The 56,048-nt window shown below is 62.1% G+C and carries 55 protein-coding genes (1 of these 55 only partly in view); 21 read left to right on the top strand and 34 right to left on the bottom strand.

The features are described from left to right. Both ACSW29_RS17785 and ACSW29_RS17790 read left to right on the top strand, forming a co-directional pair. Complete coding sequence (locus ACSW29_RS17785; RefSeq protein WP_448277882.1) at nt 1-1,422, top strand: short-chain fatty acyl-CoA regulator family protein; 1,422 nt, start codon at nt 1-3, stop codon at nt 1,420-1,422. A gap of 67 nt (nt 1,423-1,489) precedes the next feature. After that, complete coding sequence (locus ACSW29_RS17790) at nt 1,490-2,485, top strand: endonuclease/exonuclease/phosphatase family protein (protein ID WP_448277883.1); 996 nt, start codon at nt 1,490-1,492, stop codon at nt 2,483-2,485. Nucleotides 2,486-2,555: 70 nt separating this feature from the next. Here the strand turns inward: ACSW29_RS17790 and ACSW29_RS17795 are convergent, their stop codons facing one another. The 6 genes from ACSW29_RS17795 to ACSW29_RS17820 form a co-directional block, all read right to left on the bottom strand. Next, nucleotides 2,556-3,794 (bottom strand): DUF222 domain-containing protein, encoded by a 1,239-nt coding sequence (locus ACSW29_RS17795; protein ID WP_448277884.1) that lies wholly within the window; start codon nt 3,792-3,794, stop codon nt 2,556-2,558. A 114-nt stretch (nt 3,795-3,908) separates the two neighbouring features. Next, nucleotides 3,909-5,813 carry an alkyl/aryl-sulfatase gene (locus ACSW29_RS17800; RefSeq protein ID WP_448277885.1) on the bottom strand — a complete coding sequence of 635 codons (1,905 nt, stop codon included), beginning with the start codon at nt 5,811-5,813 and terminating at the stop codon, nt 3,909-3,911. 67 nt (nt 5,814-5,880) lie between these two features. After that, a complete protein-coding gene (locus ACSW29_RS17805; RefSeq protein ID WP_230815350.1) occupies nt 5,881-6,192 on the bottom strand; it encodes an SHOCT domain-containing protein in 312 nt (103 codons plus the stop codon). A 24-nt stretch (nt 6,193-6,216) separates the two neighbouring features. Continuing rightward, complete coding sequence (locus ACSW29_RS17810; protein WP_230815349.1) at nt 6,217-6,645, bottom strand: DUF6325 family protein; 429 nt, start codon at nt 6,643-6,645, stop codon at nt 6,217-6,219. Nucleotides 6,646-6,715: 70 nt separating this feature from the next. Next, nucleotides 6,716-7,987 (bottom strand): MFS transporter, encoded by a 1,272-nt coding sequence (locus ACSW29_RS17815; RefSeq protein WP_317825723.1) that lies wholly within the window; start codon nt 7,985-7,987, stop codon nt 6,716-6,718. 45 nt (nt 7,988-8,032) lie between these two features. Then, nucleotides 8,033-9,028 carry an aldo/keto reductase gene (locus ACSW29_RS17820; protein WP_230815345.1) on the bottom strand — a complete coding sequence of 332 codons (996 nt, stop codon included), beginning with the start codon at nt 9,026-9,028 and terminating at the stop codon, nt 8,033-8,035. Nucleotides 9,029-9,129: 101 nt separating this feature from the next. On the opposite strand from ACSW29_RS17820, the gene ACSW29_RS17825 reads away from it, so the two are divergent. Beyond that, nucleotides 9,130-9,687: a TIGR03086 family metal-binding protein gene (locus ACSW29_RS17825; RefSeq protein ID WP_230815343.1), complete on the top strand. Its 558-nt coding sequence runs from the start codon at nt 9,130-9,132 to the stop codon at nt 9,685-9,687. Here ACSW29_RS17825 and ACSW29_RS17830 read toward each other — a convergent pair. Further along, nucleotides 9,684-10,958 (bottom strand): alkaline phosphatase family protein, encoded by a 1,275-nt coding sequence (locus tag ACSW29_RS17830; RefSeq protein ID WP_448277886.1) that lies wholly within the window; start codon nt 10,956-10,958, stop codon nt 9,684-9,686. The genes ACSW29_RS17825 and ACSW29_RS17830 overlap by 4 nt on opposite strands. Further along, complete coding sequence (locus tag ACSW29_RS17835; protein ID WP_448277887.1) at nt 10,955-12,643, bottom strand: alkaline phosphatase D family protein; 1,689 nt, start codon at nt 12,641-12,643, stop codon at nt 10,955-10,957. Before ACSW29_RS17835 ends, ACSW29_RS17830 begins: the two co-directional genes overlap by 4 nt. Nucleotides 12,644-12,833: 190 nt before the next feature. Between ACSW29_RS17835 and ilvD the strand changes: the two genes are divergently transcribed. Further along, nucleotides 12,834-14,528 carry a dihydroxy-acid dehydratase gene (gene ilvD / locus ACSW29_RS17840; protein ID WP_448277888.1) on the top strand — a complete coding sequence of 565 codons (1,695 nt, stop codon included), beginning with the start codon at nt 12,834-12,836 and terminating at the stop codon, nt 14,526-14,528. A gap of 13 nt (nt 14,529-14,541) precedes the next feature. On the opposite strand, the gene ACSW29_RS17845 is transcribed toward ilvD, so the two are convergent. After that, nucleotides 14,542-15,198 (bottom strand): S1 family peptidase, encoded by a 657-nt coding sequence (locus ACSW29_RS17845; protein WP_448277889.1) that lies wholly within the window; start codon nt 15,196-15,198, stop codon nt 14,542-14,544. A gap of 74 nt (nt 15,199-15,272) precedes the next feature. Continuing rightward, nucleotides 15,273-16,001 (bottom strand): DUF6319 family protein, encoded by a 729-nt coding sequence (locus ACSW29_RS17850; RefSeq protein ID WP_448277890.1) that lies wholly within the window; start codon nt 15,999-16,001, stop codon nt 15,273-15,275. 314 nt (nt 16,002-16,315) lie between these two features. Between ACSW29_RS17850 and ACSW29_RS17855 the strand changes: the two genes are divergently transcribed. Beyond that, nucleotides 16,316-17,308 (top strand): adenylate/guanylate cyclase domain-containing protein, encoded by a 993-nt coding sequence (locus ACSW29_RS17855; protein WP_448278167.1) that lies wholly within the window; start codon nt 16,316-16,318, stop codon nt 17,306-17,308. 3 nt (nt 17,309-17,311) lie between these two features. On the opposite strand, the gene ACSW29_RS17860 is transcribed toward ACSW29_RS17855, so the two are convergent. Next, nucleotides 17,312-17,962, bottom strand: coding sequence for a TetR/AcrR family transcriptional regulator (locus ACSW29_RS17860; RefSeq protein ID WP_230815333.1), 651 nt, complete (start codon nt 17,960-17,962; stop codon nt 17,312-17,314). Nucleotides 17,963-18,018: 56 nt separating this feature from the next. Between ACSW29_RS17860 and ACSW29_RS17865 the strand changes: the two genes are divergently transcribed. Then, entirely contained in the window at nt 18,019-19,563 is a 1,545-nt protein-coding gene (locus ACSW29_RS17865) for an MFS transporter (RefSeq protein ID WP_448277891.1), read from the top strand. On the opposite strand, the gene ACSW29_RS17870 is transcribed toward ACSW29_RS17865, so the two are convergent. Continuing rightward, nucleotides 19,551-20,063: an Lrp/AsnC family transcriptional regulator gene (locus tag ACSW29_RS17870; RefSeq protein ID WP_448277892.1), complete on the bottom strand. Its 513-nt coding sequence runs from the start codon at nt 20,061-20,063 to the stop codon at nt 19,551-19,553. The genes ACSW29_RS17865 and ACSW29_RS17870 overlap by 13 nt on opposite strands. Before the next feature lie 195 nt (nt 20,064-20,258). Here ACSW29_RS17870 and hppD point away from each other — a divergent pair, with 195 nt between their 5' ends. After that, entirely contained in the window at nt 20,259-21,464 is a 1,206-nt protein-coding gene (hppD, locus tag ACSW29_RS17875) for a 4-hydroxyphenylpyruvate dioxygenase (RefSeq protein WP_317825733.1), read from the top strand. A 6-nt stretch (nt 21,465-21,470) separates the two neighbouring features. Here the strand turns inward: hppD and ACSW29_RS17880 are convergent, their stop codons facing one another. From ACSW29_RS17880 to ACSW29_RS17900, 5 genes are all read right to left on the bottom strand, one after another. Beyond that, nucleotides 21,471-22,121 carry an NUDIX hydrolase gene (locus tag ACSW29_RS17880; protein WP_317825734.1) on the bottom strand — a complete coding sequence of 217 codons (651 nt, stop codon included), beginning with the start codon at nt 22,119-22,121 and terminating at the stop codon, nt 21,471-21,473. Further along, entirely contained in the window at nt 22,118-23,407 is a 1,290-nt protein-coding gene (locus tag ACSW29_RS17885; RefSeq protein ID WP_411742513.1) for an adenylosuccinate synthetase, read from the bottom strand. Before ACSW29_RS17885 ends, ACSW29_RS17880 begins: the two co-directional genes overlap by 4 nt. A 9-nt stretch (nt 23,408-23,416) precedes the next feature. Further along, nucleotides 23,417-24,403, bottom strand: coding sequence for a hypothetical protein (locus ACSW29_RS17890; RefSeq protein WP_448277893.1), 987 nt, complete (start codon nt 24,401-24,403; stop codon nt 23,417-23,419). 5 nt (nt 24,404-24,408) lie between these two features. Next, nucleotides 24,409-25,440, bottom strand: a complete 1,032-nt coding sequence (locus ACSW29_RS17895) for a hypothetical protein (RefSeq protein WP_448277894.1) — start codon at nt 25,438-25,440, stop codon at nt 24,409-24,411. Between the two features lie 84 nt (nt 25,441-25,524). After that, on the bottom strand, nt 25,525-26,424 hold the full coding sequence (locus ACSW29_RS17900; RefSeq protein ID WP_317825736.1) for a LysR family transcriptional regulator: 900 nt from the start codon (nt 26,422-26,424) through the stop codon (nt 25,525-25,527). A 188-nt stretch (nt 26,425-26,612) separates the two neighbouring features. Between ACSW29_RS17900 and ACSW29_RS17905 the strand changes: the two genes are divergently transcribed. After that, nucleotides 26,613-27,251 (top strand): hypothetical protein, encoded by a 639-nt coding sequence (locus ACSW29_RS17905; protein ID WP_230815323.1) that lies wholly within the window; start codon nt 26,613-26,615, stop codon nt 27,249-27,251. Then, the gene (locus ACSW29_RS17910; protein WP_007732641.1) at nt 27,248-28,024 is read left to right on the top strand and encodes an SDR family NAD(P)-dependent oxidoreductase; all 777 of its coding nucleotides are present in this window, start codon (nt 27,248-27,250) and stop codon (nt 28,022-28,024) included. The genes ACSW29_RS17905 and ACSW29_RS17910 overlap by 4 nt, the downstream gene beginning before the upstream one ends. 15 nt (nt 28,025-28,039) lie before the next feature. Here ACSW29_RS17910 and ACSW29_RS17915 read toward each other — a convergent pair whose 3' ends face one another. After that, a complete protein-coding gene (locus tag ACSW29_RS17915) occupies nt 28,040-28,801 on the bottom strand; it encodes an SDR family NAD(P)-dependent oxidoreductase (protein WP_020909130.1) in 762 nt (253 codons plus the stop codon). 198 nt (nt 28,802-28,999) lie between these two features. Here ACSW29_RS17915 and ACSW29_RS17920 point away from each other — a divergent pair, with 198 nt between their 5' ends. Next, nucleotides 29,000-29,776, top strand: a complete 777-nt coding sequence (locus tag ACSW29_RS17920; RefSeq protein ID WP_003940546.1) for an SDR family oxidoreductase — start codon at nt 29,000-29,002, stop codon at nt 29,774-29,776. A gap of 110 nt (nt 29,777-29,886) precedes the next feature. On the opposite strand, the gene ACSW29_RS17925 is transcribed toward ACSW29_RS17920, so the two are convergent. From ACSW29_RS17925 to ACSW29_RS17950, 6 genes are read right to left on the bottom strand one after another with little or no spacing between them, the layout of a single operon-like run. Beyond that, entirely contained in the window at nt 29,887-30,708 is an 822-nt protein-coding gene (locus ACSW29_RS17925) for a MaoC/PaaZ C-terminal domain-containing protein (RefSeq protein WP_448277895.1), read from the bottom strand. Between the two features lie 14 nt (nt 30,709-30,722). Next, a complete protein-coding gene (locus tag ACSW29_RS17930) occupies nt 30,723-31,901 on the bottom strand; it encodes a lipid-transfer protein (protein WP_230815313.1) in 1,179 nt (392 codons plus the stop codon). Next, nucleotides 31,901-32,329, bottom strand: coding sequence for a MaoC family dehydratase (locus tag ACSW29_RS17935; RefSeq protein WP_448277896.1), 429 nt, complete (start codon nt 32,327-32,329; stop codon nt 31,901-31,903). Before ACSW29_RS17935 ends, ACSW29_RS17930 begins: the two co-directional genes overlap by 1 nt. After that, nucleotides 32,326-33,441, bottom strand: a complete 1,116-nt coding sequence (locus ACSW29_RS17940) for an acyl-CoA dehydrogenase family protein (protein WP_448277897.1) — start codon at nt 33,439-33,441, stop codon at nt 32,326-32,328. Before ACSW29_RS17940 ends, ACSW29_RS17935 begins: the two co-directional genes overlap by 4 nt. After that, complete coding sequence (locus ACSW29_RS17945) at nt 33,441-34,388, bottom strand: bifunctional MaoC family dehydratase N-terminal/OB-fold nucleic acid binding domain-containing protein (RefSeq protein WP_448277898.1); 948 nt, start codon at nt 34,386-34,388, stop codon at nt 33,441-33,443. Before ACSW29_RS17945 ends, ACSW29_RS17940 begins: the two co-directional genes overlap by 1 nt. Continuing rightward, complete coding sequence (locus tag ACSW29_RS17950; protein WP_448278168.1) at nt 34,385-35,551, bottom strand: acyl-CoA dehydrogenase family protein; 1,167 nt, start codon at nt 35,549-35,551, stop codon at nt 34,385-34,387. The genes ACSW29_RS17945 and ACSW29_RS17950 overlap by 4 nt, the downstream gene beginning before the upstream one ends. Before the next feature lie 130 nt (nt 35,552-35,681). Here ACSW29_RS17950 and ACSW29_RS17955 point away from each other — a divergent pair, with 130 nt between their 5' ends. From ACSW29_RS17955 to ACSW29_RS17970, 4 genes are all read left to right on the top strand, one after another. Continuing rightward, on the top strand, nt 35,682-36,140 hold the full coding sequence (locus ACSW29_RS17955; protein WP_448277899.1) for a nuclear transport factor 2 family protein: 459 nt from the start codon (nt 35,682-35,684) through the stop codon (nt 36,138-36,140). A gap of 114 nt (nt 36,141-36,254) precedes the next feature. Beyond that, a complete protein-coding gene (locus tag ACSW29_RS17960) occupies nt 36,255-37,112 on the top strand; it encodes a MetQ/NlpA family ABC transporter substrate-binding protein (protein WP_003940478.1) in 858 nt (285 codons plus the stop codon). Nucleotides 37,113-37,124: 12 nt separating this feature from the next. Continuing rightward, nucleotides 37,125-38,126, top strand: coding sequence for a methionine ABC transporter ATP-binding protein (locus ACSW29_RS17965; protein WP_448277900.1), 1,002 nt, complete (start codon nt 37,125-37,127; stop codon nt 38,124-38,126). After that, nucleotides 38,123-38,791 (top strand): methionine ABC transporter permease, encoded by a 669-nt coding sequence (locus ACSW29_RS17970; protein ID WP_448277901.1) that lies wholly within the window; start codon nt 38,123-38,125, stop codon nt 38,789-38,791. Before ACSW29_RS17965 ends, ACSW29_RS17970 begins: the two co-directional genes overlap by 4 nt. A 4-nt stretch (nt 38,792-38,795) precedes the next feature. Here the strand turns inward: ACSW29_RS17970 and ACSW29_RS17975 are convergent, their stop codons facing one another. Further along, the gene (locus ACSW29_RS17975) at nt 38,796-40,016 is read right to left on the bottom strand and encodes a fatty acid desaturase family protein (protein ID WP_448277902.1); all 1,221 of its coding nucleotides are present in this window, start codon (nt 40,014-40,016) and stop codon (nt 38,796-38,798) included. Between the two features lie 135 nt (nt 40,017-40,151). Here ACSW29_RS17975 and ACSW29_RS17980 point away from each other — a divergent pair, with 135 nt between their 5' ends. Both ACSW29_RS17980 and ACSW29_RS17985 read left to right on the top strand, forming a co-directional pair. After that, nucleotides 40,152-41,357, top strand: a complete 1,206-nt coding sequence (locus ACSW29_RS17980; protein WP_448277903.1) for an enhanced intracellular survival protein Eis — start codon at nt 40,152-40,154, stop codon at nt 41,355-41,357. Between the two features lie 65 nt (nt 41,358-41,422). Continuing rightward, complete coding sequence (locus ACSW29_RS17985) at nt 41,423-41,986, top strand: GtrA family protein (protein ID WP_317825746.1); 564 nt, start codon at nt 41,423-41,425, stop codon at nt 41,984-41,986. A gap of 79 nt (nt 41,987-42,065) precedes the next feature. On the opposite strand, the gene ACSW29_RS17990 is transcribed toward ACSW29_RS17985, so the two are convergent. The 3 genes from ACSW29_RS17990 to ACSW29_RS18000 are packed head-to-tail and all read right to left on the bottom strand — an operon-like array spanning nt 42,066 to nt 45,426. After that, nucleotides 42,066-42,947: an LLM class F420-dependent oxidoreductase gene (locus ACSW29_RS17990; RefSeq protein ID WP_317825747.1), complete on the bottom strand. Its 882-nt coding sequence runs from the start codon at nt 42,945-42,947 to the stop codon at nt 42,066-42,068. After that, nucleotides 42,944-43,798 carry an SDR family NAD(P)-dependent oxidoreductase gene (locus ACSW29_RS17995; RefSeq protein ID WP_448277904.1) on the bottom strand — a complete coding sequence of 285 codons (855 nt, stop codon included), beginning with the start codon at nt 43,796-43,798 and terminating at the stop codon, nt 42,944-42,946. The genes ACSW29_RS17990 and ACSW29_RS17995 overlap by 4 nt, the downstream gene beginning before the upstream one ends. Beyond that, nucleotides 43,795-45,426, bottom strand: a complete 1,632-nt coding sequence (locus ACSW29_RS18000; protein ID WP_411742522.1) for an AMP-binding protein — start codon at nt 45,424-45,426, stop codon at nt 43,795-43,797. Before ACSW29_RS18000 ends, ACSW29_RS17995 begins: the two co-directional genes overlap by 4 nt. A gap of 254 nt (nt 45,427-45,680) precedes the next feature. On the opposite strand from ACSW29_RS18000, the gene ACSW29_RS18005 reads away from it, so the two are divergent. From ACSW29_RS18005 to ACSW29_RS18020, 4 genes are all read left to right on the top strand, one after another. After that, nucleotides 45,681-47,342, top strand: a complete 1,662-nt coding sequence (locus ACSW29_RS18005) for a class I adenylate-forming enzyme family protein (RefSeq protein ID WP_007732670.1) — start codon at nt 45,681-45,683, stop codon at nt 47,340-47,342. Then, complete coding sequence (locus tag ACSW29_RS18010) at nt 47,339-47,809, top strand: nuclear transport factor 2 family protein (RefSeq protein WP_448277905.1); 471 nt, start codon at nt 47,339-47,341, stop codon at nt 47,807-47,809. The genes ACSW29_RS18005 and ACSW29_RS18010 overlap by 4 nt, the downstream gene beginning before the upstream one ends. A gap of 81 nt (nt 47,810-47,890) precedes the next feature. After that, the gene (locus tag ACSW29_RS18015) at nt 47,891-48,406 is read left to right on the top strand and encodes a nuclear transport factor 2 family protein (protein ID WP_448277906.1); all 516 of its coding nucleotides are present in this window, start codon (nt 47,891-47,893) and stop codon (nt 48,404-48,406) included. Nucleotides 48,407-48,482: 76 nt separating this feature from the next. Next, entirely contained in the window at nt 48,483-49,979 is a 1,497-nt protein-coding gene (locus tag ACSW29_RS18020) for a DUF222 domain-containing protein (protein ID WP_448277907.1), read from the top strand. 42 nt (nt 49,980-50,021) lie between these two features. On the opposite strand, the gene ACSW29_RS18025 is transcribed toward ACSW29_RS18020, so the two are convergent. Then, the gene (locus ACSW29_RS18025) at nt 50,022-50,177 is read right to left on the bottom strand and encodes a hypothetical protein (protein WP_230815289.1); all 156 of its coding nucleotides are present in this window, start codon (nt 50,175-50,177) and stop codon (nt 50,022-50,024) included. A 283-nt stretch (nt 50,178-50,460) separates the two neighbouring features. Between ACSW29_RS18025 and ACSW29_RS18030 the strand changes: the two genes are divergently transcribed. Further along, on the top strand, nt 50,461-51,204 hold the full coding sequence (locus tag ACSW29_RS18030) for an SHOCT domain-containing protein (RefSeq protein ID WP_448277908.1): 744 nt from the start codon (nt 50,461-50,463) through the stop codon (nt 51,202-51,204). 104 nt (nt 51,205-51,308) lie between these two features. On the opposite strand, the gene ACSW29_RS18035 is transcribed toward ACSW29_RS18030, so the two are convergent. The 5 genes in view from ACSW29_RS18035 to ACSW29_RS18055 are tightly spaced (at most 24 nt apart) and all read right to left on the bottom strand, a layout consistent with a single transcriptional unit that may run on beyond the window. After that, nucleotides 51,309-52,097 (bottom strand): SDR family NAD(P)-dependent oxidoreductase, encoded by a 789-nt coding sequence (locus ACSW29_RS18035; protein WP_317825753.1) that lies wholly within the window; start codon nt 52,095-52,097, stop codon nt 51,309-51,311. A gap of 24 nt (nt 52,098-52,121) precedes the next feature. After that, nucleotides 52,122-52,772 (bottom strand): PaaI family thioesterase, encoded by a 651-nt coding sequence (locus ACSW29_RS18040; RefSeq protein WP_448277909.1) that lies wholly within the window; start codon nt 52,770-52,772, stop codon nt 52,122-52,124. Further along, nucleotides 52,772-53,641, bottom strand: coding sequence for a MaoC/PaaZ C-terminal domain-containing protein (locus tag ACSW29_RS18045; RefSeq protein WP_347874723.1), 870 nt, complete (start codon nt 53,639-53,641; stop codon nt 52,772-52,774). Before ACSW29_RS18045 ends, ACSW29_RS18040 begins: the two co-directional genes overlap by 1 nt. Further along, on the bottom strand, nt 53,641-54,843 hold the full coding sequence (locus tag ACSW29_RS18050; protein ID WP_448277910.1) for a lipid-transfer protein: 1,203 nt from the start codon (nt 54,841-54,843) through the stop codon (nt 53,641-53,643). The genes ACSW29_RS18045 and ACSW29_RS18050 overlap by 1 nt, the downstream gene beginning before the upstream one ends. A gap of 7 nt (nt 54,844-54,850) precedes the next feature. Further along, a protein-coding gene (locus tag ACSW29_RS18055) for an acyl-CoA dehydrogenase (protein ID WP_317825757.1) crosses the window boundary here: on the bottom strand, nt 54,851-56,048 show its 3' portion. 983 nt of this gene lie beyond the right edge of the window; 1,198 of the gene's 2,181 nt are visible here — the last part of the coding sequence; its start codon lies off the right edge, out of view — the gene reads right to left on this strand; it ends in the stop codon at nt 54,851-54,853.

The following is a 56,048-nucleotide window of genomic DNA, read 5'->3' on the forward strand; positions in this document are numbered from 1 at the left end:
ATGAAGAAGATGTACGCGGGAGCACGGCTGCGACGACTGCGAGAAGAACGAAACCTGTCACAGTCCGCACTGGCAAAGGCACTCGAACTCTCCCCCAGTTATGTCAATCAACTCGAGAACGATCAACGACCGCTGACGGTCCCCGTCCTCCTCAAGCTCAACGCCGAGTTCGATCTCGACGTGCAATTCTTCGCCTCCGATTCCGACGCACGCCTGGTTGCAGACGTTCATCACGCCCTGGCCGAAACCTCGGAATCCGGGGACGTATCGCTGGCGGAGGTGGACGAATTGGTGGCCCGAATGCCGGCAGTCGGACGCACCCTCGTGATGTTGCACCGGCGCCTTCACGCCGCAACAGAGCAGTTGGACCAATTCTCGACGCAGTTGTCCGGCGAGACAGCATCTGATGTGTCTTTGGTGCCCATGCCCTACGAGGAAGTTCGGGACTTCTTCTACGACCGAAAGAATCACATCGCCGTACTCGACGACGCTGCTGAGCGGATGTTCGTGGACAACGGATTGTCCGTGGGCGCAGTAGATCTGCAACTGGCACGACTGCTTCGCGATCAGCACGGCGTCACCGTGACGATCCGCACGGACGAACCAGACAAGCTCGGCCCCAAGCGCTTCTACGATCCGGACAAGTCGATCCTCACCCTGGCGCGGCGTCTGTCTGCAGGACAACGCGCGTTCCAGATCGCGATGCAGTTAGCCTTCTTCACACAGGCCGAGGTGATCGATACCCTTGTCGCCGAGGATGAATCGTTGAGTTCCGAGTCCGCAGCACTGGCGCGAATCGGACTCGCGCACTACTTTGCCGGCGCACTGCTACTCCCGTACACCCAATTCCTGGAATCCGCCGAGGCCCTGCGATACGACATCGATCTGCTCAGCCTCAAATTCGAGGTCGGCTTCGAAACCGTCTGTCACCGGTTGTCCACCCTCCAACGACACGGCCAGCGCGGCATTCCCTTCTTCTTCGTCCGAACTGATCGCGCCGGCAATATCTCGAAGCGTCAGTCTGCTACCGCTTTTCACTTCTCGCGAGTTGGCGGCAGTTGCCCGCTGTGGGTCATCCATGAGGCCTTCGCGAGCCCCGGACGCATCCTCACCCAGGTTGCGAAGATGCCCGACGGCCGGACATACCTCTGGGTGGCGCGCACTACCCACAGCGGCGGACTCGGATACCTCGCACCGGAGCGGAACTTCGCCGTCGGGCTCGGTTGCGACATCGGCTACGCCGATCGCATGGTCTACTCACACGGAATCCAGACGGACGACCCCGCGACCATCGTGCCGATCGGGGCTGGTTGCAAGGTCTGCGACAGACCGGCGTGCTCTCAACGCGCGTTCCCCCAACTCGGCCGCTCGATCTCCGTCAGTGAGAACAGCAGCAGCCATCTGCCGTATCCGCAACAATAGGGCGCAAACAATCGGGCGCACCGACTCCACCTGCGGTTCCCCTGAGCTACGACGCTCTTCTGCTTCCATGGACGTCATGCAACCCGATACCGTGACCCCTCGTCGACTGGTTCTTCGCCGCCTTTCGGCCGTGGTCGGTGTGGCCGGAATCGTGACTGGTGTGGTTGCCTTGATCGCAACTCAGCTGGACGTCGATCACAACATCGTGATCGTTCTGGCGTCGGTGGCACCCTTGTTGATGATTGCTCCGCTGATCGGTGCCGTCGTCTCGGGTATCGGGCGTCAGTGGATCGTATGCGCCGCATCCCTTGTCGTCCTTGCACTGTTCGGATGGTCTGTGAGCCCGCTGTACATCGGCGGAACTGGGGAGTCGACGTCTGCGAACGGTCCATCGATTCGGTTGATGCAGGCCAACTTGATGGTCGGTGCAGCGGATCCGGAGTCGCTTGTGGCGATGGTCCGCGAACGCAACGTCGACGTGGTGACGGTCCAGGAGTTGACGTACCAGGAAGTCGAAGCGCTCGAAGCCGCCGGGCTTGAAGAGGTTCTGAGCCACCAGTTCCTGATCCCCTACGCCGACGGCGGTGGCGGGGCCGGAATCTACAGTCGCTTTCCGCTCTCCAATCCACGTAGCCTCGACGGGTTCTCACCCGAAACGCTGTCCGCAGAGCTGAATGTCGGCTTGGCGCAGCCAGTCACACTATTCGCCGTGCATCCGGCACCTGCGTACATCTCGCCGGCTTCGGTGTGGGCGGCCGAGCAGCGAAGGCTTGGGTCTTACATGGACGAAGCCGCCGGGATGGACAATGTGATAGTCAGCGGCGATTTCAATGCGTCGTACTCGAACAAGCAGTTTCGGAATCTCCTCAGAAACGGATATACCAGCGCCGCCGATCAATTGGGTTCCGGTCTGATCCCAACCTACCCGACCGACAAGTCGTATCCGGCGATGGTCGGTATCGACCACATCATCACCAAAGGCGCTGTGGTGACGTCCCTCGAACGGATCGAGATCAGGGGATCCGATCATCACGGCCTGATCGCCGACATCACGTTGTCTTGAGTAAATACTGGATTGAGCGAGCACCGGGGCACGACTGTGCCCCGGTGCTCGCGTCTTCAGTTGTCGCGGTTCACGCCGCTGTGGGTGGGCTGTTCCCGCCGATCGGCTGCTGGAACGGATCAATCGACATCGGCGGATAGAACACCGCCTTCCGATCCTGGCCGATCTCCACCCGCCATTCCGTGTGGTGCAGCGTCCGATGGTGGTGACCGCACAACAAGATCAGATTGTCGAGATCTGTTGGGCCACCGTCATTCCAGTGAACAATATGATGGGCATCGCACCACCCCGACGGTGTCCCGCACCCTGGGAACGCGCACCCACCATCCCGAACTGCCAACGCTCGCCGCTGCGGAACCGTCGCCGTTCTCGCTTCCTTACCGCAGTCGAGCGGAACACCATTCTCGTCCAACAAGATCCGCGTCACGGTGCAGTCGCAGGCGAGCATCCGGGCAGTGTCGAGACTGATCGGGCCCACCCAATCCGTCCACGCAAATCCGAGTTCCTCCGTCGACGGCAGGAGGTCTTTCAAAGCTTGCAGATCGGTCATGTCTTTCGCCGATGCGGTGACCGTGATGTGTGGTTTCACCCCGCCCTCGATCGGACCCAACCCCGCCCGCTCGTACCGGCGCAACAACTCACAGAACCCGTCCGCACGTCGTAGTGCCGGAGTGCGGGTGTCCTTGACGCCGTCCTTCTCCGGCGTAGGCGCAGACAGACTCGACAGCAACGTGATCAACCGCGCCCCGTTCACAGCATCCAAATCACCCTTCACCGTGACCCGTCCGTACAGGCCTTTCGAAGCGTAGAACTCGTTCCGCTCCGAATCCTCCCCGACTGGGACGCCGTCCTCGCGTTTTCCGTACTGCTTCTCGATCCGGCGGATCGCCGCCCGCACCGCATCACAATCGGCAATGTTCTTCGACGCCAACGACAACAAGATCCCGCGAGCTTTGTCCACATCCGCTGGGGTCATGTTCTTCGGCGGATGCTGACAAAACGACGCCACCTGCCGCGCCTTCAACGCATCAACGTCGCCCCGGTGAAACGCATCCGCGACAACAGGTTCGAGCATCAACAACCGCGCCAACCCGACCAGTAAGCTGCACTCACCGATCTCCAGATTCGTCGAACCGTGCAACCACTGCGCGATCGCCCGAAAACCCTTCCCACCGAGAACATCCCGGGAAAACATCTCCACGATCAGCAACACCATCCGCGACTGTGCTTCGTGCCGGACACGCACCAGATCCAGAACCTCACCCTTGAGGTCCTCACCATCCAGCTGCCACGCGTCCCGACTGTCCATACCGAAAGCTTAATCGAACACACTTTCGATAGCCAGAGACAAAACAGACAACTTCAGGAGCGCCCAGAACTCGAGACTCGGTGAAATACATCATCATTGAACCGTCCCACGCTGCTAGGTCGGAGTGACCATCGCAAAGTTCGGGTCCGGCTCGTCGAGGTACCCGGCAAGTTCTGCGAGCTTCGCCGGGTCGCCGGCAACCGAGATAGTTCCATTCGCAATCTCGGCACCCAAGTCCGCACCACCGAGCAGCACACCGAGTAAGTCGCGCCGACTCAGAGCAAAGGTCGCATCCACAGACCCTGCTCTCTCGAGTGGATCGATATCGAAATGAATCAGAACTCCGTTGCTGAGTTCCGTTCGATGAACGATGTTTTCGTCAGTGATGTTCCAATCGATGACGATGTGCGATCCCGCTGCGCGCACTCCGTCCACGCGCAGCGATACTGCATCGAAGACTTGACTCACCGACAGCGCTGCGGTGATGTCGGGCGCCGCGGCAACCGTGGGTGTTCCCACCGAGCCGTTGCGCAGTTCGTATGCACCGGTGAGGTAGAAGTTCCGCCAGGTGCCGTTCTCGGCGCCGTACCCGAGTTGCTCGAAGGTATCGGCCTGTAGGTTCTTGGCCTCGACGTTGTCCGGTTCAGCGAACACCACGTAGTTCACCACCTGGGCAACCCAGCGAAAGTCGCCGCGCTCGTATGATTCCCGAGCTTTCCGTAACACTTCTGCTGATCCGCCCATGAACTCCACGTGACGCTTGGCCGATTCGACGGGTGGATGCTCCCACAGATGCGCAGGGTTACCGTCGAACCAACCCATATATCGCTGGTAGATGGCTTTGACGTTGTGACTGACCGAACCGTAATACCCATGCGTGTGCCAGGCCTGCGCCAAAGCGGCTGGCAGTTCAATCGATTCGGCGATCTCGAGACCGGTCCACCCCTGATTGATTCGACGAAGTGTCTGATCGTGAAGGTACCCGTAGAGGTCGCGCTGCAATGACAGGAACTCGGTGAGCCGCTCCGTCCCCCACGTCGGCCAGTGGTGGGACGCAAACACGACATCGGATCGCGAGGCGTAACGGTTGATCGATTCCGTCAGGTACGCAGACCAGACGTGAGGATCTCGTACCAGGGCACCGCGAAGTGTGAGCAGGTTGTGCAGATTATGAGTTGCGTTCTCCGCCATGCACAGTGCGCGCAAATCCGGGAAGTAGAAGTTCATCTCGGACGGCGCCTCGGTGCCTGGGGTCATCTGGAACTCGATCCGGACGCCGTCGATCGTCTCCGTGTGCCCTGTCTTCGAGATCGACACCGTCGGCGAAATGAGCGTCGGCGTGCCGGTTGAGGTGGTCTGCCCCAACCCTGCTCCGACGGCACCGCGAGGACCTCGGGGTAGTGCAGCCCCGTACATATAAGCCGCGCGTCGAGCCATTGCCGTTCCCGCATAGACGTTTTCCTCGACAGCATGCTCCACGAGTCCAGTGGGGGCTACGATTACGCATCGCCCGGCAGCGACGTCGTCTTCGGTGGTCACACCTTTGACCCCGCCGAAGTGGTCGATGTGCGAATGCGTGTAGATCACCGCGACTACTGGTCGATCACCACGGTGCTCCCGGTACAACGCGAGCCCGGCGGCAGCGGTTTCCCGGGAGATCAGTGGATCGATGACGATGATTCCGGTCTCTCCCTCGATCAACGTCATGTTCGACAGATCAAGTCCGCGAATCTGATAGATCGAATCCGTCACCGCAAAAAGTCCTTGCTTGGCGACCAACCTCGACTGACGCCACAAGCTCGGATTGACCGTTGGCGGGCAGTCCTCATCAAGGAAAGCGTAGGAATCGTTGTTCCACACGACTTTCCCGTCCGAATCGGCAACCAGTCCCGGATCGAGCGCGGCGACAAAACCTCGCTTCGCATCGGTGAAATCGGTGTCGTCGGAGAACGGCAGAGTCTCGGCGACTCGGAAGTTCGCCGCTTCGATTGCGGCCGATGCTGCGCGGGGGTCGATCATGAGCCAGCCTTTCATGCAGAATTACGGCAATGCCGTATTGCCGTTCGAATGGAGGAAAACAGCAGGGCTAGCTCAGCAATTGCGCCTTTGCAGCCGCAAACTCTGCGTCCGTCAACAAGCCGGACTGATGCAGCTGCCCCAGTTCCTGCAATTTGGAGACCAGATCGTCGGCGCCGGAGGGGGGAACGGACTGTACGGGAGCGACCTGGGCCGGCGGGGCCTGTTGCTGCTGGTACTCCTGCTGCTGATCGTCAGCCTTGCGCTGGCTCCGTCGATCCATGGCGTTGGACGTCGCTTTTGCGGTTCCAGCCACTACCGCAGTGCGCGCTACCGTGCCGAGCAGTCCGGGCCGCCCTCTGCGTCCACCTCGAAAAACCATGCCGAACTCCTTAGATGATTGTCGCTACTGAAATGCTGCTTCGACCGCTGCGACGACTACCTCGCGCGGGATCTGAACGTGTAGGACTACGTCGCCGCCGCCGCCGCGAACCGTCGACGCGAGTTCACGCGCCCACGTCTGCTCGTAGACGATGACTGCGGCGGACGTGCCTGGTTCGAGTGACTCGCGGACCACGTCCAGATCCTCGTCACTGATCAATGCCTTGGCTTCGATGGACAGTATCGCCAGTCCGATGTCGGTGAGATCTTCGTCGACGTCGATCTGCGACACCTGTCCGTCTGCGTCCTTGGCGATGTAGACGAGGTCGAGCAGAGTGACAAAACCTCGTTCCACCACGTTCTGCAGCGCGGCAACCGCTTCGGGATCCACACTAGAGCCTGGGAATGCCAGCACCACGAGCTCGACCGGTCCAATGTTCATTGCGTCGTTCATCCATCAAGCCTGGTGGCTCGGACGCTTGGGAACCTCACCCGCAGGGGATGAATTACCCGATGCGATCGAGTTATTTGTTGCGACGAATGACTTCACGGATCGGGCGTACGTGTACGCCTTCTGCTGCGAGGGCGCGCCGGGCTTTGCCTCGGGTGACGAGCACGCCGACGATGCCGAGAACCCAGACCGGATATTGCACCATCCAGGCGACGCGGAAACCGTCGAACGTGTATCCGCCCATGTGTCCGAGGATCACGCCCATCACTTGAATCACGATGAGCGAAGCGAGGAATCCGCCGATGTTGACCATGCCTTGCGCTGTGCCCATCGCCGAACTCGGATTGGACGTGCGCGCGTAGTCGAAGCCGATCACCGAACCCGGCCCGCCCACCGAGATGACGACCACCAGGATCGTCAACAACCAGAGCGGAGACGGTTCACTGCGTGAAAGAACGATCGTCCACATGAGCGCGCTGGCCACCATGATGGTGAGAACCAACCACGATCGACGCATAGGATAGCGACCGGTGAGGATGCCCAGTATCGGACCGGCCACGATTGCCGAGATGACCGACAACGTCAGCAATGAGCCGACCGTCGCAGAATCGAGGCCTTGAGCCGATTTCAGATACGGCACACCCCACAGCAATGCAAAGGTCGTGATCGAGAACTGTGTCCCCATGTGACTGAAGAACCCGAGACGTGTGCCGGGCCGCATCCACACCGTCTTGATCTGTCGCCCGATCTCCCTGGCGCCGGCCGGAACGGCCACCACTTCGGCGCCCGGAGGAGCGTCGCGGATGACGCTCAACGCCAGTGCAAACGCCAACAGTCCGACGGCGGCAGCGCTGCCGTAGGCAAAAGTCCAGCCCGGACCGGACAAAATCAACATGAACGGGAGCGCAGACATCACCTGGCCCAGCTGACCGAGGATGCCCGTGAACTGCGAGACCAACGGCACCTGCCGGGGCGGGAACCACTGCGGCACCAACCGCAGCACCGAGATGAAGGTGAGTGCGTCGCCGGCGCCGACGGCAATACGTGCACCGATCGCGACGGGCAGCGATTCGGTGAAGGCGAGTGCCAACTGCGCGGACATCATGATGAACGCACCGACTGCGATCATGATCCGCGAACCGTAGCGGTCGAGGAGGACTCCCGCCGGAATCTGCATACCGGCGTACACGACGATCTGCAGCACGACGAAGCTCGACAGAACGCTGGGGGAGATCGAGAACCGATCAGCAGCAGACAGACCCGAGACACCGAACGAAGTGCGGTGAAGCACGGCGATCACGTAGGCAAAAACACCGACACCCCAGACCAACCACACTTTTTTCATCGGGTCTGTATGTTACTCCTGTCTTTCGCAAGGCTCAGGACATGATCATTCGCGACCCTGTGACACCCAATTCAAATCTGCTGAACGGAACCCTTCGGTGATCGCGGCGAGTGAGTCGAGGCGCGCGATCTGGTCTTCGCTCAGAACGATGTCCAATGCTCCGGCGTTCTCCGTGACGCGGGCAGCAAACCGAGTGCCGGGAATCGACACAGAAGGCAATCCGAACTGACGGCCCTTGGCGTCGAGCCATGCCAGGGAAACCTGTGCGGGCGTCGCGCCGAGCTCCTCGCCGACAGCACGGACCACGTCAAGAACCTTCTGATTAGCAGGGAGCGCGGAGTCCGAGAAGCGCGGGAAGCGTCGGCGTAGGTCGTTGTCACCGAGCGTCGCCGCATCGAACGATCCCGCCAAGAAGCCTCGGCCCACAGGTGAGAAGGGCACGAATCCGACTCCGAGTTCCGCGGCAGTCGGCACTACTTTGTTCTCGACGTCCCGGCTCCAGATGCTCCACTCCGACTGGATCGCCGCGATCGGATGCACCCCGTACGCACGACGCAGTTCGTCACCGGTCGCTTCGGACAGGCCGATGTTGCGGACCTTGCCTGCCTTCACCTGCTCGGCAATCGCGCCGACGGTGTCTTCGATCGGCACGTTCGGGTCGACCCGGTGTAAGTAGTAGAGGTCCACGTGATCGACGCCGAGTCGTCCCAGAGACTCGTCGAGTGCCTGCGGTACGTACGCCGGGTCTCCGTTGATCCCGCGCTGACCGTTGGCGATGTTGCCCACCAACCCGAACTTCGTCGCCAACTGCACCTCGTCTCGACGGTCTGTGAGAAGTTCTCCCACCGCACGCTCACTCGAGCCCTCGCCGTACACGTTGGCGGTGTCGATAAACGTGATCCCGATGTCCACCGCATGGTGCAACGTGGCGAGCGCCTCGGCCGGATCAACGGGGCCGTAGACAGGGGCGACGGACATCGCGCCGTATCCCTGGGCACTGACGGTGAGACCTTCGGCCAGAGTGACGGTGGGGACGGTCATGAAATCTCCTCGATTCGGCTAAGCGACAACCTTGACAGTCTTCACCGAATCGACGCCTCACGCACCGATTAACGTCACGCTGATCGGGTTACCCTCGAGTGATGGCATTCGATTGGCTCGAACTCGTGCTCACCGCCCACCGCGAATTCGGTTCACGACTCGCCGCAGTCGAGGACTGGAACGCACCCACGCCTGACTCCGACTGGCAGGTCGAACACCTTGTTCGCCACGTCATCGAGGAGCAGCAGTGGGTACCGCCACTCCTGGCCGGACTGACTGTCGGCGAGGCAACTCCGGACATCGTTCCCGTCGGGGACGATCTGTGGACGGAATGGCAGAAGTATTCCGATGCCGCCATCAAGGCGTGGAAATCGACGGACCTCAGTGCCCACGTTCACCTCTCGTACGGCACGGTGAAGGTGGAACCGTATCTACGCCAACAGACCTCGGACGTCACGATCCACACCTGGGATCTCGCGCGAGCGGTCGGCGCGGACGAGCGACTCGATCCCGACCTCGTCGAGGCCGTCTGGTCCGACCTCGACGGGCAGCGCGACATGCTCGCCGAGAGCGGGCTGTTCTCCGCTCCCGTCGAACTTCCTGACGATGCGTCGTTGCAGGACAGGCTGATTGCCCTGACCGGTCGCGACCCTCGCTAGACGTTCAGCGACACACCCGCTGTGCGGGCGACGCCGTCCCAACCACCGGCAGGTGCACCGAGGCCGAGCAGAGCCGCAACCGTCGGCGCGACGTCGATCGTGCGAGCCTGCGTGTCGATCTTCCGTCCGCCGTCGAGAGCGGGATGCCCACCACTGAGGAAGAACGGGATGGGCAGTGTCACGAAGTGACCGTGGTTGCCGGGAATCGGGTTGGACAGTGGAGTCGGATCACTGAATCGCCAACCCTGAGCGCAAAACGCAACGACGTCACCGGCATTGGTACCGAGATCGAATTCGGCCGGAAGGTGGCTGGATTCGACGCCGTCGACTCCGTCCACGATCTGCTGAATCCGGCTGACGGCTTCCACCCGTTCGCCATCGGGTCCGATGAAGTAGATCAGGTCTGCGCCACCGTTCTGGGCGATCCGAATCTTGCCTGCCAGCAACGGGTCCGCGTTCAGCGGTCGATCCAGGCCGATGAGCCTCGCGGGCTCCGACCAGTCCATGGAGTGGTCTGCCAACACGATCAGAATGCTCCGATTCCAACGACCGGTGTCGTGAAGAAAGTCGACGAAGCGGCGAACCTGGTTGTCGGTGTTCTGAAGTGCGGCGGTGCGGGCGATACGGATGGACGGACCGGACAGATCAAGGTGGCCGACACGATCGACGTCACCGAGATTCGTGAACGACAGTCGCGGCGAGTTCCCGCCGACGATACGGATCAGGGCGTCGATCGTGAAGTTGTCCGGCGCATGCTCTGTACCAGGAACAAGCGGCTGAGGATCCCACACCAGTGAGGCGCGATCACCGAACAGCCCGTGCAGGTAGCGCTTGGACAGCACACTCGCAGTGGTCAATCCGAGTTCGGTACGCACCCGATCCAGAACCGTCGAGGTCTGCAGGTCGGAAGGCCGATCGAGGTCGCGCTTCTTGTCGACGGCGGGATCGTAGACGGAGTTGGCCGGCACTCCCGAACGCGCCGGCAGCACTCCCGTCATCATCGCCGTGTGGTTCGGCAGTGTCTCCGCGATCGTGATGGCGCTGGCATCCGGGTAGTGGATACCGCCGGCCGCAAGCCCGGTGAGCGTCGGTGTGAGCTCCGATCGCAGCTCGTCCGGCCGCATGCCGTCGACGACGACGACATGCACGTCCAGGTCTGGGATACCAGCGCTGGTGGGCACACTCGCGCGAGCGGGTGTACCGAGCAATGCCGTTCCCGCAACAACACTTCCACCGATCAGAACGCTACGACGCGAAACTTCGATGCTCACTGGTCGACTCCTGGTCGGTACGAGGCCTGATCGAGGGCGGCCGAGGTGGGTGAGACTCTACTGCCCGCGCCTGCCGGTAGTCGGTAGCTCACGGCGTAGTGCGCGTTGCTCTGCGGATTGGTGAGATCGTCGACGTAGTACCAGTCCATCTGGGTACCTTCGCGGGCGATTTCGAAGACGCCATAACCGTGCGAATCCAGTTCGACGTACCGCACATGTCGGTTCACGGCCTTGAATGCCTCTTCTGCCGCAACGGTTACCGTGCGCGGCGGCACTTTCAGCATGTCGTCGATGTTGGGCGAGGTCACCGACGGGACGACGAACTCGGCGCCGACGGTCGTCCCACCCGGATAGTTGGCGGCGTTGGTCGGTAGGTCGCAAGCCCACGACGTGTGGATGTCACCGGTGATGAAAACGGTGTTGTCCACACCGTTCGAGGTGATCGCGTCGAAAAGCCTGGTGCGGTCGGCGGTGTACCCGTCCCACTGATCCGTGTTGTACGGGACACCGGCCTGCGGCACTCCCACCAGTTCGGTCAACGCCGCGGTGGTCGCCGGCTCCAGCGGCGGGAACACGCACGGCGTGATCATGACCGGATTGCCGACGATCTTCCACTGCGTCGGGGAGGTGACGATTCCGTTGGTCAACCAATCCATCTGTGCGCGTCCGGTAATGGTGCGCGACGGATCGTCGACCTGCTTCATCGTCGGCTGCTCGTCACGGTAGGTACGCAGATCCAGCATCGAGATCTCGGCTAGATTCCCGAAGCGGAACCGTCGATACAGCTGAACATTCGAACCACTACCCGACGGCCGGACGGGCATCCACTCGAAATATGCCTTGGCCGAGTTCGCCTTTCGATCAGCCCAATCGCCTTCGACACCTGGCGTGTGGTTTTCGGCGCCGTCCAGGTACGCGTTATCAGCCGATTCGTGATCGTCCCACGTGGTGATGAACGGGAGCTTCAGGTGGAGTGCTGCCAGATCCGGGTCGGTCTTGTACTGCGCGTGCCGAATTCGGTAGTCGGCCAGCGAAATGATCTCGTGGGCCGGCTCGTGAAGGCGAACGGATCCGTTTCTCGCGCCGTACTCCCCCTGCCCGTACTCGTAGATGTAGTCACCGAGGTGGATGATCGCGTCGAGGTCTTCGCGAAACGCGAGGTGACGATAGGCACCGAAATACCCCGCCTCCCAGTTGGAGCAGGACACCACGCCGAAGCGGAGACGATCAAGATCTGCCGAGATCGACGGAGCCGTGCGGGTGCGGCCCACCGGAGAAACGGCCGAACCCGCAGTGAATCGGTACCAGTACGTCGTCGACGAATCGAGGCCGGTGACGTCGACCTTCGCGGTGTGATCGAAATCTGCCGAAGCAGCAACACTTCCGGACGCAACGACGCTCGCGAACCCCTCATCGGTCGCGACCTGCCAGTTGAGCGTCACCGCCGGCCCGACGCCGGAACCGGGCGTCGCGTCTGCCGTCGGGGTGATGCGGGTCCAGATGATCACCGCATCCGGCAACGGGTCGCCGGATGCCACGCCGTGCGCGAAGCCCGGGCTGCCACCCGGAACCTCGGCACCGGCGTGGCTCGCCGAAGCGACACCGAGACCTACTGCGCCGGCGAGGGCCGCCGATCCCTGCAGCAGGCCGCGTCTGGATATTCGATCGAAGGCATTCGTGTGCACGCTAGGAGTGAACCCGCACCTGAACAGCCGTTCAAGAGAGCTTCGGGATGTTCACCCAGGCTTCGCCTGCGCTTCTCTGGAAGTTTGATCGAGTCGATCCCGTTCGCAACCGGTAGTCGGACGACGTTTGTGGGCAACTCGAGTCGCTCGTCTGCCGGAAAGACACCCCGCTGACGCCTATGCTTGGAAAATGACCGAACCCGACATCAAGCCCAGAAGTCGTGACGTCACCGACGGACTCGAAAAGACCGCAGCGCGCGGCATGTTGCGTGCAGTAGGAATGGGCGACGACGACTGGGTCAAATCGCAGATCGGCGTCGCCTCGTCCTGGAACGAAATCACGCCGTGCAACCTGTCCCTCGATCGCCTGGCCAAGGCCGTCAAGGAGGGCGTACGGGAAGCCGGCGGGTTCCCTCTCGAATTCGGCACTATCTCCGTTTCCGACGGCATTTCGATGGGTCACGAGGGCATGCATTTTTCCCTCGTCTCTCGCGAGGTGATCGCCGACAGCGTCGAGACCGTCATGCAGGCCGAACGCCTCGACGGATCGGTTCTTCTTGCCGGGTGCGACAAGTCGTTGCCCGGCATGATGATGGCGGCGGCCCGCCTCGACCTGGCCAGCGTATTTCTCTACGCCGGCTCCACTCTCCCTGGCATCGCGAAGCTTTCCGACGGCAGCGAGCGCGAAGTCACCGTCATCGACGCGTTCGAGGCCGTGGGCGCCTGCTCGCGTGGGCTGATGAGCCGCGCCGACGTCGACACCATTGAACGAGCGATCTGCCCGGGCGAAGGCGCGTGCGGCGGCATGTACACCGCAAACACGATGGCCAGCGCCGCCGAGGCCATGGGAATGTCGCTGCCCGGCAGCGCTTCACCACCCGCACCGGACCGTCGCCGAGACGGATTCGCCCGCGAGAGCGGCAAAGCCGTGGTCGAACTCCTGCGTCGAGGCATCACCACCAGGGACATCCTCACCAAGGAGGCGTTCGAGAACGCCATCGCGGTGGTCATGGCTTTCGGCGGTTCCACCAATGCGGTGCTCCATCTCCTCGCGATCGCGCACGAAGCGTACGTCCCGCTGACGCTCGACGACTTCGCTCGCGTCGGCGCGAAGGTCCCGCACCTCGCCGACGTCAAGCCCTTCGGAAAGCACGTCATGACGGACGTCGACCGTATCGGCGGCGTCCCCGTCATCATGAAGGCATTGCTCGACGCGGGACTCATGCATGGAGATTGCCTGACCGTCACCGGCAAGACCGTGGCGGAGAACCTGGCGCACATCACCCCGCCTGATCCCGACGGCAAGGTTCTGCGGGCGATGAACAAGCCCATTCACCCGACCGGAGGCATCACGATCCTGAAGGGGTCGCTCGCTCCCGGCGGAGCAGTCGTTAAGTCGGCCGGATTCGAATCCGACGTATTCACCGGAACTGCACGGGTTTTCGAACGCGAGCGCGCCGCAATGGACGCACTCGAAGACGGAACCATCACTGGTGGTGACGTTGTCGTCATCCGCTACGAGGGCCCGAAGGGCGGCCCCGGAATGCGCGAGATGCTGGCGATCACGGGCGCGATCAAGGGTGCGGGTCTCGGCAAGGACGTCCTGCTGCTGACGGACGGACGATTCTCCGGCGGCACCACCGGCCTGTGTGTCGGACACGTTGCGCCCGAGGCCGTCGACGGCGGTCCCATCGCGTTCGTTCGTAACGGCGATCAGATCCGGCTCGACGTGGGTACCGGACAACTCGAATTATTGGTCGACGATTCCGAATTGGAAGCCCGCAAGAAGGGCTGGGAGCCGTTGCCGCCTCGCTACACGCGCGGTGTGCTGGCCAAGTACTCCAAGCTCGTGGGATCAGCCTCGGGTGGAGCAGTGTGCGGCTGATCCCAGCCCGCTGCTAGATGGGCCGGTACCCGGCGCCAACTCCTCCGTGGGCATCGATCGTGTCCACGATGGAGGTCATGTTGGTGCCGAGTTCCGGCCCCAGGCACGGCACCCAGAGATAGGCATTCACCATCGCGACCAGTGTCGTGCCGACCGTGACCGGAGCTCCCGAATCACCATGGTCGACGCAGATCTGAGTCCAGGTGGATGCGTCTGCGCTCAGGTCTCCCCAGACGACGCCGCAGGTGGTGCCCGTCGTACGGCCTTCCTTGCAGGCTGTGGCCGGGAAGCTGGCCGGAGCGCCGATCGACGTGATGGTGGCCGCGCCCACCGTTCGAACTGGTGTGACTTTGGCCGGATCGAACTGTATGACGCCGTAGTCCAGCTCCGGGTTCGACTCGACGAACGTGCCGACCACGCCCGCGCCCTCATTGCTTTCCGGAATCACGGAAGATCCAGGGCCACCGCAGTGACCTGCGGTGATGCCCACAAGTCTGCCGCCGTTGTCATGACCGATGGTGGTCAACGTACACACCAGCTGGTTGTCGATGATGATGCCCGAACCACCGCCCATGGGCGTGGGTGCAGCAACCGCGTTACTGCTGACGATGAAGCCGAGTCCGAGTGCCAAGACCAACGCTGCCAGAGCCGAAACAATTCGCTGCAACATCACAATCTCTCCGCCGGTAATCTCCCCGCTGCAAAAAACGCATACCCCGGAAAGTGCGGACTTACGCAGCGGTTCTAGTCGGTAGCTCCGAGCGCCTCGAGCATCTTGCGAGCCTCTTCGAGTTGACGACTCAACTCGTCGACTCGCGCCGCAGCCATGTCTCGCGCAGCGACGATGATGGACTCGACGGCTTCGATGGCGGTGGGCTCACCCAACTCGCGGACGGCTCGCTCGACTGCATCGGGTGCGACCGGAATCGCTTTGCCCGGACGCTTCGCGCCCTGTGTGACCGTCACACTCCAATCGTTGTCCGCACCCGCATGGATGGTGACGCTGATGCCGGCGGGCAGTTTCTTCGCACGCTTGACGGCCGGGCGAGGTGTCGCGGCAGGAGTAGCCGGGGCGGTCGACACCGGGGCGGGTGCAGACTGTGCCCGGGGCTTGGGCCGAACGGGCTCTACGAGTGGCTCCATCGGCTCCATCAAGGGTTCGGACTCCACAACTGGTTTAGGCCGCGGCGCCGGTTTGGCCGGCGACGCGGACACACGGTTGATGCGCAATTCTTCTGCCTCGAAAGGCAATTCGTCGTTGACACCTTTGGGGCGGATGAGCACGGTATTGCCGTCCACCGACACGACTTTCGCCGAGGTACCGGCTTCGATCCCCAGGCTGGGGGTTGCCTCGCGCAGATAGACGGTGGCGCGCTTGCCTTCGGCGACAGCCGTGGCGAGCGCTGCCAGATTTTCCGCAGTGAGGTGATCCGGCGTTGATGCGGCAGCGCCGGAACGTCTACGGGGTGGCATGCGCAAGTCCTTTCAGAAGAATGTGGTGCATTTCAGTATCGATAGTGCTTTTCTCGGGGCAACTCTTGCACAAGCCACCGACGTGTTCGCTCTCACCGCCCGCATGAGCCCGAGGATTCGGAGGCGGTTCAGCCGATTCAGTACTGTTCTCGGGGCACCGCGTGGAAGATGGTGGACAGTAATTCGTTGCGACAAGAAGGAGCACGGTGAGCAGTTCGGAGTCAGAGTGGATCGACGAGGTCACCGAACCCGCACCTGCTGAATCTCACGCTGCCGAACCCCACACTGCTGATCCGGTCGACGTCGATGCTCATCTGCTCAGCCGAATTCAAGCCGACATCGAGGAGTCTCTCCTCGGCGGGCCCCGTTGCTTCACCCAGTCGCAGATCGCGGAATTCGCCGGTGTGACACGTGAGCGTGCCGATCGTTTGTGGGTCGCGATGGGCTTTGCAGTCGACGAGGATCCCGACGCGGTCATGTTCACCCAGCAAGACGCCAACGCACTCAAGACGATCATCGACATGGTCAATCGAGGAGTCATCTCGCAGAACAGTGAGGTGGCAGCCGCTCGTTCTCTCGGACAGTCGATGTCGAGGTTGGCGGAGTGGCAGGTCTCGCTGATCAGCACCCACATCATCGATCAGCTTGCGGACTCGGTGGATCACGAACCCGACGCCATCAGAAATGTCGTTCTACGTCTGGGCGCCGAAATCATTCCCGCTGTCGAATCACTCCAGACGTACGTCTGGAAGCGCCACGTCGCGTCGTCGACGGGCCGCAACGTGGGAAACCCGGGCGAAGAAGTCGCGAGTCGTGTTCTGGTCGTGGGTTTCGCCGACATCGTCGGGTACACCTCGCTGACCCGCGGCCTCGACTCCGCCGAACTCAACGATCTGCTCGAGCGGTTCGAGTCGGCGTCCACCGAAATCATCGGGCGCAACTACGGCTGGGTGGTCAAGACCGTCGGTGACGAAGTCATGTTTGCCGCCGAAAGTCCCCACCACGCCGCCGAGATCGCTTTGCAGATCCAACAAGCCGTCCTCGCCGATCACGACGATCCACAGCTTCGGGTGGGTCTGGCCATGGGGCCGACGTTGGTTCGCTTCGGAGATCTCTACGGTTCGGTGGTCAACAAGGCCGCGCGCCTCACCAGCTCCGCTCGTCCCGGCACCGTGCTGATCGACTCAGAGCTGGCCACCCAGCTCGGCTCGGACGCCAATTTCAAACTGCGACACCTTCGTCCGCGACGAGTGCGCGGCATCGACCGCCTCGAGCAGTACGTGCTACGACGCAACCTGGAGCCGTGAGCGTCAGCTCGACACTCCGCGTGCAGCCAGAAAGTCGTCTACGATCTGCTCACACGCAGCCTCCCCGAGAGGCGTCAGCGTGGCCAGCTTGGTGAGCACCAAAGGTCCGACCAACTGAGCAAGTGCGACGTCGTAGTCGTACTCCCCCAACGCGTCGATCGCGTCCGGCGCGCGCAGGATCCGATCGAACGCGTGACGGTACTGCTCGAAAACCGTCTGGCGCAGCGATCGCAATTCGGGCTTGTCCGTGGACAGGGCATCGACGCTCGAGTAACCCTTCAGCTCCGGCCCCAAGCCGAGCCAGCACATCGCCGTCACCTGGATCGGTGCGCTTTCGATGGCCTTGGCCTGACTGGTCAACAACTCGAGCAATTGCGCGCGGAGATCGCCTTCACCGGACATCTCCGGCACGGGCGGTAGTAGACGTGCAAATGCCGCGGCGAGTAACTCCGTGCCGCTGTCGAAATGGCGATACAGCGTCGCACGGGCGACGTTGGCCAACTTGGTGACGGCATCGATCGTCACGGCGTCGACGCCGCCTTCTGCCAGCAGCTTGGTCGCTGCGTCGAGCAACCTGGACCTGGAACGCTGTTTGCGCGGGTCCTCGTCGTTTCCCTGCTGTTCGATTCCCTGCTTGTCGATTCCCACCGTCACAACTTCAGTTATACCCACTTGGGGGTTGTGGAACTGCTGGTCTTGTAACGATACTGATGGTCTTGTTTCTATCGGGAGGTTTCGTGAGTAGCGATACGACGCTCGAACAGTCCACGTGGACCATCCGACAGATCTGGATGCTGACGGTCGCGTGCTGCGCCGTCGCGCTGGTCGTCGCAGCGATGGCCGCGCTCAACACGGCCCTTCCCGACTTGGCCCGCGATACCGGTGCAACACAAAGCCAGCTCACGTGGATCGTAGACGGGTACACGCTCACGCTGGCTTGTCTCTTGTTGCCGGCGGGCGCGCTCGGCGATCGTTACGGTCGACGCGAACTGCTCATGTTCGGACTACTTGTTTTTGCTGCCGGCTCGTCGATACCGGTCCTCGCGGACGAACCGTCGTGGATCATCCTCTCCCGCGTGATCTCCGGCGTCGGCGCCGCATTTGTCATGCCGGCGACGTTGTCTCTACTCACTGCAGGTTTCCCGCCGGCGCAGCGTGCCCGCGCCGTCGGAGTCTGGTCCGGCGTCGCAGGGTCCGGTGCAATCGCCGGACTGGTCGTCTCCGGCCTGCTCCTCGAAAAGTGGTCGTGGCATTCGATATTCGTCAGCCTGGCCGTCGTCTCCGTCCTGATCCTCGCGGTATCGTTCACGATCGTGACGTCGAAGGACTCGGAGGCAACTCCACTCGATCTTCCAGGCACCGCACTGATTGCCGGCTCGATCGGACTGTTTGTCCTGGGGATGATCGAGGCACCCGCCCGTGGTTGGTTCGATCCGGTGGTTCTTGCTCTGCTGATCGGCGGAATTGCCATGACGGCAGTCTTCAGCTGGGTCGAATTACGCACTCGCCATCCACTTCTGGACGTCAGACTGTTTGCCAATCGCGCATTCGGCAGTGGCGCAGCGTCACTGACCCTGCAGTTCCTGGCGACCTTCGGCCTGTTCTTCCTGATCGTGCAGTATCTGCAACTGGTACTCGACTACTCCCCCCTGCAATCGGCGCTAGCCCTCATGCCGATCGCCGTGCCGGTGATGGCCCTGTCCGTGGTTGCGCCCCTGATGATTCCGCGTATCGGTCTACGCGCCCTCACCGCCACCGGAGTCGCCTTCCTCGGAACCGGAATTGCACTCCTGACTCGCTTGGACGCCAATTCGACCTATGCCGAAGTCTGTGTTCCCTTGGTAGTGGCCGCCATTGGATTGGGTTTGTCGACAACCCCCGCAACTGCTGCCATCGTCTCCAACGCACCGGACTCCAAACAGGGAGTTGCATCAGCAGTCAACGACGCAACCCGTGAGATCGGCTCCGCCATCGGCGTTGCACTGGCGGGAAGTATCCTCGCCGCAGGCTACGGAAATCACGTCCAGCCCGCGGTCGACTTGCTACCCGAACCGGCCAAGGAACCGGTCTCCGGTTCTCTGGCCGCTGCTCTCCACGTCGCCGAAGCAGCCGGGCCGCAGGGTGCCCAGTTGGCCGACTTCGCCCGTGAAGCCTTCATCAAAGGCATGGACCAAGGAGCACTCACACTCGCCGCGATCATGTGGGTATCTGCGATCGTTCTGGGATTCTGGGCTCCGGGTCGTCAGCGAGGCTGACCGCCTCGTCGATACGCCGGGGCCTTGGTCGCCTGCTTCGACTGCAACGTCTGCAGCAGGGGCATCGACCGGAGCGGTACCACCACCGAGAGAACCATGACGCTGGTCGACCGGGTGGCTATCCCCGACCGATTCAGTTCGAGCAGCGTCGCTTGCAAATCCTCGTGCGAAGCAGCGGCAATCCGGCACAGCACGTCACCGGAGCCGGTGGTGGCAAAGGCTTCGAGCACACCGGGGATTGCCTCGAGTTCCGCTGTGACGGTGTCGAGCGCCCCCTGGGCGATCTGCAAAGTCACGAATGCCTGTACTCCGAAACCCGCTGCAGCCAAATTGATGTGCGGCGCGTATCCGGCGATGACGCCCGCATCTTCCATCCTTTTCAATCTCGCCTGCACTGTCGCCCGCGCAACCTTGACCTGACGCGAAAGCTCCAACGCACCGGCTCTCGGGTGCTTGTTCATCGCGTCCAACAGAGCCAGATCCACTGCGTCGAGATTCACGTCTGCTCCACTCGTCGTTCAACTATGCAAATTGTCTACAAAACAGTGCCACCATCTTCGCATTCCGGCGCTGTGTCTACTTTCAACTACCTCCGTTGACTACCCAACCTTTGAAGGACTTATCTGTTTGTACTGGCAGTGCCGAACATAACTCGAGCACCGCGCTGTGTACATCGCACTCAGAGGGGACTCATCATGACCGTCGAACAGACTCTCACCGACGACGAACAGTTGGCCGGCCTGGATCTGGAGCAATTGCGCCAGTTGGTCGGCTTGGTCGAGTACGACAGCGATCACGATCCTTTCCCCGTGAGCGGTTGGGACGGCCTCGAATGGATCGTCGGAAATGCCACGCAGACTTCACATTTTTTCCAGTCCGCGTTCGGCATGGAATTGGTGGCCTATTCAGGCCCGTCGACGGGAAACCGCGACCACCACGCGTTTGTACTCAAGAGTGGGGCGGTGCGGTTTGTCGTCAAGGGTGCTGTGGATCCGGCAAGTCCGCTGATCGAACATCACAGCCGTCACGGCGACGGTATCCGCGACATCGCGCTCAGCGTCCCGGACGTGGACAAGTGCATCGCACACGCCATCGCCCAAGGTGCGACAGTGTTGGTCGAACCGCACGACATCACCGACGAGCACGGCACCGTTCGCCTGGCCAGCATCGCGACGTACGGCGAGACTCGGCACACCCTCGTCGACCGTTCCCGCTACACCGGCCCTTACCTTCCCGGATACGTCGAACGGACGTCGTCGTACCGCAAGCGTGACGGCGCGCCCAAGCGAATCTTCCAGGCCCTCGACCACGTGGTCGGCAATGTCGAACTCGGCAAGATGGACCAATGGGTCGACTTCTACAACCGGGTCATGGGATTCACCAACATGGCCGAGTTCGTGGGTGGCGACATAGCCACCGACTACTCCGCGCTGATGAGCAAGGTCGTCTCGAGCGGCAATCACCGAGTCAAGTTCCCACTCAACGAACCTGCCATCGCGAAGAAGCGGTCACAGATCGACGAGTACCTCGAGTTCTACCAAGGTCCCGGCGCTCAGCATCTCGCGCTTGCGACCAACGACATCCTCGGAGCAGTCGACGCTCTCGTCGACGAGGGAATCGAGTTTCTCTCCACTCCTGCTTCGTATTACGAGGATCCCGAACTGCGCGCGCGTATCGGGGAGGTAAGAGTTCCCATCGAGGAATTGCAGAAGCGAGGCATCCTCGTCGACCGCGACGAAGACGGCTATCTTCTTCAGATCTTCACCAAACCGATCGGAGATCGTCCCACCGTGTTCTTCGAGATCATCGAACGCCACGGCTCACTGGGATTCGGGCTGGGAAACTTCAAAGCTCTGTTCGAAGCGATCGAGCGTGAGCAGGCCGCGCGGGGCAACTTCTGAGGTAGGTCAGCTGGCTTGGGTCCATGCCCAGACCACCGCGGGTCGCCCGGTGGCACTGACCCGGACTCGTTCGTCCGTACGTTCCAGCCCTGGCAACGCTTTGAGTGTCCGGTTCAAGTTGCCCGGGTCCGGACGCACACCGGAAAGCTCCTCCGCCACTGCCAGCGCGTACGACGCCGGAAACGACGGTCCCAGTAGTGCACGCGTGAAAGCCTGATCACGCCACAACAGGGTGTCAGCGAGGATCGGGCGGGTATCGGCGACTATCCGATTGTGGTCGAACGCGAGGTCCCCCGGGTTGTCCCAACTCACCCATTCGGCCGAACCCGGCACCTCGTTCGACGAGATCACTGCCCACATGGTCACCGAGAGCGTCGGACCGCGAGGGTCGCGATTGGGCTCGTCGAACACGGTCAGTTGTCCACCGGCCAGGATCTTCTCTTCGGGAATTCCGAGTTTAGTGGTCACCGCTCGCCTGGCGGCATCCTGCAATCTCTCACCGGCGCCGAGAAGTACACCGGGCAGCGCCAATTGCCCGGTGTACGGCTCCGCTTGCCGCGGCGTGACGGCAAATCGCAACATCCCGGGCTCCGGATTGCCGAAGCGGAGCGCGATGACATCGATCGAGACAAGTGACTGGTCCACACTGTCCATCATGCAGGCACTGGGCATCGCACCTGACGATCGGCCCGGTCGGCACCGTCCGCGGTCAGAACCACCGGCGCCCCCATTTCCTCGCTCAGATACCGGGCGAAATCGTCCGGGTCGGCCGGAAGTTCCTTCGGCACGACCCCTACGGCTTTCAAGGAATCTGTCAGCTCCTGTTGGTGATCGAGATCCTTCCACTCTCCGACGGGAACGGACGGCAGTCCTTCGTATGCCTGCACTCCGTGTACCGGGGTGCCGGCAACCCGCGCACGATCCATCGCATCGAGATGAGTCAGCGCCAATCCGTCGACACCGCCGCTCACCTCGATTGCGTAGCGCAACAACAATTCGTCGAGGTGCCCCACCCGGAATCCGCCTTGATACTCACCGGCCCCGTTGTGCAGCTCGGGCAACACCTTCGCCAGCTCCAGATCCTCGGTCGGGAACGGTCCAGCTCCGTGTCGTGTCATGTACGTGCGGGTGACGCCGAGTACATAACTGTCCCGGCCCAACTCATCGATCATCGCTCGCACGTTGGACGGCTCGACAGTCGACCACGTGGTGTGTGGGTGAAACCCCCGCCACTCGTCGAGAAGGACACCTTGTGCCCCCTCGAACACCAGACGACCACCGGCACCCAACGCAGCCAGCGCATCCGGGTCGGCGATGTCCACTACATCACCGAATTCGGCATACATGTCGACCATGTCGTCGATCGGCGGAAAACCGTGGCGACTCTCCGCGATCAACGGTCCGTAGAATGTGGCCAACGCCGACAACTTAAAACGCAAGGAATCAGGTCGCCGGCAGTCTCCCACCGTAGGCGCATTCGCAACTTCGAGCGCATACGCCGCAGTCTCACCGATCCCCTTGCCACACGAGCCGTGCCGGTTACCGCCGCGAGCATCCTCGCGGGCCCTGTTGGCGGCCACGTGAATCGGCGTCGTCAACAAAGCGCGCGCGTCGATCCGTATCAGATCGAACGGATTTCGAACTCCGAGCGCTTCCAGAGCACGCGTCTCCCGGGCGAGCGCGATGGGCTCGACCAACACGAATCGCGAAAGAAACGTCGGGACGCCGGACAGCGTTCCCGAGCCGAACTGCGAGAACGTGTGGTGGCGCTCGCCGACCGTTACGTTGTGCGCTGCCTGTGCCCCACCGTTGAACCGAACCACTGCGGCCACATCCAGATCGGCTTGATCGGAGCAAAGCCAATCGACCGTTGCTCCCTTCCCTGCATCTCCGAACCCGAGGTCTACGACGACGATATCGCGGTCTTCGAATGGCTCCATCATGATCTCCTTCTAGGCGAAATCGACATCGTCCGTACCGGTTCCGAGATCGTGGGGCAACCCGGCCACCGTCGCGGTGCTGCGCCCTGGAATCAGAGCGAGAGCCTTGCCGACAGTCTCCGCTTCAGCCCTGGAACCGATGTCACGGAGATCCGCCAGTCCGTCACGCAGGTCGATACGGTCCTCGCCGATTCCGACCGTCAGCGCGATCAGTTCGCACACCGCGGCGGGATCGTCGAGTTTGACGAACCGTTCACCGAGCAACTTCTTCCAGTGATCCGCGATTTCCGGATCGTTGAAGTACGACGACTGATCCGGCAGAACGAAGTAAACATTCCATCTTTCTTCGAGTTCACGGTAGATCGACGGTACCGATACGTCCTGACGAACCTTGTCACCGATCACCGAACGGATGTGACGAGCCGAGAGTCTCGGCTTGTTCAACTCGTCGCCGATGACGAAGAGGTAGCCCTTCCGTCCCCGCTTCTCCCAGGCGTCGGTACTCGTGTGACGCGCCATGAAATATGCCGCCAATTCATAGCTTTCCGATTTCTGACCGCCTCCGTTGCCTTCGAGAAAAATGGTGCGTAGCTGTTCGTCCATCGCGTTTCCCGACTCGAACTGTCCCACTTGAAGCGGCACCCGGTCGGAATCTGCGTCGCCGATACCGCCGAACAGAATCTGCGGATCATCCGCATATCCTTTCCGTTGCAGCAGTCCGTGCAGCTTCCCGAGCTTGTCCTGCATGATGCGAGGGACAGCACCCATCGAACCGGTGACATCGAAAAGCACTGCTATCGGCAGAGAATCGGGGTGTCCGTCCGAATCTCGGCATTCACGCTTGTCGACGCCGAAGGGGTCGAGGGTCGGATCCGCTTTCCAACTGCTTCGCGGACGCGACCGAAGCGAATCGGTGTAACCGAAATCGTCGACACCGCGTGCGGCACGAAAAGTCTTGCCCGCCAAATAGGTGTTGTCGTCCCAGTATCCGTAGCCCATGACAATCACTGTCCTTTCGTGGATGGAACGGCGAACGGACGAAATGTCCGCTGGCCATAGAGAAGATCGAGGAGTTCGTCGAACTCACCCAGTAGGTCGACCGCGTCGGGACGTAATCTCGGGTTGTCCTGCATGCAGCCGTCGGCAAACGCCTTCATCCGTTCGTGGGTCTGCTCGCCCAGCATTCGGAGCATCAAATGATGAGCCATGTACACGTCCCAGGCCGGAGACGCTCCTTCGCCGAGTTCCGGTGGGTACGAATCACGATCGGAACCGATCGTCGCCACCGGGCGGCTGCCCGTACGGGTGGCAAAGGACCAGCCGACCAGCACCACCCCGTGCCGATCAGGCTCGATCAGCACGTTCTCCGCGGTAATCGCGGTGTGCACCCAACCAGTCGCATGCGCTGCTGCCAGAGCACGAAGTAGCCGTCGGTGCATCCACGCCCAGTCCCGTGGATCGAGGCCACCTGGATACGCCTCACGGACGTCGGCGAGACTCACAAAACCTTCGGTCAGATCGTCCAGCACATCGATCTGACGTCTCGTGCCGCTGCCCACATGGGTGATTTGATCGATCAATCGCGGGAAGTACGAGACTGCCCAACCGGCTTCGCTCGAATTCGCGATGTCCGTCAGCACATTCCGTTCGGCCTCGATCATCGAGTTCGCCCGAGGGTTTCGCGGAATCTTCAGTACGACACCGGCATCGGACCGGTACAGGTTAGCGACCGAGCCGCGCGCTACCAGTCCACCCAACGAATACTCTCCCCGCTCGCCCACATATACGGGACGAGAATCTGCGGACTCGAACTCTGCCGACCAACTCCGGTACAGCTCGTTCAACCGAGATGTTGCCGCCGAGTACCGCACCCGATCTTCGGGCTTCGCCCGGTCCGGATGAATGGCGGAGGCGATCCGATGAAAACGACGCTTTGCAGAGCGACGGGTGTCGAGATCGCTGGAGTCTCCCCCGAACACATCGGCCGAAACTCGTGCTGCCTCGACGATTTCAAGTGCCGTGCTGATCGTTTTCATAGTTTTAGTCTAACTGACTAAAACGAAGACGGCAAGAACGCGCATTACATCCGAGTACATGCGCATCACATCAGGACACGGCAATCACCTGGCGGCACCGAGGGCTGAAACAGCTTTGCGTAGCTCGATCACTGCCGGACTGCTGTCGCCCTCGCGGGTACACAGATCGATCGAACACTGCTCGATGTCGGAAATGCGCACGAAACTGATATCCGAGCGGGTGTAGTACTCGGCAATGGTTGCTGCCGTTATCACCACCGCCCGACCGTTGGCGACAACCTCGAGCGCTTCGTCCATCGTGCGGACCGAGGGACCGTACCGGACAGGTACACCACTCGGGCGCGGGTCCACCGACCACCATTTCACCCATTCGGGTGGTGCGCCGTCACTCGAAACCTGCACAGTCCCATCTATTTCAGAAATCTCGATGCTCGCGCGACCCGCCAACCGGTGCCCCCGAGGCAGGGCCACCACCCGCGGTTCGACGCCGATCCGTTCGAGCACCACACCGTCGAGCACCGGCAGCGGCGGTCGCACGAATGCCGCGTCGACGGTCGCGCTCGCCACCGCCGAAACCTGTTGGGACCAGTCCAGTTGGACCAGCTCCACCTCCGCATGCAACGAATCGATCACCGCACGCCCCAAACTCCCGGCAGCCCCGTTGATAAATCCGATCCGAAGCCGCCTGGCCCGCCGACGCTCGAGTGCGTCGAGACCGTTCATCGCGCGAACGGCAAACTCGAGAGCGGGCCGCGCATCCGCGACGAACACCTCACCCGCGGCGGTGAGCACCACCGGATGCGAACTGCGATCGACCAACTCGACTCCCACCTGCTCCTCGAGTCGACGAATCTGCTGACTGAGAGCAGGCGCCGTGACGAACAACCGGTCTGCCGCTCGTCCGAAGTGCCCTTCCTCCACGACGACGAGCAACGAGGACACCAACCGCAGATTCAGATCTTCACCTCTCCTCGCCTTTTTCATTACCGTCCATTCGGTTGTTTTTTGCCGCGGTGAATCCACAAAGTGACGACCATCACGGTATCTGAACAGCGGAGTTAAGCAAACCGGCAATTTTCGAACGAAGTTCTACATGTACAGCGAATGCCTCGCCAGGTCACAGTTGTCGCAGATCCGGACAGCCCGCCGAATCTGCGAAACCAGGAGATGTGATGAGCAAGTACGAGCACGAATTCGTCCACATGATGGATGGCGTCGAAAAGCAATTGGAAACCATCGACAATCCGCGGCACCAGAAGATCCTCCGAAACTACCGGCGCCACGCATTGCTCGAGGTCTCCGGTCGTTACAAGGAAATCCTCTCACCCGACATGACCGTCGAAGAACCCGTCTACCGGTTGTTCGAAGACGGGCAGTCGATTGTTCTGGACGGCATGGACGCCGTCACCAACTTCTACCAGTCACTCGCCGAGACGGACACCCTTGTCATGTGGACCGGACAGTCCGACTTCGCGGTCTCCGACAGCGGGTTCTCGGGTGAGACCCTCTTCAGTCAATTCGTCCCAGGATCGATTCTGGGAGACGGGGTGTTCGGCGCGGTGCACGAATCGAGTGGATCCACGCCCGCAGCCCCCGAACAGTCGTCGGACATCGACCCCGACGGTTGGTATCTCGTGCGTCGGACCTTGGCATTCGTCTGGCCGTACGACGAGCAGGGGCGACTCATCGGTGAGCATGTCTACGAAGATTCTGCTTCGAAAGTCGTGACCAAGGTGGACCCGAGCGAAGTCATCACGGCGGCGCGCGCAGCCGAACTGCTTGCCCCACTGCTCGAAACGCACCTGCCGTGAGCGCGCCCGTAGCCATTGTCACCGGCGCAGCTGCCGGGTTGGGCGCCGCTATTGCCGAGCGCCTTGCAGAGGACTTCGGCACCCTGCTTCTCCTCGACATCGAAGAGGCTGCACTCGCCGACACCGCAGCACGCCTGGAAAGCCTAGGCGTAGCAGTCCACACGGCACGATGCGACGTTCGACGTGAAGGTGACGTCAAGAACGCGTTCGACGTGGCTGCGTCGGCCGGAAGTCCGACTGCACTCGTCAACGGTGCCGGAATCGGCGTCTTCACTCCGTTTCTCGAGATCACCGAAGACCAGTGGGACAACACCTTTGCGGTGAACACCAAGGGCAGCTTCCTGATGTGCCGCGAATTCGTGAGTAGAACCGAGGGTCCGGCAGCGATCGTCAACATCGCGTCGATCGGTGCCCGCTTGGGCGGTGACATGCTCGCGCACTACGGACCGTCGAAGGCCGCCGTGATCGAGATGAGTCACAGCGTCGCCCGGATCGGCGCGACTCGAGGACTCCGTTCGAACACGGTCATGCCCGGACTGATCCTCACCGACATGTGGCTTCGAACCATCAAGGAACTGCGTCGACGCGATCCCTCGCTCACAGATGTTTCCGATGCTGACGTCTTCGATTCTTTTGTCGCCCAGATGGTTCCGATGGGTCGAGCTCAGACGCCCGGAGACATCGCCGAGATGGTCGCGTTCTTGCTCAGCGACAAGGCTCGCAACGTCACCGGGCAGACGATTGCCGTCGACGGCGGCGCCGTGATGACCTGATCGGGTCGATGGCGGTCAGCCCCAGCGCGACTGGCCGCCGTCGAGCGGGATCGTGGCACCCGTGAGGTACCCGGCGTCTTCGCTGACGAGGAAGACGACGGCACGACCGATGTCGGTCTCGGGGTCTCCGACGCGTCCCAGCGGGATACCCGCGACAAATGCCGCTGCCTCTTCAGGATTCTTGTCCATCCACCACTGCAGTGCTGGAGTCTTGGCGTGCGGGGCGACGTTGAGAACGCGGATGTTGTCCTTGCCCCATTCGCAGGCCGCGGCGCGGGTCAACGAGCGCATGCCTTCTTTGATGGAACCGTAAGCGCCGTAGTTACTGGCATCCCAGCGCACGGCCGCCGAGGTGACCATGTTGATGATGACGCCGCCCCCTCGACTGTTCATGTGCGGGTACGACGCCTGCATCATGCGCAGGGTGGCGAGTGGCCCCGTCGCGAAGGAACGCTCGAAGTCTTCGTCGAGCACGCTCAAGAGCGGGCCTGGCTTGCAGTCGTTGGCGTTGTTGACCAGGATGTCGATTCCGCCGAACAGTTCGACGGTTCGGTCCACGGCCGCCGTGATGTCGTCCTTCTTGCTGACGTCACAAACCACGGCCTCACCGCGCGCACCGATGTCAGCGAGTAGTCCGCAGGTGGTGTGCAACTTGGATTCGGTGCGACCGGCAACGGCGATCACGGCGCCCTCTTTGGCCAAGGCCAGGGCAATCCCCTGCCCGATTCCCTGACCCGCACCCGTGATGAGTGCAACTTTGCCTTCGAGCTTGCCCATGTGACTACTCCAATGTCTGTCGACGCAGAGGTCCCTTTGCGGGAAGGACCGGTCGATTCTGGTGACTGCCGCCGTTTGTCGTCTACACTCGACCTACAAAACAACCAAGCACTTGCTTGACCCTAAGGTGTGCGACCACGTCGCGTCAATCACATTGGGCGGCAATTCAGCTCGGCACCGCACCAGGAAGGCTCCACCGTGACACTGCCCAACCCCGTCGATTTCAGCGGACGCTCGGTGATCGTCACCGGCGGCACCAAAGGCATCGGCTACGTCATCGCCGAAACCTTCCTCGCCGCGGGTGCAAACGTGCTGGTCTGTGGCCGTAACGAGCCCGAAAACCTACCCACCGCCGACGGCCGTAGCGCAGCCTTTCGCGCCACGGACGTCCGCGATCCCGCCGACGCCGCAGCCCTCGTCCAGGATGCCGTCGAGCGCTTCGGCCGTCTGGACGTCCTGGTCAACAACGCCGGCGGCTCCCCCGATGCCGATGCTGCGACGGTGTCACCCCGCTTCGTCGAGAAGATCGTGGCCCTGAACCTGTTGGCACCCTTCAACGTTGCCCAGGCTGCCAACGCAGTGATGCAGACTCAGGACGACGGCGGTGCCATCATCAACATCGGCAGTGTCTCGGCAATCGATCCGCAGCCCGGAACCGCGGCGTACAGCGCAGCCAAGGCAGGCCTCCTCGTTCTTACCAAGGCATTAGCCCTCGAATGGGCGCCGAAGGTGCGGATCAACCACATCACCACCGGCCTGATCCGTACCGAGGCTGCCGCCGAGGTCTACGGCGCCGACGGCGGCGCTGCGGTCACCAGGACCATTCCGATGGAGCGCATGGCCGTCCCGGCCGATATCGCCAACTCCTGCCTGTTCCTGGCGAGCCCACTCTCCTCGTACGTCAACGGCGCCGACATCGCCGTTCACGGCGGCGGTGAGTACCCGGCTCGCTACATGGCGACCCACCAGGATTGAAACAAATACAAAGCAGCCCCTGAGCGGATTCGCTCAGGGGCTGCTTCTTCGTGCGAACAACTGCGGGGTGCGACGAGGGGTCAAGCACCCCGCAGTTGAGTATGGAGGGACTAGTGGGCGGAGAAGCTCACTCGTGCACCGGAAATCGCTACCTGACCATCCTTGGTGACCTGGAAGGCCAGGTCATCGGGAGAACCCCACGCAACGATGGACGGCGCTTCACCCGGATGGATTGCCGCAGCGAATCGACCCTCGAGGCTCACGAGGTCCGCCGGATGCACTCCGGTGACCCGGGCAAGCTCGAGCGTGCTCGCGGCCAACGTGCACAGGCCGTGCATGATCGGACGCGGCTGGTTGACCCGCGCTGCAGCCTCGGGATCGATATGGATGTGGTGCTTGTCGCCCAGGAGCCGGTACATCGCCGTCTGGTTCTCCGCTGTGGTCAGCACACCGGTCAGCGAAGGCTCGCCAGACGGCTCCGCCGGACGTGAGGGTCCACGTTCGCCGCCGAATTCGCCGGAACCGGGAGCAAAAAGTGACCAGGTCGCGACGAAGTACTCGCACTGCACCTTCACCTCGAACACCGCAGCAGCACCCTTGTCCCACACCTCACCGACCGAAGCCTTCAACGTCACCTCACCGCTACGCGGAAGCGGAGCAAGCACTTTCAACTCTTGCGAGCCGTGCAGTGCCGTCGAGGTGTCGAAGGCGCCCGCCGAACCCAGAGCGTCGGGAGCCCACTGCGCCAGTGTCAGAGCAAAGGTCGGCAGTACCCGAAGCTGATCCTCGAAGACGAGGTCCAGCTCGGTTGCCTTGGCGCCCACGGCAAGTGCGTACAGGATCGCGTCGCGCTCGGTGTACGACACGGTGCGGGTCCCGAGATCGGCTCCGCGCCAATCGCCGGCGGTCTTCGCAGCTTCCGAAGTTGTCACTGTCTTTTCCTCTCTCAAACAGCGCCGAGAACGAGACCGCTGGTGGGTACTGCTGTTCCGGCTGTGACCAATACGTTCTCGACGCCCTCGGGCTGGTTGGTCGACGTGCCTCGCACCAGTCGCACACCTTCGGCAATTCCGTTGACGCCGTGCAGGTACGCCTCGCCGACCTGACCACCGTGAGTGTTGGACGGCAGGCGTCCACCGATCTCGAGGTTGCCTTCGCGGATGAAGTCCTTGGCTTCGCCTGGCTTGCAGAAGCCCAGTTCTTCGAGCTGGGGAAGCACCAGCGGAGTGAAGTGGTCGTACAGGATCGCGGCGTTGATGTCGTCCGGTGTCAGGCCACTCTGGCCGTACAGCTGACGAGCAACCAAGCCCATTTCCGGGATACCGGAGATGTCGGGCCGGTAGTAGCTGGTCATCATGTGCTGATCCTTGCTACTGCCCTGAGCAGCACCCTTGATAATGACGGGTTTGTTGGCCAGATCCTTTGCGCGCTCGGCAGAGACGATGACCAGCGCCTGGCCGCCGTCGGTTTCCTGGCAGCAGTCGAGCAGGTGCAGCGGCTCGGCGATCCAGCGCGAGTTCTGATGGTCCTCGAGCGTGATCGGACGCTCGTAGAACCAAGCAGCCGGGTTGTCGGCGGCGTGCTTGCGCGCCACCACTGCAACTCGTCCGAAGTCCTCACTCGTCGCACCGTACTGGTGCATGTAGCGGCGGGCGAACATGGCGACCCACTGAGCGGGAGTCGACAGGCCCTGAGGGGTCATCCACGCATATGCGGCGCGGTCAGCCGTGCTGTCCATGGGGCGATCGTGCTGGCCCAGGCCGTAGCGCACACCGGAGCGCTCGTTGAAGGCGCGGTAGCAGACCACGACGTCGGCAACACCCGTCGCAACTGCCATGGCTGCCTGCTGCACAGTGGCACACGCAGCGCCGCCACCGTAGTGGATGCGCGAGAAGAACTTGAGCTCGCCGAGGCCACAGTTGCGAGCCACGATGGCTTCGCCGTTGGTCTCCGACGTGTAGGTGGACAGACCGTCGACCTCGGACGGATCGATACCGGCATCCGCGAGCGCGGCCACGATGGCCTCACACGCCAACTGCAGTTCGGTGCGGCCGGAGTTCTTGGAGAACTCGGTGGATCCGATGCCGACGATGGCAGCGGCACCCGATAGCGGGCTGATCGCCATCAGGGCCTCACCTCTTCCTTGAAAGCGACTGCGACGGTGCCGGATGCATGGTTGCCGAGACTGTTTGCACCCTGCACCTTGACCACGACAACACCGTCTTCCTTGGACACGACCTCACCGGTCATCGTCATGGTGTCGCCCGGGTAGTTGGGCGCCCCGAGACGAATGGCGATGCGGCGCAGGGTCGATGCCGATCCGGCCCAGTCCGTGACGTACCGACCGACGAGACCGTTGCTCGTGAGGATGTTCATGAAGACATCCTTGGAGCCGCGCTCCTGGGCCAGGCTCGGATCGTGGTGCACGTCCTGGAAATCGCGGGTGGCGATTGCGGTGGCGACGATCAACGTACGGGTCAACGGGATCGCCAACTCGGGCAATGCCTCTCCGACAACGACGTCTGCGTAACTGCGACCGGCAAGTACGGTCATGCGAGCACCTCCACACCGGATGCGAGCTGCGCACCCAGACGCGCTAGATCGGAGCTGGAACCGCCGAGGGTGGCAGCAATCTGCTTGCCCCACAACAGGTGACGGTGAACCGGGTAGTCGGTGTCGACGCCCATGCCGCCGTGAACATGCGTGGTACGATGCACGACGCGCTGTCCGCCGTCGGTAGCCCACCACTTGGCGACCAGTACCGAGGTGCCGAGATCCAGTCCCTCGGAGATGCGCCAGGCGGCCTGCCACAGTGTCACGCGCATCGCTTCGAGATCGATGTAGCAGTCAGCGAGTTGATGATTGACGGCCTGGAAGGTCGCCAGCGGACGGCCGAACTGCTTGCGGCCGTTCAGGTACGTGACGGCCTGCGCGACTGCACCCGACCCGACGCCCCATTGGATTGCGGCCAATGCCAGCTGAACTCGGTCGATCAGCCACGGAACCGTCGTACCGTCGGCCGCACCGATGAGCTGCGCCGGTGCACCGGCGAAAGTGACGTTGGCACAGATCTCCCAGTTGGTGGACTGCGTCTGTTCGAGCGTCACTCCCTCGGCACTCAGGTCGACCAGCAGCAGTGCTGTGCCGGTGGAAGTTGTTGCCGAGACGAGAGCAAGACTCGCGATGTGAGTCATGGGCACTACTGCCTTCTCACCCGTTAGAGTCCAGTTGCCGTCGGCGTCCTGCTCAGCCGTGGTCAGTGGGTCGCCGCCCGTGTACGGACCGAACTCTTCGAGACCGACGGTCAGGAATCGACTGCCGTCGGCAACTCCCGGAAGAAGTTCGGCGCGAAGGGAATCAGAGCCGAATTCGTTGACAGCCAATGCTGCAAGGGTCGTTTCCCAGATCGGCACGGCCGCAACGTGACGTCCCTGCTGTTCGAGCAGTGCGTACAGCTCGGACAAGCCGAGGCCACCGCCGCCGAACTCCTCCGGCAGGGCGATTCCGAGCAGGCCGGTGCTCGCGAGTTCGCGCCACAGTTCACGGTCGACGCGCTCAGCGGAGAGTTCGATCTCCTTGGTGCGCTCGATCGTTGCCTTGCTGGTGAAGACCTCGTCGGCCAGTGCGCGAATTGCTTCCTGCTCTTCGCTGAAATTGAAGTCCATCAGTGCTCCTCGCGTACGGCCGGCCGGAACGCGGGAAGCGTCAGATCCGGGTCGGCGTCGATCCAGTCAAGTTCCACGGGCATGTCGACCACGACATCTTCGGGCGCGATACCCATCATGTTGGCGATCAATCGGGTTCCCTCTTCGAGTTCGATTACCGCAACGATGAGCGGGTAGTCGAACGCGTCGATCTTGGGGTGGTGATTGACCACGAAGCTGTACACCGTGCCCCGGCCCGACGCGTCGATCGTGTCCCACTCGAGTGACCGGCACTCCCCGCACATCGGGCCGGTGGGATGACGCAGCGTCTTACAGGACGTGCAGCGCTGGATCACCAGACGGTGCTCCCTGGCTGCTTCGAACCAGAAAGCGTTGTCCGCGTTGAGAGCCGGACGCGGACGCAGTGCACGAGGAGCTTCGGGCGCAGCAGATTCCTGAGGCTTGAACCGCAGCGTCCGCCACCGCTGGGTGCCGACAACTTGGTCGTCACCGTTGCGGTAGGTCTTGAGCGTCGTGACGAAGTGCCCGACGCCGAGGCCGGTCTTCTTCTCCGGTGAAATCGACTCGATGACCTCGGTGTAGTTCACGCGATCGCCGGGGCGCAGTTCGGCGAAGAACTCCTGATCGGAATCGGTGGCCACGACGGAGGAGTATCCGGCCGCGTCGAGGGTGGCAATCAGATCGGTCCACACCTGCGAGGGGTCGTTGCCCGCCATCTTGTCGGTGAACGTCCGCATGATCCAAACCTGGAGCATCTGAGCGGGAGCGACGACGCCGTCACGGCCGGTGGCGCGGGCGGCTTCGTCGTCGAGGTAAACGGGGTTGGTATCGCCCATGGTTTCGGCCCAATGCCGGATCATGGGGATGTTGACCTCGTCGGGCCCCCAGGTGGTGGGAACCAAAGTCTGGCCGACAAAAGCGTCGAGTTGCGCCGAAATGTCGCTCATTTGACCCTCTTCTCGCGAACGAGTCCCAAGCCGATGGTGCCGACCATGTCACGCAGAACTTCGTTGACGCCGCCGCCGAAGGTGTTTACGACACCCTGACGCGAGATCTGTTCGATCTGACCGGCAAGCAGCGCACCCGGAGACTCGGGGCGGATGCGTCCGGCGGAGCCGAGAATTCCGAGGAGGGTGCGGTAGACGTCGACGTGAGTTTCGGTGCCGTACGTCTTGGTGGCACCGGCGTCGGCTCCGGAGAGCGTGTCCTGTGCGACGGCTGCCGTCATCTTCCAGTTCAGCAGTCGCATGGCCTCGAGCTTGGCGTGTGTACGAGCGAAGTCCTGCTGCACCCACGGGATGCCGATGGCGCCGTTTTCCTTGGCCCAGTCCAGGACCAGATTCCACAGACCGTACGTGCGACCACCGATGGCTGCCAAGCCGATTCGCTCGTGATTGAGCTGAGCCGTGATGAGCTGCCAGCCGCCGTTGACCTCGCCGACGACGTCCTTCGACGGAACACGAATACCGGAGTAGTACGTGGACGTCACCATCAAGCCGCCGACGGTGTTGATCGGTGACCACTCGAAGCCTGCGTCCTCAGTGGGGACGATCAGGATCGAGATGCCCTTGTGTTTGGGGGCATCCGCGTCGGTGCGGCAGGCCAGCCACACGTAGTCGGCGGTGTTGGCGCCACTGGTGAATATCTTGTTGCCGTCGACGATCCACTCGTCACCGTCGAGGACCGCACGGGTCTTGAGCGAAGCCAAGTCCGTTCCGGCCTCGGGCTCGGTGTATCCGATGGCGAAGACGATGTCGCCGGCGAGAATGCCGGGCAGGAATCGTTCCTTCTGCTCTTCGGTGCCGTACTTCATCAACGTCGGTCCGACGGTATTGACCGTCACGAAGGGGAACGGCAGACCCGCGCGCTGAACCTCGTCGAAGAACACGAACTGCTCTTCGATGGAGCGTCCCTGGCCACCGAATTCCTTGGGCCAGCCGATACCGAGCCAACCGTCCTTGCCCAGCAACTTCACGATCTCGCGGAAGTACTCGCCACCCACGCCTTGCTCGCCGGCCGCGCGACGCTTCTCTTCCGGCAGCAGCGCCGCGAAGTACGCGCGCAACTCCTTGCGGAGCTCCTGCTGCTCGGGCGATTCCCTCAGATCCATCGCTGTTTCTCCTATGGCGTTCATGGCTGGCAACTCTTGGCCTGGACGCTAACCAGATGCCCCGGTGGGCGCTGTGAATGTCTCGATGAGCGGGAAGCCGAAACATGAGCGGCGTCACATAAGGTGAGATATGCGCATGGACTCCTCGGATCGCGTCGCTCTCACCGACTTGGCCGCCAGGTACGCACAGGCCGTCGACCGTCGAAACACCACCGCACTTGCTGCTCTCTTCACTGACGACGTGGCATTCGTCTTGCCGCCGGCATTGAACGGAACGGATGCGCCGACGGAGATACGTGGGAACACCGTCGTCAGTAGTTCGGTGGTCGATGCCGTCTCACATCTGCACTCGACCCGGCACATCGTCGAGCAGCAGATCCTCGACCTCGACAGCCCCACCACTGCGCACGGTGAGGCCTACTGCTCCGCCCACCACATCTATCCGCGGGGCGAGGGCCACCGGGACAACCGGATCGAGATTCGTTACCAGGACAGCTTCGAAAAGATCGACGGCACCTGGCTGTTCTCGCGTCGCGAACTGGTAGTCGATTTCGCGGAGGACGTTCCGGTCATCCTGCTCGGACAATAGGTACAGGAAAAAATCGCGGTGATTCTGTATCTCCTCACGGGAGGTTTACCGGGCTAGCGTTCAGCAACTGTCATGCTATCTCGGCGTGCGTTCGGCTATGTCTTGGAGATTCACATGTCACGCTCGCGCACCAGAAGATTCCTCGCTGCCTTCGCAGTGGCCGCCGTCGCAGTCGGAACCGTAGCCGCGTGCTCGAGCGACAACTCCTCCGACGAGAACGCACCTCTTCGCATCGTCGCTTCTTCGGTTCCGCACGCCGAGATCCTGAAGTTCGTCGAAGAAAAGGGCCTGCTCGGTGACACCAAGATCGAGGTCAGCGAGATCACCGGCGATCTCGACGCCAACGAGGTGCTCGAAGCCGGAGACACCGACGCCAACTTCTTCCAGCACGTGCCGTACCAGGAATCGTGGTCGAAGGAGAAGGGTGTCGACGACCTGGTCGCAGTGGCGAAAGTCCACGTCGAGCCGCTCGGTGCATACTCCAAGAAGGTCACCAACGTGGCCGACCTACGCCAAGGCGCAACGGTGGCGCTGTCGAACAACGTCACGAACTTCGCCCGTGGGCTGTACCTGCTGCAGCAGGCCGGATTGATCAAGCTGGATCAGCAGTTGGGTGCTCCCGGCACGGACATCACGCAGATCAGCGAGAAGAACATCATCGACAACCCCAAGGGACTCACGTTCACCCAGGTCGATCCCCCGCAGCTGCCGCGCACGCTCGACGACGGAAATGTCGATCTCGCAATCATCAACGGCAACTACGCAATCGAAGGTGGTCTCAACCCGGCCAAGGACGCCCTGGTGCTCGAGAAGGCCGAGGGCAACCCGTACGCCAATGTCCTGACCGTACGCACCTCGCTCGAAAACGATGCGCGAGTACAGAAGTTGGCCGAGGCATTGACGTCCGCCGACGTCGCGACGTTCATCGAGCAGACCTACCAGGGCTCGGTCATTCCGGCCAGCGCTACCTGATCGAGACCCGTCATGGTCTTCTCGATCGAATCGGTCTCCAAGGAATACCGCAGCGGCACGAAAACTCTGCATGCACTCGATTCCGTGTCCCTGAAAATCGAGGACGGGGAAATCTTCGGCATCATCGGCAAGAGCGGCGCAGGCAAGTCGACTCTGCTGCGATGCCTCAACCTGCTCGAACGCCCCACCAACGGCCGGATTCTGTTGGGCGACACCGATCTGACTGCGCTGAGCCCAGCGCAACTGCGCGATACACGCAAGCGGATCGGTGTCGTGTTCCAGCATTTCAACCTGCTGCACTCCCGCTCGGTCGCCGCCAACATCGCCTTTCCTCTCGAAGTGGCGGGGTACTCGCGGGCAAATCGCCGTACCCGCGTCGACGAGCTGATCGAGTTGGTCGGCCTGGAAGACCGACGTGACGCCTTCCCTTCGCAACTGTCCGGCGGACAGAAACAACGGGTCGGGATCGCAAGAGCCTTGGCGGCTTCACCCGACGTCCTCCTGTGCGACGAAGCCACGAGCGCCCTCGACTCGGACACAACCGATTCGATCCTCGACCTGCTCGCCGACCTCAATCGACGTCTGGGTGTGACCATTGTTCTGATCACCCACGAGCTCAACGTGGTTCGACGGATCTGCCACCGCGCCGCCCTGATCGACCAGGGCCGCATCGTCGACGAGGGAACACTCACCGAACTGGTCGCGGACCCGGGATCGCCCCTTGGCGAGGCGCTACTGCCGACCGGAACGGCGCGAACTACCCCGACCGGAATTCCGGCACTCCTCACCTTTGTCGATTCGCTGTCGACCTCGCCTGTGATTTCCCAACTCTCGCGAGATCTCGACGTCGACGTCACGGTGATCTCCGGGGGTATCGAGAACATCGGCACTCATCAGGTCGGTCGCCTTCGCGTGGAGTTCGCCTCGCACACGGGCCTCACCAGCAACGGAGAGACAAGAAAGTCTGTCGAAGAACATCTTTCGCAGCGCGGAGTGAAGGTGACGTTCTCATGAACAAGACGTCCTGGCAGGATTCCCTGGGCGAAGCATGGGAAGCCCTACTCGACACGCTCTACATGGTCGGCGTCTCGTTCGTGCTCACCGTGATCATCGGTATCGCTCTCGGTGTTCTGTTGCACGCGAGCGCCCCCGACGGAATCCGTCCCAACCGCGTCCTCAATTCGGTTCTGGGCACCGTGGTGAACATTGGCCGTTCGCTACCGTTCGTCATCTTGTTGGTGCTCCTCATCCCGGCAACGAGGGCGATCGTCGGAACAGCGCTCGGCGCCACGGCAGCGATCGTGCCGTTGACCATCGGTTCGGTGCCCTTCTTCGCCCGCGTCGTCGAGAACGCCTTGCGTGAGGTCGATTCCGGGCGCGTCGAGGCAGCACGGTCCATGGGCGCCACCGACAAACACATCGTCACCAAAGTGCTACTGCCCGAATCAGTTCCGGGGTTGGTAGCAGGAGCAACCCTGACGGCAGTGATGCTGATCGGTTTCTCGGCCATGGCAGGTGCCATCGGCGCCGGTGGACTCGGCGACTTCGCAATCAAGTACGGCTACCAACGATTCAACACACCGGTGTTGTTCGTCGCAGTCGTGATCTTGATCGTGCTGGTGCAGGCAATCCAGTCGACCGGCGATCTTGTGGTTCGTTCAATGGCACACAAGCGGTAATTGATCAGCTCGAGACCATCGCGATCGCTGTTCGCAAGCCACGCCGCCTACCGGTCTGCGGATCGACGCCGAACACTTCCTTGATTCCGCCTCGGATGCGGAACTTCAACTCCGAGTGTGTCTCCGGAGCATCGTCCTGGGAAGCCGAGAGAAACCTGTTGGGCAGCGACAACTTCCAGATGGTGCGCAGCGTCAATCCGTACTGCTTCCACAGCGGCCCGGTCGTGTAAGGGAGGTCGTACTTGTCACACAGGTCGCGCAACGGCACCGCGATTTCCGAGTACCGATTGCTCGGCAGATCCGGGAAGCAGTGATGCTCGATCTGGTAGCAGAGGTTGCCGCTCATGAAGGCCATGACCGGGCCGGCGTGAAAGTTGGCGGAGCCCAGCATCTGTCGTAGGTACCACTGAGCACGCGATTCGTTCTCGAATTCCTCGAGCGTGAACTTCTCGGCACCGTCGGGAAAGTGCCCGCAAAAGATGACGGCGTAACTCCAGTAGTTTCGGATGAGGTTCGCAACGACGTTCGCCGTCAACGTGGTCTTCCACGCCGGGCCGGTCAGGGCGGGGAACAGGATGTAATCCTTCGCCACCTGACGCGCGATCTTCTTACCGACGTCCTTGGCCATCTCCGATTTCTCGGACCACTTCACCTCACCCTTGCGGAGTTTGTCCGTTTCGAGGTGATGCAGTGCCACTCCCCACTCGAAGAGGGTCGCGAGCACAAAATTCGTGATCGGTTGAAAGAGGTAGTCGGCATGCCACTTTTGATCGCGCGTGACGCGCATGATTCCGTAGCCCACGTCGTTGTCCAGTCCGACGATGTTGGTGAACTTGTGATGGGTGAAGTTGTGCGAGTGCTTCCATCCCGAGGACGGGCAGGTGTTGTCCCACTCCCAGTTGCTCGAGTGAATCTCGGGATCGTTCATCCAGTCCCACTGGCCGTGGATGATGTTGTGGCCGAGTTCCATGTTCTCGATGATCTTGCCGACCCCCAGGAGCGCAGTCCCCAGAATCCAGGCAGGCTTCTTCTTGCTGGCGAACAAGACGATTCGGCCGGCCACCATCAGAGAGCGTTGAAACGCGATTGTCCGCTGGATGTATCGAGCATCGTGCGCGCCTCGCTTCTCCTCGATATCGACCCGAATGGCGTCCAGTTCACGCCCGAGCGCCTCGACGTCTTCCTCGGTGAGGTGGGCATATTCTTTGATGTCGGTGATCGCCACAGTGTTTTCTCCGTATCGGTTTTTCTCCGTGCCGCAGGACTGGTCCGTCGGGCGGTACCCCTGGGAGTCGGTGCAGAAACGTCGGCTCCGATATTCATGTGCGTCTTCGTGCAATCTATGCCAGAGTCGATATACGTGAGCCCCGAAAACAAGATCACCATCCGCACCGCTACCGAGAGTGACTGGCCGGCTCTCCAACTACTCGACTCGGTGGGGTTCGGTTTTCATCCGTCTCCCGCGGTCAGCGAGCTGACAAAGGCGCTCTACAAGCCCGAGGACATCATCCTTGCCGTCGACGGTGACGTACCTGTCGGCGTGGCTATCGAGATCGACATGGAATTCACCGTGCCCGGCGGACGCCAACTCCCCACGCGCGGTATCACCTGGGTATCCGTCGCCCCGACTCATCGTCGTCGCGGCGTCCTACGCTCGATGTTCACTGCACTTCACGCCCATATCGAGTCGACCGGCGCTCCGCTTGCAGCGCTGACGGCCAGCGAGGCCGGCATCTACAACCGCTTCGGATACGGCCCGGCAACCGTCAGTGAGGGCATCACCCTCGATCGACGCTTCGCGCAGTTCCGCCCGGAGGTACCCGACAACGGCGGTGTGTCGATTGTCGACGTCAAGGCTGCCACAACGCTTCTTCCCGAAATCTACGACCGCTGGCGACTGCAGACTCCCGGCGCGCAGGTACGTCCGCAACCACTGTGGGATCACATGTTCGCCGACCCGTCCGAGGATCGTGACGGCGCCTCCGGACTGTTCTTTCTGACACACGCGGACGGATACATCGCTTACCGGCACACGAGCGAGGGCCGCGACAGCATCGCCCGGATCGACGAGTTCGTGACGATCACCGAAGATGCGCACGCGGCGCTGTGGCGCACGATCTGCGGCCTCGACCTCGTCACCCGGATCGAGACACGCCAACATCCTGCCGATCCACTCCGGCTGATGCTCACGGACTACCGCCTTGCCCGGACAACGACACGCTCCGATCGACTGTGGCTTCGCATCATGGACGTGCCCGCGGCGCTCCAGGCTCGTGAATACGCTGCTGACCTGGACACCGTCATCAAGATCGATGATCCGTTCCTGAAGGCCGGCGGGACTTTCACACTTCGAGTCAAGGGTGGCAAGGCCACCTGCACGGCTACCGACGCCGAGCCTGCGATCACGATGCCCGCCGACGTTCTGAGCAGCCTGTACCTCGGCGAGCACCAGGCCAAGGCCTTTGCTGCGGCGCACAGACTCCAGGCAACTGATTCGCAGGAAATCCAGAATCTCGACTTTGCGTTCAGCACGTCGAAGCCGGCAATCCTCGGGTACGGATTCTGATGATCTTGCCGACACGAGCGTCGACGATTTGTGCCCTCGACAGTATTCAGGGTTAGCCTCGAACAATGGCGTTTGTCGAAAAGATGGTCAATAGGCTTCCTGAGCGGGTTCTCGTGCGCGTCCTGCCGCACGCAGAAATGCTCAAGTTCCTGGTGGTCGGCGGCATCGCCTTCATCGTCACCACGGTGCTGTTCTTCGGCATCAAGTGGACGGTTCTGCCTCAGCACCCGGTGACGGCCAACATCCTCGCGGTCCTGATCGCGACGGTTCTGTCCTACGTCCTGAACCGCGAGTGGTCGTTCGCTCAGCGCGGTGGTAGACAGCGCCATCACGAGGCTGCGCTGTTCTTCATCGTCGCGGGTATCGGTTTGGCCATCAACCAGGTACCGCTCTGGACCTCCAGGTACGTGTTCCACCTGCGTCAGCCCGAGGTATCGGTGTTGATGGAGAATTTCGCGGACTTCATCAGCGGATCGATCATCGGGACCCTGCTGGCGACGGCCTTCCGGTGGTGGGCCATGCGCCGGTACGTCTTCCCCGAAGACGCCACCGACAGCCAGGTCGTTCTCGACATCGAAGCGACTCCTGGCGCCAAGACGCCGACAACCGACGCCACCACCCTCGACTGACTTCCCCGACCGACAACGCGGCCTTCGTCAGCGCGATGGTCCTGAGAACGGGCTGGCGCATCCCTGATCAGACGAAGGACTACGCTCCGAGCCCCAAGCGCTTCGAGCATTCGACCATCTCGTCGATGATCAGTTCCAACGACGTGCCACGACGGCTGGCGGACAGCACGATTCGATCGGCTCCCAAACCGCGTGCCCAGTCCAGCTTTGCTTCGTCGAGTCTGGGTAATGTCGCACCGAGAACGAGCGAGACGTCGGCGGGATCTCGGTCGACCTTGACCGCAGCAGCTTTCATCGCTGCAACGGCCTTGTCGAGGTCTTCACCAACAAGTCCCAGCGGCTGGAAACCGTCACCCAACCGGCCTGCTCGCCTCGCGGCCGCGAGACTGTGTCCACCGATATAGAGCGGAACTCCCGACTCGCAGTGAGGCTTCGGCCAGCTGTATGCACCCTTGAACGAGAAGAAGTCACCGTCGAAGTCGACCGCTTCCTTGCCTGCCCAGAGTGTGCGCATCACCGCGATTGCCTCGTCGGCAACCTTGCCACGACGCTCGAAGTCACCGCCGCACGCTTCGATCTCTTCCTTCATCCAGCCCAGTCCGAGGCAGATGCGCAGGCGCCCCCCCGAAAGTCGATCAAGCGTCGCCAAGCGCTTGGCAAGCACTACCGGATTGTGATTGGGCAGCACCAGAACTCCGGTCGACAGACCCAAAGTGTTTGTGGCGCCGGCCACGAACGAGAGCAGTTCAAGCGGATCCGGGATGTCGCAGTCATCGGGAAGATGCGACTTGCCGGTCGGAGAATAGGGGTATTCACTCTCGGTGTCGGCGATGACCACCGAGTGCTCCACAGCCGAGATCTCGTCGAAACCCAACGATTCAGCCGCACGGGCGAATTGCAGAATCCAATCAGGGTCTCCACTTCGACCCAATTCGACCGGAACGACTACGCCGAGCTTCATACCGTTTCCTCCCGTGTCGCCATCAATTTCGGACCGTCCACGACGCGACCGAGGAACCGGTCCGCATCGGGATCTGTTGCAAGCCACACCGCCGCTGCAGCGGGTACGGATGCCGGTGTGGCCGCAAATCCGGCTTCCACTATTGCTTCCGCGCCACCGCGGGCTTTCCCTGATTCCGTGATGACAAATCCCGGACTCAGGTTGAACGCTTTGATTCCGGCGTTTCGATACTCGGAGTTGATCGCTCCGGCGATACGTCCGAACGACGCCTTCGACGCGGCGTACGACAAACCCCAACCACCCTCGCCGGGCGGCGCAGGCGGATCCATGGTCGCCGAGCCCGATGCCAAGTTGACCACTACGCCGTTGCCACTTTTGATCATCGACGGGAGTATCACCTGAACCAGAGCGAGTTGGTGCAGATAATTCCCGATCACCATCGCCTGAGCGTCGTCGATCTCGATGTCGAGCACCCGGTCCATGTTTCCGACCGTCTGTGCGTAGGCGTTGTTCACCAACACGTCGACGTGTCCCCACTCCGTCAGAACCCGTGTTCCGGCAGCTCGGACGGAGGCCAGATCGAGCAGGTCCATCGGGACGGCCAACGCTCGCACACCGAAGGCCTCGATCTCGGCGACCGTCGTCTCCAGGCTGCCGGGCACCGGAATCACTTGCTCGCCCTGCCTCGTTCGCGGAGCAGCCCGCCCCTCTCCTTCACGAACGGTGCGAGCAGTGATTGCAACGTCGAATCCGGCGCGCGCGAAGGCAAGCGCGCACTCTCGGCCGATCCCTCGGGAAGCGCCGGTGACCAGCGCAACTCCACTCACAGGAACCGCGTGCGGCCGTGTCATAGGAACCGCGTGCGGCCGTGAGTCTCGAACTCCTTCTCCAGGTTCACCACGTCAGCTTCGGTCATCAACGTGTATTCGGGGGTGCCACGGCCCACCCAGTGGAACACCGGTTCGTCGGTACGCCAGCGGTCGGCCTGCAATTCACGCTTGAGCACCTTGTTGGACCCTGTGACCGGCAGGTCCGTCGAAACGCGAACGAACCGCGGTGCCGCCTTCGTACCCAAATCCGCCTGCGCGGCAAGGTAAGCCGCGAACTCGACCGGGTCGAAATCAGCAAAATCGGCGACCTCGATCGCAGCCATCACCTGATCACCCGATCGCGGATCCGGCACCGCGAAGACACCCGTTGCAATCACCTTGGGGTGGCGACGCAAGATGTGCTCGATCATCAACGCCGACGTGTTTTCACCGTCGACGCGGATCCAGTCACCCTTGCGACCAGCGAAGTAGATGAACCCGGCCTCGTCGACGTAGCCGAGATCGCCTGTCCAGTACCAACCGTGGCGAATCTTCTCGGCTATCGCGTCTTCGTTCTTGTAGTACCCCTCGAACTTCTTCGATCCGGCCTTGTCGACCATCTCGCCGATGGCTTCGTCGGGGTTCAGCACGTGAGAGTGCTCGTCGAGGATTGCGCGGGGTCGCTCTTCGCGGGTATCGGGATCGACGATGACGATGTTCTCGTTCGCGGGACGGCCCAGTGCGCCGGCAGGCTGGTTCGGATCGAGCACCACCGAACCGGCACCTTCACTCGAACCGTATCCCTCGAAAAGCTGTGCACCGAAACGGCGGATGAACTCTGCCTTGTCTCCCGGCGACGCCTCGGTCCCGAAGCCGTGAGTGAGGGTGTTCTCGATGTCGTCGGGCAGTTCCGGCGTCGCCATGAGATACCCCAACGCCTTACCAACATAGGTGAAATATGTTGCGCCGTAGAACCGGACGTCCGGCATGAATCCCGAGGCGGTGAACTTACGAACGAGGCAGACCGTAGCTCCCTGTGAAAGGGCCGGCGCCCACAGAGCCATCAATGCGTTGCCGTGGAAGAGCGGCATGCAGCAGTAGCAGATGTCGTCGCGGTCGATGTCGTACTTGGCGCAGTTCGCGTAGGCCAACCGCGTCAGACGCCCCTGACTGCACCGCACTGCCTTGGACATTCCGGTGGTGCCCGAGGTGAAGAGAAGCAAGAACAGCGTCGACGCGTCGACACCGAGGTCGACCTGAGGCGACTCGACCTGGTGAGCGGAAATCTTGTCCGGGTATGACGCGTCGTCGACCAGAACGAAACGGTCTTCGGTCAGTCCGAGGTCAAGGCCGGACAACTTCTCGTAGCCCGCTTTGTCGGTGACGATCAGCTGGCAGTCGACGTACCGAACCTCAGCCTCGAGTTCAGCTCCACGCCTGGTCGGATTGATGCCGACGATCGTGGCCCCGGTCAGGGCCGCGCCGCCGAGCCAGAACAGGAACTCGGGATCGTTCTCGAGAAGTACTCCGATGTGAAACGGTCCAGGCGCGCGAAGCGACTTCGCAAGCGAGCCGCGCGCTGCGCTCTCGCGCACCACCTCGTCCCAGCTCCAGTCCTGCGTCCGCGTCCGCAGACCCAGGTGCTGATCACCGAGACGGTCGATCAACATCTGCGCGACGTCCTCGCGCTGAGGAGCTGCAAGAGATGCATTCGAAGATGCTTCGGTGGCGGTGTTCGTCATCGTGTCCTGTGTCCTAGTCGATATCGGAATGTCGATTACTCCAACTGCGATACGCCTCGAACGTATCGACGCCTCGAGGCCGGAACCGTCCCAGTCTCGCTCAGTGGTAACCGCCGCCACAGATATGATTTTCTCGTGAGATTTTGTGACGTGAAAAGCGCCACAATACGAAAGGCCATTCCATGACTGCCCCCGCAGATCCGCAGTTGCTTCTGGACCAGGCGGTCTCACGCCTCACCGGTCCAGGTGGGCCATTCGAGATCGTCGAAGAAGAGGTTCTCGGCACCGTCATGCCCGTGATGAAGAACCGTGGTCACGCCATCGGTGAACTCATCTCGGCATCTCGTGCCTGGGGCGACGGCGACTATCTCGTCACCAGCGATCGTCGAATCTCGTTCACCGAGCACGCCGATTCCGTCGCCGCGCTGGCAACTGCTCTGCGGGACAAGTACGGAGTCCGCAAGGGCGACCGTGTGGGCATCCTCGCTGCCAACACTCCCGAATGGGTCATGACGTTCTTCGCGACGCAGGCGCTCGGCGCGATCGCTGTCGGTCTCAACGGTTGGTGGGTTCCGCGCGAGGTCACCCACGGGATCGAGCTCTCACGTCCGAAGGTTCTTGTCGTGGACGCCAAGCGCGGCGCCGCCCTCCCCGAACTGCCGGCAGACATCACGGTCCTCACCATGGAAGAGGACCTCCCCGCGCTCATCGCGGAGTATGCAGGCTCCGACGTGCCGAGCACCGACATCGACGAGGACGATCCCGCCGTCATCCTGTTCACCAGTGGTACCAGCGGCCGCCCCAAGGGGGCACTCCACTCGCACCGCAACGTGATGGCCGTCGTCGACTACCACAAGTACAGCGACGCGATCGGCGCCGCATTCACCGGCCGTGAGTACGACGCTTCCAAGCCGAGCCCACTGCGTTATCTACTCACCTCCCCGCTCTTCCACATCGCCAGCCTGCACAATCTGGTGGTCCCCCGTCTCGCGACCGGCAGCGCCGTCATCCTGACAGAGGGCGGCTTCGACGTCGACAAGGTGCTCGGACTGGTCGAACGCGAGCGTGTCACCAACTGGGGTGCTGTCCCCACGATGGCATCGCGGCTACTCGAGCACGGCAACATCGCCAAGTACGACGTCTCTTCGTTGACTGCATTCTCGCTGGCATCCGCGCCGTCGTCGCCCGCGTTCAAAGAACGCCTCAAGGAGCAGGTGCCGTTCGCACGCAATGCTCTGGTCGACAGCTACGGCCTCACCGAATGCAGCACCGCCATTGCGGTCGCCGTCGGCGCCGAACTCGAAGAGTTCCCAGGCACTCTCGGGCGTCCGATCATCACCGTCTCGATGGAGATTCGCGATCCCTTCGGCGAATGGCTGCCGGACGGCATCGAAGGTGAAGTGTGCGTACGCAGCCCCTTCGTCATGCTCGGATACTGGGAGAACGACGAGGCGACCGAGTCGGCAATTGCCCCCGGACGCTGGCTCCGCACCGGCGATTTCGGCGTCATCGAGAACGGGCGTCTCCGTCTCACCGGTCGCCGTTCCGACCTGATCCTGCGTGGCGGCGAGAACGTCTACCCCACCGAGATCGAGCAGACGCTCGACGAACACCCCGACGTGATCGAGTGCGCTGTCATCGGCATGCCGCACCCCGACCTCGGCCAGGAAGTGTCCGCCGTGGTCGTCCTGCGTCCCGGAGCCGCCACAACGGAGGCGGAGCTGCGTGATTACGCCGCCGAGCGACTGTCCTACTTCAAGGTGCCGTCGAAGTGGCGCATCACCAGCGATCTGTTGCCTCGCAATGCAACCGGCAAGATGGTTCGGCGCGAGATCACCGTATGACCACGGAGCTGTCACGGATCGTCGCCGAGTCGGCGATCCGTGACCTGCTCTGCGAGTACACGCATCTGATCGATCAGGGCCGATTGCGTGAAGTCGCTGCATTGTTCGCCTCGTCCGACTACGGGCAGTGCGGGCCGGACGGGGTTGCCATCACGCTCATTTCGTCCGACGCCGACGCAGTGTTCGCAGCCTGCAGCGGCTTCATTCGAATGTACGGTGATCCGCCGGTTCCACGAACCAAACATCTGCTGACCAACACGCGAATCGCAGTCGACGGTGAATCAGCGACGGCACTCTCGTACGTCACGGTCATGCAAGGTACTGAAGCGCTTGCCCTGCAACCCATTCTGGCGGGGCGCTACTTCGATCGCTTCACCTGCGTCGACGGGTCGTGGCAGTTCAGCTCGAGACTCTTCTGTCTGGACAACATGGGCGAGATGTCCGCGCATGCCAAGCGGGCACTGTAGAGGAACGACGACTGTGGAAATCGGCGTCAACGTTTCGGGTCTCGAGACTCGACTGGACGACCAGCATCAAGGAGGCGTGGCATGGACCGGGCACTGCAGGATCTCGTCGACAAGCAGGCTATTCGTGAGGTTGTTTTGACGTATTGCCGCGGCATCGATCGCCTCGATTTCGATCTCGTCCGCAGCGCGTACCATCCGGATGCGGTCGACCATCACACCGGCTTCGACGGCAACATCGACGAGTACATCGCCTGGGTCACACCGAAACTCTCGGCGATCGGCGGCACGATGCACCACATCGGCAATCATCTGATCGAACTGCACGGCGATCAGGCGATCAGCGAGGCGTACTCGATGTCCACACATTGGGGCGGCTCCGAAGATATCGGGATGGTCAACTTCACCAGCGGTGCGCGATTCATCGACCACATGGAGCGACGTGAGGGACGTTGGGCTATCAAGGAGCGATGGGCCGTACGAGAGTGGACCCGCTCGGACGAGGGTCGCTTCGTCAACCCCGAGGGGCCTGGTCCGCGCGGGCGACGAGATGCCTCGGACCCTCTGACAGAATTACGGCAAACCCTTGAGATGCAATGAGATTCAGAAATCGGACTTTTCCGACTGATTTGAGGATTCGATTCTATTCGAACACTTATTCGAATAGAATGAATGGATGTTCAACCCCGCGACGGAGCTTTTCGGTATCTCAGCACAGCTGACCGGTACCGAAACTGATTGTGCCCTGGTTGATCTCATGACCGATCTGCATGCGTGCGAGGCGATGCTGGTCGAACGCAAGCTCGCAGTCGTTGCCGAATTCTTTTCGCGGCGAAGCTCAGAGCATGTAGCCAGTGGGACCTGGTCGTCGACCGCACACGAGCTGGCGGAATCGGAAATCGGTGCGGCGCTCACGATGGGTCGCGCAGCTGCCGGGAAGTTGATCGGGTTGGGTTTCTCGTTGAAGACCCGTTTGCATCGCACTCGAGCGGCGATGGCGCGTGGCGAGTTGGATCTATACCGCGTGGGTTTGATCGATTCGGCAACGGCGAACGTGAAAGACGAGTTGATCGACGAGGTCGAACGACTACTGCTCGAACAGGTTCTCGCACCAGCGTTTGCCGGCGGAACCGGCTTGACGGGAAGGCGACTGACGGCGGCGATCGATCGGATCGTGGCGATGGTGGACCCGGAAGGCATGCGGGAACGTCGACGTCGCGCCCTCACCGATCGGTTCGTCGGGGTCAGTGCCGCCGAGGACGGGATGGCCAAGATCTTGGGAAGCGTTCCGGCCGAGCAGGCTCGGGCATTCGACGGCCGGTTGCGCGAGTTGGCAATGTCGGTGTGCCGACACGACTCGCGAACCTACGAGCAACGGCGAGCCGACGCGCTCTTCGAGTTGACCAACGGATCACCGTTCTTGCCGTGTAACTGTGGCCGAGCTGATTGCCCACAGGATGGTCGGGGTGCTGTTGTCGTTCGTCGCCCCGTGGTCCACGTTGTGATGACTGATGCGACTCTGCACGGTGGCGGCGAGCCCGCCCACCTGGACGGGTATGGAGTGATCAGCGCTGAGCATGCCCGCGACATCGCACAGGACGCCGTCATTCGAAAGGTCCGCGTTCCCGCTGATGTCGCCACCGAACCGGTGGCGGCGTCGGCACACGTCTACCGGCCAGGTGCAGTACTCGATACGTGGTTGCGGATCATCGCGGGCAGCTGCCAGTGGCTGCATTGTGATGTCCCGGCCTGGAATTCCGACCTCGACCACAATGAACCGTTCCATCATGGCGCCCCCGAGCGCGGCGGCAAGACAGTCGAGTCGAATATGAGTGCGTTCTGCCGCAATCATCATCGCCTCAAGCATTCCGACCGGTGGCGGTTCGCGCCGAACGAAGATCGAACCATGTCACTGACGTCGCCGACCGGGCACAGTTACCGAACGCGACCCGCAGGGTTGATGGCCGGCCTGCACGAACTGATACCGCCGCAAGGTGGTCGAAATCGGCGGACTCGAGCGGAGAACAAGGCTGCCCGTATCCAGAGCGAACGCAATAACCAGCGCGGACGGATTCAGAAACGAGCAGAGAAGCACGTTCAAAGTAGGCTGCGGAATTCACCGCACGTCAACCATGAACCCATCGATTACGGGGACGACCCGCCACCGTTCTGAATGCCAAGCGGCCGGAAGGAGTACCGAGGCGCGTCGCCAGGATCAGTCTGACGTCGGCTTGGTGTCGTCGTCTGTGGCCGGATCGTCTTCGGCAAGCGGATCTATGGTGTCGACACCTTCGAGGACGGTCAGCTCTTCTTCTGCCTCGGCGAGGAGCCCCTTGGCTTCAGCTTCGACCTTCTTCACCCATTCGGACATTCCGAGCCTCTTCTCCTCCGAAGCGAGTTCCCGCTGTATCTGAACTCAGACTACGTCGCCGGCGACGAGTTTCGCCGTCCCCCCGAGTCGGTATTTACGCCACTCGCCAAGAAGGTAGCGATGGAGCGATGGTCGTCGTGGGATCAGCGCCACGCGCCACTGGACTCCGCGCGAGCCGCCGGGAGAAGTATCAGAATGCGCAAACTCGACCGACCTAGCTGTAACGAACCTCCCGTCTGGTTTGATACCGGAAAGACGCAACTTCACGAACAGAGGGCAGCACATGGCACCGCGATTCAACCCAGCCCCCGGATGGCCCGGCGCCCCTGAGGGCTGGCTGCCCTACGAAGGGTGGGTGCCAGACCCGTCATGGCCGCCAGCACCCGGCGGGTGGCAACTGGTAGTCGACGATCAAGCGACTTCCGGAATGAACGGATTTGCCAATCGAATCAGGTCAGCGACGCAGGATTTCACGGCTCGGTCATCCTCTGAGGCGTCCGCCCTCGAAGGTGCGCCGGGAGTTCTCTGGTCTGCGAAGGGGCAGCCACTCACGGGCATCGGCGGCGGTCGCTACCGCCTGACCGCAACGACGCTCTTCTTTGAGCGAGGAACACTCACAACAAATGCACAGCAAGTGCCGACGAATCAGCTGTTCGACATAGATCTCAGGCAGTCACTCACTCAGAAGACGCGTGGCGTTGGCGACGTCGTCGTGCATGTCCAACGTGCGTCCAGGGTCGAGCAGGTGATCTTGAACGACGTTCCGAACCCGCGCGAGGCGGTGAACATCATCAACGAGGTCGCAAACCAGGCACGCATCAACGCGCACACGATGGCCAACACCCGGCATTTCACCTCCAACCCCGCACCCGCGGTGCCTGCATCACCGCCAGAAGCGGCCCCGCCAATGACAACCGCGCCGGACGCGATCGAGCAGCTCACGAATCTCGGTCAGCTCCGCGACGCTGGAATCCTCACCGAAGACGAGTTCGCCCAGAAGAAAGCGGACATCCTCGCAAGAATGTGAGATCGGCGGGTTGATAGATCCGCCCGCCACCGAAGTGGCGGGCGGAAACACAAATGTTGGAAATTTTCTGAACTTCCAAAACGCACGAGCGCAGCAACGGTCGATCAGTCGACGGTCGGCGCCCACTGCACCCCGTTGATGTGCCCACCACCGTCGACGAAGAGAGTGTTGCCGGTGACGTAACGGCTGTCGTCACTCGCCAGGAAGGCCGCAACGGGGCCGATATCGTCGAGAGGATCGCCGATCCGCCCCATCGGGTTCTGGGCGGCCATCACTGCTACGTTCTCCGGATTGGCTTCGGCGACACGCTTGTACGCCGCGCTCTGCGCGCCGGGGCAGATGACGTTGCAGTTCACGTGCCGAGGAGCCCACTCACGAGCGGCGGTTCGAGTGAGCGTCCGCAAAGCTTCCTTGGCCGCGTTGTACTGCACCGAATACATGTGGGCGTTGACGCCGTTGAGGCTGCACATGTTGATCACGCGGCCCGTGCCGTGACGCTCGAGTTCCGGTAGTGCAGCCTGCATGGCCCAGAAAGCCGCCATCACCGCCATGTCGAAACCGCCGCGCAACTGCTCGTCGGTCATCTTCTCGAACCGAGCGAAACCGAAAGTCCGCCAGGCATTGTTGACCAGAATGTCGAGGCGTCCGAACCGCTCGACAGCCCGGTCGACCATGGTAACAACCTGCTCTTTGTCAGTGACGTCGGTGCGGATGAACTCCGCCTCCGCGCCCCATTCGTCCCGCAACCACTGGGTGGTTTCGAGGCCCGCTGCCTCGTCGATCTCGGCAACCAGCACCGACGCGCCTTCACGCGCGAACGCGCCTGCCACTCCACGCCCGATGCCCATACCGGCACCGGTGACCACTGCTACACGTCCGTCGAGTTTGCCCACAGGGGCCCTCCTTCGTCAGAACCCCTATCTGGGGCGTGGCACGGTCTTGTCGATGAACAGTCCCTCTACCGACACACACAATTCGCCGTCTGCAGTCTTGATCTCACCGACGGTGTGGATCTTGCGGCCGTCCTTGGAAAGGAATTTGCCGCTGATCGTGAGGGGCTCGAACAGCGGAGTCGGGCGATGGTACCGAGTGCTCAATTGTGCTGTCATGCCGGAAGTTCCACCCCAGGCGTTCGCGACGCCGAGAACGTGATCGAGCAGCAACGCCGAAACACCGCCGTGTACATGGCCAGGAGGGCCCTGGTACGGCAGCGTCAACGTGACCACTCCCTGCACCGACCCGTCAGCGAGCCCTTCCAGAACGAGCGGCGGCGCAATGGCATTCTCGGGGCCGGTCACCGGATCGTGTCGAGTCACGCCCTCGCCGTTCCACATGTCGATCAAGCGCTCGGCCACCTCGGGTGAGTGCTGCTCGAGGTGCTCGGCAATGCTGTTGAGTTCCTCCGCAACCCGGTCCAGGTTGGCGTTTCCGCGGTCGGTGCGCAGCATCGCGTCGACAACGCGACGGGCCGCTGCCGTCGCCCGGTCCACCGGGGCGTCCTGAGGCGGCGACGTCAAAATCGTGCCGCCCGGGTGTGTGGCTGTTGTGGGGTGGGTGCCCAGGTCCATCAGTTGATCTCCATTGTTGCGTGTGTGAGAACCGGGGAGTTCTCGCGTTCGGGGCACGTCGCCGCCAAGGTCAGTGTGTTGCCGTCCTGCCATACCGAGGTGGTGATGGATTCGCCGGGGAACAGCGAACCGGCGAACCGCACCGAGTAGTTCTTCACCCGCGTCGGATCTCCGTCGAGAATTCCGTCTACCACTGCCTTGCAGACGATGCCGTACGACGCCAGACCGTGCAGAATCGGAGCGTCGAATCCCGCCATCTTCGCGAAGGAGGGATCAGCGTGCAGCGGGTTCATGTCTCCACTGAGTCGGTACACCAGCGCCTGTGAGGGACTCGTGCTCGACGTCAGTACTTTGTCCGGTGCTCGATCAGGCACCCCGGCAACAACTTCGGGACCGGTGCCACCACCGAATCCGCCTTCTCCGCGCGCCCAGATCTGCATTCCGGTGGTCCACAACGGGTTCCCGTCAAGGTCGTGCGCCGCGGTCTCGAGAACGATCACAGCTGCCTTTCCCTTGTCCCAGACGTCGGCGACCCGGGAGGAAATACGAGCGGCACCCGTCGACGGGATCGGCGCGTGAAGTGTCAGCGACTGCCCACCGTGCAGAATCTTGCGGAGGTCGATGTCGATTCCCGGCATACTCATCGACGGTGCGGGCAGTACACCCGCCGAAACTCCCTGACCTGCAACCATTGCAAACGTCGGGAGTACCTTCAGACCCTTTTCGTACACCCAGGTGAGCTCGGCGGGATCCAGAGCGTTCACGCCGGCGCCGAGCCCCAACTGGTAGAGCATGACGTCGCGGTCGGTCCACGACGCTTCGCGCACAGTCGGTTCGGCGGACAACGCCACCTCGAGATCGATAGCCATCAGTTCTCCAAAGTTCCGGCTCGGTAGACGGTCACGACGCACGCGCCGCCCAGCCCGAGGTTGTGCTGCAATCCGATTCGCGCGCCTTCGACCTGGCGAGCGTCCGCGGTCCCGCGAAGCTGCCACGTGAGTTCGGCGCACTGTGCCAGCCCGGTGGCACCCAGCGGGTGGCCCTTCGAGATCAGACCGCCAGACGGGTTGACGACCCACTGGCCGCCGTACGTAGTCGCACCGGACTCGACGAGCTTTCCGCCTTCACCGGCGCCGCACATTCCGAGACCTTCGTAGGTGATGATCTCGTTGATCGCGAAGCAGTCGTGCAGTTCGATGACATCGACGTCGTCGATGCTGATGCCGGCTTCGGCGAAGACCTGCTCGGCGGCCGCAGCCGTCATCGGCGCGCCGACCACGTCGATCATCGACTTCTCGGCAAACGCTGCCTCGGTGTCGGTGGTCATGGCCTGAGCGACGATCTCGATCGCACGATCCTCGAGTCCGTGCTCACGGACGAACTTCTCACTCACGACGACGGCAGCACCGGCACCGTCCGAAGTCGGTGAACACTGCGAGCGCGTCAGCGGCTCGTGAATCATCTTGTCGCCGAGTACCTGTTCGAGGGTGTACTCGTCACGGAACTGCGCATACGGATTGTTGACCGAGTGCTTGTGGTTCTTGACCGCCACGGCTGCAATCTGCTCGACCGTGGTGCCGTACTTCTTCATGTGCTCGACGGCGGCATTACCGAACAACTGAGCTGTCATGGGTGATCGGGCGAAGCCGTAGTCCTCGACCATGATCTTCAGCTGCGAGTCCAAAGTGGTGACCTTGGGCATCTCACCGTTGCCGGTCAGCGCCGTTTTGGTCATCTTTTCGAAGCCAACGGCCAGTGCGCAGTCCGCTTGTCCGGCCTGGACCCACTCGCGCGCCATCATCAGTGCCGTCGAGCCGGTGGCGCAGTTGTTGTTGACGTTGAAGATCGGGATACCGGACAGACCCGTTTCGTACAGGGCACGCTGGCCTGCTGTCGACGCGTTGAACACGTAACCGACTGCAGCACGCTGGATCTGGCCGTAGCTGATCCCGGCATCGGTGAGTGCATTCGAGACGGCTTCGGTCACCATGTCCGGGTATTCCCAGTCGCGGGTCTCGATCTTCTCGAACTTGGTCATGCCCACGCCGATGACGAAGGTGCGATTGCTCATGTGCAGGTCACTTTCCCGGTTCGGGGTCACGAGGCAGACCCAGGATTCGCTCACCGATGATGTTGAGCTGAACATTGGTTGTACCACCCGCGATGGACATGCACTGCGAGTTCAGGAACATCTGCGTCGCAGACATCCGATGCTGATTGCCCAGAAGGGAACTGGGACCAGCCCACTCCATCGCCACATCCCAGACCTGCTGGATGTGTTCGACCCCGATCAGCTTCGCCACCGAGGACTCAGCCCCCGGTTGCGCGCCTGTAAGCGAGCGCAGCGTGGTTCGCAGACCGAGCAGACCGCCGGATTGCGCGTCGCACAGCACCTTTCCGAGAACCGTCAGCTGCTCGTCGTCGATACCACCGGGTAGTCCGTCGACCAGGCTCAGAAGAGCCTCACCGCCCGATCCGAGAGACGAGTCGTTGGACAGCGAGACACGCTCGTTGGCCAGTGTGGTGCGAGCGAGCTTCCAGCCGTCCCCCGGCTCGCCGACCAGGCACTCGTCGGGGACGAAGACGTCGTCGAAGAAGACTTCGTTGAACAGTGCTTCACCGGTGATCTCGCGAAGCGGGCGAATGTCGAGGCCGCTGTTCTTGATGTCGATCAGGAAGTAGGACAGGCCCTTGTGCTTGGGGGCGTCGGCGTCGGTGCGCGCGAGGCAGATTCCCCAGTGCGCGTCGCGTGCCATCGACGTCCACACCTTCTGGCCCTGCAACTTCCAGCCACCGTCGACCTTGGTGGCCTTTGTACTCAGCGCGGCGAGGTCGGAACCTGCGCCGGGCTCGGAGAAGAGCTGACACCAGACGATGTCGCCGCGCAGTGACGGCGGGACGAACTTGGCGAGCTGCTCTTCGTTGCCGTGCGCGATGAGCGTCGGGATGACCCAGTTGCCGATGATCATGTCGTGCGGCTTGATCTTCGCTGCACGTAGTTCTTCGGCGATGACCAGCTGACTGACAGCGTCCGCGGACTTGCCCCACGGAGCCGTGAAGTGTGGTGCGGTGTAGCCCTTTTCCGCGAGATACGTCTTCTGCGCGGCACCTTCGAGGTCCAAAGCCGGTGCGAGCTCGGCGCGGATGTCCGCGCGGATCGCCTCGGCCTCGGGCGGCAACTCGATGCTGAGCACGCGACGGGTACCGGCAATGGTCAGCTCGGCAACCCGACGGCGCCAGGATGCCGTGGAACCCAGCAGAATTCGCAGGGACTGC

This window comes from Rhodococcus sp. GB-02 (genome assembly GCF_053470465.1).

What these genes read in the sequence shown, in the direction of transcription:
- ACSW29_RS17850 (WP_448277890.1), bottom strand. Translation starts at nt 16,001, where the DNA reads ATGCCACCCCGTAGACGTTCCGGCGCTGCCGCATCAACGCCGGATCAC.
- ACSW29_RS17960 (WP_003940478.1), top strand. Translation starts at nt 36,255, where the DNA reads ATGTCACGCTCGCGCACCAGAAGATTCCTCGCTGCCTTCGCAGTGGCC.
- ACSW29_RS18020 (WP_448277907.1), top strand. Translation starts at nt 48,483, where the DNA reads ATGTTCAACCCCGCGACGGAGCTTTTCGGTATCTCAGCACAGCTGACC.
- ACSW29_RS17865 (WP_448277891.1), top strand. Translation starts at nt 18,019, where the DNA reads ATGGTCTTGTTTCTATCGGGAGGTTTCGTGAGTAGCGATACGACGCTC.
- ilvD (WP_448277888.1), top strand. Translation starts at nt 12,834, where the DNA reads ATGACCGAACCCGACATCAAGCCCAGAAGTCGTGACGTCACCGACGGA.
- ACSW29_RS17990 (WP_317825747.1), bottom strand. Translation starts at nt 42,947, where the DNA reads ATGAAGCTCGGCGTAGTCGTTCCGGTCGAATTGGGTCGAAGTGGAGAC.
- ACSW29_RS17820 (WP_230815345.1), bottom strand. Translation starts at nt 9,028, where the DNA reads ATGACCGTCCCCACCGTCACTCTGGCCGAAGGTCTCACCGTCAGTGCC.
- ACSW29_RS17930 (WP_230815313.1), bottom strand. Translation starts at nt 31,901, where the DNA reads ATGGCGATCAGCCCGCTATCGGGTGCCGCTGCCATCGTCGGCATCGGA.
- ACSW29_RS17880 (WP_317825734.1), bottom strand. Translation starts at nt 22,121, where the DNA reads ATGATGGACAGTGTGGACCAGTCACTTGTCTCGATCGATGTCATCGCG.
- ACSW29_RS17845 (WP_448277889.1), bottom strand. Translation starts at nt 15,198, where the DNA reads ATGTTGCAGCGAATTGTTTCGGCTCTGGCAGCGTTGGTCTTGGCACTC.
- ACSW29_RS17940 (WP_448277897.1), bottom strand. Translation starts at nt 33,441, where the DNA reads ATGGACTTCAATTTCAGCGAAGAGCAGGAAGCAATTCGCGCACTGGCC.
- ACSW29_RS17995 (WP_448277904.1), bottom strand. Translation starts at nt 43,798, where the DNA reads ATGACACGGCCGCACGCGGTTCCTGTGAGTGGAGTTGCGCTGGTCACC.
- ACSW29_RS17805 (WP_230815350.1), bottom strand. Translation starts at nt 6,192, where the DNA reads ATGGTTTTTCGAGGTGGACGCAGAGGGCGGCCCGGACTGCTCGGCACG.
- ACSW29_RS17945 (WP_448277898.1), bottom strand. Translation starts at nt 34,388, where the DNA reads ATGAGCGACATTTCGGCGCAACTCGACGCTTTTGTCGGCCAGACTTTG.
- ACSW29_RS17915 (WP_020909130.1), bottom strand. Translation starts at nt 28,801, where the DNA reads ATGGGCAAGCTCGAAGGCAAAGTTGCACTCATCACGGGTGCGGGTCAG.
- ACSW29_RS17965 (WP_448277900.1), top strand. Translation starts at nt 37,125, where the DNA reads ATGGTCTTCTCGATCGAATCGGTCTCCAAGGAATACCGCAGCGGCACG.
- ACSW29_RS17955 (WP_448277899.1), top strand. Translation starts at nt 35,682, where the DNA reads ATGCGCATGGACTCCTCGGATCGCGTCGCTCTCACCGACTTGGCCGCC.
- ACSW29_RS18015 (WP_448277906.1), top strand. Translation starts at nt 47,891, where the DNA reads ATGGACCGGGCACTGCAGGATCTCGTCGACAAGCAGGCTATTCGTGAG.
- ACSW29_RS17795 (WP_448277884.1), bottom strand. Translation starts at nt 3,794, where the DNA reads ATGGACAGTCGGGACGCGTGGCAGCTGGATGGTGAGGACCTCAAGGGT.
- ACSW29_RS17935 (WP_448277896.1), bottom strand. Translation starts at nt 32,329, where the DNA reads ATGACCGTACTTGCCGGTCGCAGTTACGCAGACGTCGTTGTCGGAGAG.
- ACSW29_RS17790 (WP_448277883.1), top strand. Translation starts at nt 1,490, where the DNA reads ATGGACGTCATGCAACCCGATACCGTGACCCCTCGTCGACTGGTTCTT.
- ACSW29_RS18000 (WP_411742522.1), bottom strand. Translation starts at nt 45,426, where the DNA reads ATGTTGATCGACCGTCTCGGTGATCAGCACCTGGGTCTGCGGACGCGG.
- hppD (WP_317825733.1), top strand. Translation starts at nt 20,259, where the DNA reads ATGACCGTCGAACAGACTCTCACCGACGACGAACAGTTGGCCGGCCTG.
- ACSW29_RS17815 (WP_317825723.1), bottom strand. Translation starts at nt 7,987, where the DNA reads ATGAAAAAAGTGTGGTTGGTCTGGGGTGTCGGTGTTTTTGCCTACGTG.
- ACSW29_RS17895 (WP_448277894.1), bottom strand. Translation starts at nt 25,440, where the DNA reads ATGAAAACGATCAGCACGGCACTTGAAATCGTCGAGGCAGCACGAGTT.
- ACSW29_RS17890 (WP_448277893.1), bottom strand. Translation starts at nt 24,403, where the DNA reads ATGGGCTACGGATACTGGGACGACAACACCTATTTGGCGGGCAAGACT.
- ACSW29_RS18010 (WP_448277905.1), top strand. Translation starts at nt 47,339, where the DNA reads ATGACCACGGAGCTGTCACGGATCGTCGCCGAGTCGGCGATCCGTGAC.
- ACSW29_RS17825 (WP_230815343.1), top strand. Translation starts at nt 9,130, where the DNA reads ATGGCATTCGATTGGCTCGAACTCGTGCTCACCGCCCACCGCGAATTC.
- ACSW29_RS17905 (WP_230815323.1), top strand. Translation starts at nt 26,613, where the DNA reads ATGAGCAAGTACGAGCACGAATTCGTCCACATGATGGATGGCGTCGAA.
- ACSW29_RS17810 (WP_230815349.1), bottom strand. Translation starts at nt 6,645, where the DNA reads ATGAACGACGCAATGAACATTGGACCGGTCGAGCTCGTGGTGCTGGCA.
- ACSW29_RS17950 (WP_448278168.1), bottom strand. Translation starts at nt 35,551, where the DNA reads ATGGATCTGAGGGAATCGCCCGAGCAGCAGGAGCTCCGCAAGGAGTTG.
- ACSW29_RS17785 (WP_448277882.1), top strand. Translation starts at nt 1, where the DNA reads ATGAAGAAGATGTACGCGGGAGCACGGCTGCGACGACTGCGAGAAGAA.
- ACSW29_RS18040 (WP_448277909.1), bottom strand. Translation starts at nt 52,772, where the DNA reads ATGGACCTGGGCACCCACCCCACAACAGCCACACACCCGGGCGGCACG.
- ACSW29_RS18005 (WP_007732670.1), top strand. Translation starts at nt 45,681, where the DNA reads ATGACTGCCCCCGCAGATCCGCAGTTGCTTCTGGACCAGGCGGTCTCA.
- ACSW29_RS18045 (WP_347874723.1), bottom strand. Translation starts at nt 53,641, where the DNA reads ATGGCTATCGATCTCGAGGTGGCGTTGTCCGCCGAACCGACTGTGCGC.
- ACSW29_RS17970 (WP_448277901.1), top strand. Translation starts at nt 38,123, where the DNA reads ATGAACAAGACGTCCTGGCAGGATTCCCTGGGCGAAGCATGGGAAGCC.
- ACSW29_RS17900 (WP_317825736.1), bottom strand. Translation starts at nt 26,424, where the DNA reads ATGAAAAAGGCGAGGAGAGGTGAAGATCTGAATCTGCGGTTGGTGTCC.
- ACSW29_RS18030 (WP_448277908.1), top strand. Translation starts at nt 50,461, where the DNA reads ATGGCACCGCGATTCAACCCAGCCCCCGGATGGCCCGGCGCCCCTGAG.
- ACSW29_RS18050 (WP_448277910.1), bottom strand. Translation starts at nt 54,843, where the DNA reads ATGAGCAATCGCACCTTCGTCATCGGCGTGGGCATGACCAAGTTCGAG.
- ACSW29_RS18025 (WP_230815289.1), bottom strand. Translation starts at nt 50,177, where the DNA reads ATGTCCGAATGGGTGAAGAAGGTCGAAGCTGAAGCCAAGGGGCTCCTC.
- ACSW29_RS17985 (WP_317825746.1), top strand. Translation starts at nt 41,423, where the DNA reads ATGGCGTTTGTCGAAAAGATGGTCAATAGGCTTCCTGAGCGGGTTCTC.
- ACSW29_RS17800 (WP_448277885.1), bottom strand. Translation starts at nt 5,813, where the DNA reads ATGATCGACCCCCGCGCAGCATCGGCCGCAATCGAAGCGGCGAACTTC.
- ACSW29_RS17885 (WP_411742513.1), bottom strand. Translation starts at nt 23,407, where the DNA reads ATGATGGAGCCATTCGAAGACCGCGATATCGTCGTCGTAGACCTCGGG.